Source organism: Aeromonas sp. 603404 (genome assembly GCF_049171775.1).
Classification (GTDB): domain Bacteria; phylum Pseudomonadota; class Gammaproteobacteria; order Enterobacterales; family Aeromonadaceae; genus Aeromonas; species Aeromonas veronii_A.
Map to the genome: position 1 here is coordinate 1 of NZ_JAAKPE010000013.1, position 57,671 is coordinate 57,671.

At 58.0% G+C, this 57,671-nt stretch carries 54 protein-coding genes and 1 pseudogene (1 of these 55 running past the window's edge); 15 read left to right on the top strand and 40 right to left on the bottom strand.

The window, feature by feature from the left end; all coding sequences use genetic code 11:
* Positions 1 to 322: 322 nt before the first annotated feature.
* The 6 genes from G5306_RS15850 to G5306_RS15875 are packed head-to-tail and all read right to left on the bottom strand — an operon-like array spanning position 323 to position 5,150.
* The gene (locus tag G5306_RS15850; RefSeq protein ID WP_421313130.1) at positions 323 to 1,501 is read right to left on the bottom strand and encodes a hypothetical protein; all 1,179 of its coding nucleotides are present in this window, start codon (positions 1,499 to 1,501) and stop codon (positions 323 to 325) included.
* 2 nt (positions 1,502 to 1,503) lie between these two features.
* Complete coding sequence (locus G5306_RS15855) at positions 1,504 to 2,166, bottom strand: energy transducer TonB (protein ID WP_005339371.1); 663 nt, start codon at positions 2,164 to 2,166, stop codon at positions 1,504 to 1,506.
* The gene (locus G5306_RS15860; protein WP_005339369.1) at positions 2,163 to 2,564 is read right to left on the bottom strand and encodes an ExbD/TolR family protein; all 402 of its coding nucleotides are present in this window, start codon (positions 2,562 to 2,564) and stop codon (positions 2,163 to 2,165) included. The genes G5306_RS15855 and G5306_RS15860 overlap by 4 nt, the downstream gene beginning before the upstream one ends.
* A complete protein-coding gene (locus G5306_RS15865; protein WP_042037184.1) occupies positions 2,561 to 3,091 on the bottom strand; it encodes a MotA/TolQ/ExbB proton channel family protein in 531 nt (176 codons plus the stop codon). Before G5306_RS15865 ends, G5306_RS15860 begins: the two co-directional genes overlap by 4 nt.
* Entirely contained in the window at positions 3,088 to 4,392 is a 1,305-nt protein-coding gene (locus G5306_RS15870; protein ID WP_421313131.1) for a MotA/TolQ/ExbB proton channel family protein, read from the bottom strand. Before G5306_RS15870 ends, G5306_RS15865 begins: the two co-directional genes overlap by 4 nt.
* The gene (locus G5306_RS15875) at positions 4,389 to 5,150 is read right to left on the bottom strand and encodes a DUF3450 domain-containing protein (protein ID WP_005357258.1); all 762 of its coding nucleotides are present in this window, start codon (positions 5,148 to 5,150) and stop codon (positions 4,389 to 4,391) included. Before G5306_RS15875 ends, G5306_RS15870 begins: the two co-directional genes overlap by 4 nt.
* Before the next feature lie 210 nt (positions 5,151 to 5,360).
* Between G5306_RS15875 and G5306_RS15880 the strand changes: the two genes are divergently transcribed.
* A complete protein-coding gene (locus G5306_RS15880) occupies positions 5,361 to 6,137 on the top strand; it encodes a helix-turn-helix transcriptional regulator (protein ID WP_227341671.1) in 777 nt (258 codons plus the stop codon).
* Positions 6,138 to 6,196: 59 nt separating this feature from the next.
* On the opposite strand, the gene glmS is transcribed toward G5306_RS15880, so the two are convergent.
* The gene (gene glmS / locus G5306_RS15885; RefSeq protein ID WP_421313132.1) at positions 6,197 to 8,029 is read right to left on the bottom strand and encodes a glutamine--fructose-6-phosphate transaminase (isomerizing); all 1,833 of its coding nucleotides are present in this window, start codon (positions 8,027 to 8,029) and stop codon (positions 6,197 to 6,199) included.
* A gap of 56 nt (positions 8,030 to 8,085) precedes the next feature.
* The gene (locus tag G5306_RS15890; RefSeq protein ID WP_005355851.1) at positions 8,086 to 8,859 is read right to left on the bottom strand and encodes a DeoR/GlpR family DNA-binding transcription regulator; all 774 of its coding nucleotides are present in this window, start codon (positions 8,857 to 8,859) and stop codon (positions 8,086 to 8,088) included.
* A 122-nt stretch (positions 8,860 to 8,981) separates the two neighbouring features.
* On the opposite strand from G5306_RS15890, the gene blrA reads away from it, so the two are divergent.
* From blrA to G5306_RS15915, 5 genes are all read left to right on the top strand, one after another.
* The gene (blrA, locus tag G5306_RS15895) at positions 8,982 to 9,656 is read left to right on the top strand and encodes a two-component system response regulator CreB (RefSeq protein WP_204419943.1); all 675 of its coding nucleotides are present in this window, start codon (positions 8,982 to 8,984) and stop codon (positions 9,654 to 9,656) included.
* Entirely contained in the window at positions 9,653 to 11,074 is a 1,422-nt protein-coding gene (blrB, locus tag G5306_RS15900; RefSeq protein WP_421313133.1) for a beta-lactam sensor histidine kinase BlrB, read from the top strand. The genes blrA and blrB overlap by 4 nt, the downstream gene beginning before the upstream one ends.
* An 80-nt stretch (positions 11,075 to 11,154) precedes the next feature.
* Positions 11,155 to 11,949, top strand: coding sequence for an OXA-12 family class D beta-lactamase (gene blaOXA / locus G5306_RS15905; protein ID WP_421313135.1), 795 nt, complete (start codon positions 11,155 to 11,157; stop codon positions 11,947 to 11,949).
* A 120-nt stretch (positions 11,950 to 12,069) separates the two neighbouring features.
* Positions 12,070 to 13,425: a cell envelope integrity protein CreD gene (gene creD, locus G5306_RS15910; protein ID WP_421313136.1), complete on the top strand. Its 1,356-nt coding sequence runs from the start codon at positions 12,070 to 12,072 to the stop codon at positions 13,423 to 13,425.
* 134 nt (positions 13,426 to 13,559) lie between these two features.
* Positions 13,560 to 14,957 carry a DUF4832 domain-containing protein gene (locus G5306_RS15915; protein ID WP_421313138.1) on the top strand — a complete coding sequence of 466 codons (1,398 nt, stop codon included), beginning with the start codon at positions 13,560 to 13,562 and terminating at the stop codon, positions 14,955 to 14,957.
* Between the two features lie 32 nt (positions 14,958 to 14,989).
* Here the strand turns inward: G5306_RS15915 and G5306_RS15920 are convergent, their stop codons facing one another.
* The 26 genes from G5306_RS15920 to mioC all read right to left on the bottom strand — a co-directional run bounded on the left by G5306_RS15920 (position 14,990) and on the right by mioC (position 41,008).
* Positions 14,990 to 15,397, bottom strand: coding sequence for a hypothetical protein (locus G5306_RS15920; RefSeq protein ID WP_033115229.1), 408 nt, complete (start codon positions 15,395 to 15,397; stop codon positions 14,990 to 14,992).
* Positions 15,394 to 16,521, bottom strand: a complete 1,128-nt coding sequence (locus G5306_RS15925; RefSeq protein ID WP_270657126.1) for a glycosyltransferase family 4 protein — start codon at positions 16,519 to 16,521, stop codon at positions 15,394 to 15,396. The genes G5306_RS15920 and G5306_RS15925 overlap by 4 nt, the downstream gene beginning before the upstream one ends.
* Positions 16,508 to 16,999, bottom strand: a complete 492-nt coding sequence (locus G5306_RS15930; protein ID WP_421231439.1) for a serine acetyltransferase — start codon at positions 16,997 to 16,999, stop codon at positions 16,508 to 16,510. The genes G5306_RS15925 and G5306_RS15930 overlap by 14 nt, the downstream gene beginning before the upstream one ends.
* Positions 16,996 to 18,213, bottom strand: a complete 1,218-nt coding sequence (locus tag G5306_RS15935) for a glycosyltransferase family 4 protein (protein WP_263085059.1) — start codon at positions 18,211 to 18,213, stop codon at positions 16,996 to 16,998. The genes G5306_RS15930 and G5306_RS15935 overlap by 4 nt, the downstream gene beginning before the upstream one ends.
* The gene (locus G5306_RS15940) at positions 18,210 to 19,220 is read right to left on the bottom strand and encodes a glycosyltransferase family 2 protein (RefSeq protein WP_421313140.1); all 1,011 of its coding nucleotides are present in this window, start codon (positions 19,218 to 19,220) and stop codon (positions 18,210 to 18,212) included. Before G5306_RS15940 ends, G5306_RS15935 begins: the two co-directional genes overlap by 4 nt.
* Positions 19,217 to 20,596 (bottom strand): capsular biosynthesis protein, encoded by a 1,380-nt coding sequence (locus tag G5306_RS15945; protein ID WP_421313142.1) that lies wholly within the window; start codon positions 20,594 to 20,596, stop codon positions 19,217 to 19,219. Before G5306_RS15945 ends, G5306_RS15940 begins: the two co-directional genes overlap by 4 nt.
* The gene (locus tag G5306_RS15950) at positions 20,593 to 21,807 is read right to left on the bottom strand and encodes a lipopolysaccharide biosynthesis protein (protein WP_421258388.1); all 1,215 of its coding nucleotides are present in this window, start codon (positions 21,805 to 21,807) and stop codon (positions 20,593 to 20,595) included. Before G5306_RS15950 ends, G5306_RS15945 begins: the two co-directional genes overlap by 4 nt.
* Entirely contained in the window at positions 21,804 to 23,945 is a 2,142-nt protein-coding gene (locus tag G5306_RS15955) for a GumC family protein (protein WP_421313144.1), read from the bottom strand. Before G5306_RS15955 ends, G5306_RS15950 begins: the two co-directional genes overlap by 4 nt.
* Positions 23,946 to 23,960: 15 nt before the next feature.
* Positions 23,961 to 24,500, bottom strand: a complete 540-nt coding sequence (locus tag G5306_RS15960) for a polysaccharide biosynthesis/export family protein (RefSeq protein WP_421313145.1) — start codon at positions 24,498 to 24,500, stop codon at positions 23,961 to 23,963.
* 1 nt (position 24,501) lies between these two features.
* Positions 24,502 to 25,821, bottom strand: coding sequence for an outer membrane beta-barrel protein (locus tag G5306_RS15965; RefSeq protein ID WP_421313147.1), 1,320 nt, complete (start codon positions 25,819 to 25,821; stop codon positions 24,502 to 24,504).
* On the bottom strand, positions 25,805 to 27,208 hold the full coding sequence (locus tag G5306_RS15970; RefSeq protein ID WP_216952480.1) for an undecaprenyl-phosphate glucose phosphotransferase: 1,404 nt from the start codon (positions 27,206 to 27,208) through the stop codon (positions 25,805 to 25,807). Before G5306_RS15970 ends, G5306_RS15965 begins: the two co-directional genes overlap by 17 nt.
* A 20-nt stretch (positions 27,209 to 27,228) precedes the next feature.
* Positions 27,229 to 28,596: a bifunctional UDP-N-acetylglucosamine diphosphorylase/glucosamine-1-phosphate N-acetyltransferase GlmU gene (gene glmU, locus G5306_RS15975; protein WP_421255580.1), complete on the bottom strand. Its 1,368-nt coding sequence runs from the start codon at positions 28,594 to 28,596 to the stop codon at positions 27,229 to 27,231.
* Between the two features lie 93 nt (positions 28,597 to 28,689).
* Positions 28,690 to 29,118 carry a F0F1 ATP synthase subunit epsilon gene (locus G5306_RS15980; protein WP_005339345.1) on the bottom strand — a complete coding sequence of 143 codons (429 nt, stop codon included), beginning with the start codon at positions 29,116 to 29,118 and terminating at the stop codon, positions 28,690 to 28,692.
* 18 nt (positions 29,119 to 29,136) lie between these two features.
* On the bottom strand, positions 29,137 to 30,525 hold the full coding sequence (atpD, locus tag G5306_RS15985) for a F0F1 ATP synthase subunit beta (RefSeq protein WP_026455856.1): 1,389 nt from the start codon (positions 30,523 to 30,525) through the stop codon (positions 29,137 to 29,139).
* 33 nt (positions 30,526 to 30,558) lie between these two features.
* The gene (gene atpG / locus G5306_RS15990; RefSeq protein WP_041210471.1) at positions 30,559 to 31,425 is read right to left on the bottom strand and encodes a F0F1 ATP synthase subunit gamma; all 867 of its coding nucleotides are present in this window, start codon (positions 31,423 to 31,425) and stop codon (positions 30,559 to 30,561) included.
* Between the two features lie 42 nt (positions 31,426 to 31,467).
* Positions 31,468 to 33,009: a F0F1 ATP synthase subunit alpha gene (gene atpA / locus G5306_RS15995; protein ID WP_216952485.1), complete on the bottom strand. Its 1,542-nt coding sequence runs from the start codon at positions 33,007 to 33,009 to the stop codon at positions 31,468 to 31,470.
* A gap of 15 nt (positions 33,010 to 33,024) precedes the next feature.
* A complete protein-coding gene (atpH, locus tag G5306_RS16000; RefSeq protein ID WP_204480539.1) occupies positions 33,025 to 33,558 on the bottom strand; it encodes a F0F1 ATP synthase subunit delta in 534 nt (177 codons plus the stop codon).
* Between the two features lie 13 nt (positions 33,559 to 33,571).
* Complete coding sequence (gene atpF, locus G5306_RS16005; protein WP_204480536.1) at positions 33,572 to 34,042, bottom strand: F0F1 ATP synthase subunit B; 471 nt, start codon at positions 34,040 to 34,042, stop codon at positions 33,572 to 33,574.
* Positions 34,043 to 34,097: 55 nt separating this feature from the next.
* Positions 34,098 to 34,340 (bottom strand): F0F1 ATP synthase subunit C, encoded by a 243-nt coding sequence (gene atpE / locus G5306_RS16010; protein ID WP_005307205.1) that lies wholly within the window; start codon positions 34,338 to 34,340, stop codon positions 34,098 to 34,100.
* 58 nt (positions 34,341 to 34,398) lie between these two features.
* The gene (gene atpB, locus G5306_RS16015; protein ID WP_216952488.1) at positions 34,399 to 35,181 is read right to left on the bottom strand and encodes a F0F1 ATP synthase subunit A; all 783 of its coding nucleotides are present in this window, start codon (positions 35,179 to 35,181) and stop codon (positions 34,399 to 34,401) included.
* Between the two features lie 8 nt (positions 35,182 to 35,189).
* The gene (locus tag G5306_RS16020; RefSeq protein ID WP_216952492.1) at positions 35,190 to 35,600 is read right to left on the bottom strand and encodes an ATP synthase subunit I; all 411 of its coding nucleotides are present in this window, start codon (positions 35,598 to 35,600) and stop codon (positions 35,190 to 35,192) included.
* 190 nt (positions 35,601 to 35,790) lie between these two features.
* Positions 35,791 to 36,699 (bottom strand): ParB/RepB/Spo0J family partition protein, encoded by a 909-nt coding sequence (locus tag G5306_RS16025; RefSeq protein WP_005342343.1) that lies wholly within the window; start codon positions 36,697 to 36,699, stop codon positions 35,791 to 35,793.
* Positions 36,696 to 37,499 (bottom strand): ParA family protein, encoded by an 804-nt coding sequence (locus tag G5306_RS16030; RefSeq protein ID WP_216952494.1) that lies wholly within the window; start codon positions 37,497 to 37,499, stop codon positions 36,696 to 36,698. Before G5306_RS16030 ends, G5306_RS16025 begins: the two co-directional genes overlap by 4 nt.
* A gap of 26 nt (positions 37,500 to 37,525) precedes the next feature.
* Positions 37,526 to 38,152: a 16S rRNA (guanine(527)-N(7))-methyltransferase RsmG gene (rsmG, locus tag G5306_RS16035; protein ID WP_216952496.1), complete on the bottom strand. Its 627-nt coding sequence runs from the start codon at positions 38,150 to 38,152 to the stop codon at positions 37,526 to 37,528.
* Positions 38,153 to 38,160: 8 nt separating this feature from the next.
* Positions 38,161 to 40,050, bottom strand: coding sequence for a tRNA uridine-5-carboxymethylaminomethyl(34) synthesis enzyme MnmG (gene mnmG, locus G5306_RS16040; RefSeq protein ID WP_100654726.1), 1,890 nt, complete (start codon positions 40,048 to 40,050; stop codon positions 38,161 to 38,163).
* Between the two features lie 508 nt (positions 40,051 to 40,558).
* Entirely contained in the window at positions 40,559 to 41,008 is a 450-nt protein-coding gene (gene mioC / locus G5306_RS16045; RefSeq protein ID WP_335838293.1) for an FMN-binding protein MioC, read from the bottom strand.
* Between the two features lie 396 nt (positions 41,009 to 41,404).
* Here mioC and G5306_RS16050 point away from each other — a divergent pair, with 396 nt between their 5' ends.
* The 9 genes and pseudogenes from G5306_RS16050 to G5306_RS16090 all read left to right on the top strand — a co-directional run bounded on the left by G5306_RS16050 (position 41,405) and on the right by G5306_RS16090 (position 53,572).
* Positions 41,405 to 43,501, top strand: coding sequence for a TonB-dependent siderophore receptor (locus tag G5306_RS16050; RefSeq protein WP_421313150.1), 2,097 nt, complete (start codon positions 41,405 to 41,407; stop codon positions 43,499 to 43,501).
* 79 nt (positions 43,502 to 43,580) lie between these two features.
* A complete protein-coding gene (locus G5306_RS16055; RefSeq protein WP_139405221.1) occupies positions 43,581 to 45,227 on the top strand; it encodes a multidrug ABC transporter permease/ATP-binding protein in 1,647 nt (548 codons plus the stop codon).
* A gap of 46 nt (positions 45,228 to 45,273) precedes the next feature.
* Positions 45,274 to 46,038 carry an ATP-binding cassette domain-containing protein gene (locus tag G5306_RS16060; RefSeq protein ID WP_139405222.1) on the top strand — a complete coding sequence of 255 codons (765 nt, stop codon included), beginning with the start codon at positions 45,274 to 45,276 and terminating at the stop codon, positions 46,036 to 46,038.
* 34 nt (positions 46,039 to 46,072) lie between these two features.
* On the top strand, positions 46,073 to 46,957 hold the full coding sequence (locus tag G5306_RS16065; RefSeq protein ID WP_421313202.1) for an ABC transporter substrate-binding protein: 885 nt from the start codon (positions 46,073 to 46,075) through the stop codon (positions 46,955 to 46,957).
* A complete protein-coding gene (gene fhuB / locus G5306_RS16070; protein WP_421313152.1) occupies positions 46,954 to 48,936 on the top strand; it encodes a Fe(3+)-hydroxamate ABC transporter permease FhuB in 1,983 nt (660 codons plus the stop codon). Before G5306_RS16065 ends, fhuB begins: the two co-directional genes overlap by 4 nt.
* 24 nt (positions 48,937 to 48,960) lie before the next feature.
* Positions 48,961 to 49,194: pseudogene (locus G5306_RS16075) on the top strand (IS3 family transposase); the annotation flags it as partial.
* A gap of 189 nt (positions 49,195 to 49,383) precedes the next feature.
* On the top strand, positions 49,384 to 51,258 hold the full coding sequence (locus tag G5306_RS16080) for an HAD-IB family phosphatase (protein WP_421313153.1): 1,875 nt from the start codon (positions 49,384 to 49,386) through the stop codon (positions 51,256 to 51,258).
* Positions 51,259 to 51,297: 39 nt separating this feature from the next.
* Positions 51,298 to 52,575, top strand: coding sequence for a hypothetical protein (locus G5306_RS16085; protein ID WP_421313155.1), 1,278 nt, complete (start codon positions 51,298 to 51,300; stop codon positions 52,573 to 52,575).
* 16 nt (positions 52,576 to 52,591) lie between these two features.
* A complete protein-coding gene (locus G5306_RS16090) occupies positions 52,592 to 53,572 on the top strand; it encodes a hypothetical protein (protein ID WP_421313156.1) in 981 nt (326 codons plus the stop codon).
* Here G5306_RS16090 and G5306_RS16095 read toward each other — a convergent pair.
* The 6 genes from G5306_RS16095 to rpmH all read right to left on the bottom strand — a co-directional run.
* Positions 53,525 to 53,716, bottom strand: a complete 192-nt coding sequence (locus G5306_RS16095) for a hypothetical protein (RefSeq protein ID WP_421206808.1) — start codon at positions 53,714 to 53,716, stop codon at positions 53,525 to 53,527. The genes G5306_RS16090 and G5306_RS16095 overlap by 48 nt on opposite strands.
* Positions 53,717 to 53,878: 162 nt before the next feature.
* A complete protein-coding gene (gene mnmE, locus G5306_RS16100) occupies positions 53,879 to 55,240 on the bottom strand; it encodes a tRNA uridine-5-carboxymethylaminomethyl(34) synthesis GTPase MnmE (protein ID WP_106844446.1) in 1,362 nt (453 codons plus the stop codon).
* Between the two features lie 99 nt (positions 55,241 to 55,339).
* A complete protein-coding gene (gene yidC / locus G5306_RS16105) occupies positions 55,340 to 56,986 on the bottom strand; it encodes a membrane protein insertase YidC (protein ID WP_216949902.1) in 1,647 nt (548 codons plus the stop codon).
* Positions 56,987 to 56,991: 5 nt separating this feature from the next.
* Positions 56,992 to 57,240 (bottom strand): membrane protein insertion efficiency factor YidD, encoded by a 249-nt coding sequence (gene yidD, locus G5306_RS16110; RefSeq protein ID WP_075116235.1) that lies wholly within the window; start codon positions 57,238 to 57,240, stop codon positions 56,992 to 56,994.
* Positions 57,207 to 57,566, bottom strand: coding sequence for a ribonuclease P protein component (gene rnpA / locus G5306_RS16115; protein WP_005342318.1), 360 nt, complete (start codon positions 57,564 to 57,566; stop codon positions 57,207 to 57,209). The genes yidD and rnpA overlap by 34 nt, the downstream gene beginning before the upstream one ends.
* Positions 57,566 to 57,671: the 3' portion of a 50S ribosomal protein L34 gene (gene rpmH, locus G5306_RS16120; RefSeq protein ID WP_005307156.1), read on the bottom strand. It continues 29 nt past the right edge of the window; 106 of the gene's 135 nt are visible here — the last part of the coding sequence; its start codon lies beyond the right edge, outside the window; it ends in the stop codon at positions 57,566 to 57,568. The genes rnpA and rpmH overlap by 1 nt, the downstream gene beginning before the upstream one ends.

The window sequence follows — 57,671 nt, forward strand, 5'->3', positions numbered from 1 at the left end:
GAAAATCAAAAATTGTTTTTGATGCTCGATGCTGTGAGTGCCCACACAGATTGCTTGATTCAAATTGTTAAAGAGCGTCACGCTTGTCGCGTTGAGGAGGCGCATATTACGCTTCTCACCTCGAAAGTCAAGCAATTGTTTTCGCTTTTCTTTCGGCGCCCACTTCACTAGGAAGCTGGCTCATCAGTTCGGCGTGTTCCGCCGTGCTGGTAGGGGCGCATTATAGGGAGCCGCGCCGGGATGACAAGGGCTTTTTGCAAAAATGCGTTCGTTTGCTGAAAAAGCGAACTGAACGCCCCAAAACAACCCCTTGGCATCTCTTTTACGCCGCTTTTTTGCTCAATTCTTCGCTTTGTGCCCGGATATAGTTGACCCAGCTGGTTGCCTTCTGCTGCCAGTTATCCTGTTGCTGCAGCTCACGGGCCAGTTCCAGCGCCTGGGCATACTGCTCCTTATTAAGGTGTGCCTGCACCAGCAACGCTTTGGCGCGATTGCCTTGCTCGCCCTTCACCGACTTGATGGCAGCGAGCTGGGTCATGGCAGCATCAGTCTTGCCCTGTTGCAGCAGCAGTTCGGCGGCGCGCATGGCGGCTTTGGACTGACCATGTTGGCTGGCCAGCTGCTGCCAGCTATCAACTGCTTGTGACCACTCCCGGGCACCTTCCCACAATTGGGCAAGCAGTTGGCGGTTTTCAGCACTTTGCTTCATCTGTCCCTTGGCCATGGCCGCTTCCAGCAGACGGGCACCACGATAAGGCAGCCCTTGCCAGGCATAGAGGCGGATCAGCTGATTGCGGGCAGACGCATCATCCATCAGTTTTCTGTCGATGGCAGTTTGCAGCAATGCCAACGCCTGATCCCCACGTTTGGCGGAGAGGTTGAGCGATACCGCCTGCTGCCACCATTTGCTCTCTGTCGGCTCGTGACGGATCAGCTCGGCCGCCTGATCGGCCGCCACGCCATAACGTTGCTGGGCGGTGAGGGCGGAGAGACGAATGATGGCGGCCTGCTTCTGCCAACCCTTCTTCAACAACTGTTCGCTCTGGCTGGCAGCGTCACCATACTGTTTGTTGTGGTAATAGAGGCCGGCCAGACGCAGGCGCAGCCCATCGTCTTGTTTGAGTGCCAGTGCCGCCTTGTAGCTGGCGATGGCACCAGACCAGTTGGATTGCTGGGCCTGAATATCGCCGCGCAGCCGCAATAGCTGGAGCTGTTGCTGCTCGGGCCACTCTTTATAGGCAAGAGCCTGTTCGACATAACGGCTCGCCTGGGCGGTCTGTTGCAGATTGGCCGCCAGCGAGGCTTGCAACTGCGCCAGCCAGGCACGCTCGGCATCGCTATTTGGCTTGAGGCCGGATGCCTTGCTCTGGGCTTGTTGCCACTGACCGGACTGATAGAGCTTCATCACGGGTTCAAGCTGACGGGAGAAATGAGGGCTGACCTCCATCGCCAGACAGGCTTGGCCGACCAGGGCCAGCAGACAGATCCAGATCCGCAACATAGTTATGACTCCAGTTTGAATTTGAGCGTGATGACTTGCACCAGCTTGTCGGTGGCGCCCGGTCTCGGCTGATAGCGCCACTTGTTGATCGCCTGAATGGCCGCCCGCTCGAACTGACGCTTGGGTTTGGCCTCGACCACTTCCACATCCTGCACGCCACCTTCGGCATTCACGCTAAAGCGCAGGGTGACGAATCCTTCGATCCCTGACTGCTGGGCACGATAGGGGTAGACCGGCTCGATCCGTTGCAGCGGCATCAGCATGTCACCGGCGCCGATACCCGCTCCCTGCTGCTGGCCGTGGTAGTTGCCACTCAATACCGGTGCGGTACTGGTCGCCACACCGGGGGCATAGACCTGCACCGCGCTGAGGCTGGAGACCAGATCCAGACTCGGCTCAACGGCCGCCAAAGGGGCCGCGGCAGGCATCGGCAGCGGTGTCGAGGCCAATGCAGCGGGAGGCTCTGGCAGAGGCTCGGGCTCCTGCGGTACCGGACGCTCGCGTACCTGCACCTCGGTCACCTCGTTCTGCATATTGATGACGATGGGCTTCTGTTCGCTCGCCACCTTCTCGCCCCGGGGCGGTTCAACCAGCGTGGCCATAAACAGCAGGATGCCCAGACTGAGGGCAATCCCCAGCCCCAGGCTCATCAGCTTGTATTTCATTTCGGCGCCACCGCCACGGCGATATTGGCGATACCCGCCGCCTTGGCCTCATCCATCACCCGCACCACCTTGCCGTGGGGCACCCGCTCGTCGGCCTGGATCACCAGACTGGCATCGGGTTGCTCCGCCAGCAGACGGGCGATGGTGGCCTGCACCCGCTCCACATCGATCTGCTTGCGGTCGAGGAAGATCTGACCCTGAGCCCCGATCGCCAGCATGATGCTGGAAGATTTCTGCGCCTTGGCCTGACTGGCCTGAGGTCTGTGTACCTCTAGCCCGGCTTCGCGCACGAAGGAGGTGGTGACAATAAAGAAGATCAGCATGATGAACACGATATCCAGCATGGGGGTCATGTCGATCTGCACTTCGTCACGCTGGCGTTTGGATTGCCGTCTCATTGCATTACCTTCTCTTCTCGCAGGCCGTCCCGGGTCTTGGCCAGCGCACGCTTGGCCTGACTCTCGAGCCGACTGAGTAACAACACACCGGAGAGCGCCACCACCATGCCTGCCATGGTGGGGATGGTGGCGCGGGAGATCCCGCCCGCCATACTCTCCGGGTTAAAGCGGTTGGCCGCAGCCAACGCATCGAATACGCCGATCATGCCGGTCACTGTGCCCAGCAACCCCAGCATGGGACAGAGCACCACCAGGGTGCGGATGAAGATCAGATGACGGTTCAGTTCCAGCTCTGCCTGCGCCAGCCAGCGGCTGCGGATCGCCCGGGCGTGCCAGCTGTGGCGCTCGCGGCGAGCCTGCCAGCGGCCGAGCAGCTGTTGCTGCAAGGGGCCAAAACCCAGATTGAGGTAGAGCAGCCGCTCGATCATCAAAATCCACATCAGCACTAGCAGGGCCAGAATGACCCAGAGCACAGGGCCGCCACGGCCCATGAAACTCTGCAGCTGTTGCCAGATGTCGAGCATCATGCTGCTCGCTCCATCCCGCCATTATTGCTCTCGGCGCGCTCAGCCAGAATGCCGGCTACTTGCTGCTCCAGCACATTGGAGAGCTCGGTGAAGCGCGATTGCAGCAGGCTGTGGGCCAGGATCAGCGGAATGGCCGCAACCAGACCCTGTACCGTGGTGACCAGCGCCATGGAGATGCCGCCCGCCATGATCTTGGGATCGCCGGTACCAAACTGGGTGATGGCCTGGAAGGTGCCGATCATCCCGGTTACGGTACCGAGCAGACCCAGCATGGGGGCGATGGCCGCGATTACCTTGACCATGCCGATACCGCGCTCCATACGAGGAGTCTCCTGCAGGATCGCCTCATCAAGACGCAGCTCGAGGGTCTCCATGCTCAGCTCGGGGTGTTTGTCTGCTACCGTCAGCACCCGGCCGAGGGCGTTGTCGGCGTGATACTCGCCGCTCTTGAGCTGGCGGCGCACCAGAGTAAGTTCGCGGGAGAGACTCCACAGCCGTACCGCAGCAATTCCCAAACCGATAGCGGCCAGCAGCACGATAATGGCGCCGACCTGACCACCTTGCTGTACCTGCTGCCAGAAGGTGGGTGCCAGTGCCAGCATCGCCAGCAGAGTGCCATGAGAAGGATCCAGCGGCAGCGCTTCCCCTTCCTGACCCTGATAAGCCGCAACGGCAGAGAGCACACTACCGGGCAGACCCAGTACCGGGCTCAAGCCTTCGGCGGTCGGTTGCAGGAAGCCTTCGCTCCCCAGCAGGGCAAAACTGCCAACCCGGGTCAGCGACTGCTCGCTGGCAGCCCCCTGGGCATCGAGCACCTTGCCGTTGAACTGGGCAATCCGGCCAGATTCGCGGATCTCCTGCAGCAGCGTGGCGGGCAGCAGGGCGAGAGCGGCACGATCCGGCACCTGTTTATCCTGTGCCATGGCTTTCAGCGGGGCGAGACGCTCCGGGTACTGGCCCTCGACGGCGGATTCGCTCAGCAGCTTGACCGCATCGCTGGCGCCCTGACGGGTGACCGCGAAGATCTCGTTCATATCGCCGGAGGCTTGCTCCCACCGGGCGTTAAGCTCGACCAGCTGCTTCTCGTTGCTGGCGAACTTGCCGGCCAGCTCCTTGCTCAGGCGCTGGGCCTCGGCCAATTTGGCGCGGGCACTGTTCAGCTCTTTGGAAACAGATGCCAGATCTTGTTGAGCCTGCTGTTCGCGAGCCTGTTCCTGCTGCTGCCACTCATCGGCGACAGCGGCGTTGGCAGCACAGGATAGGGCAATAAGGAGGGGGAACCACTTCATGGTGACTCTCATGATTGGGCCTCCTGACTACGGCTGACAGAGAGGGGGACATTGAGCAACTGGGGAACTTTCTTGTCGGCGGCCACATCCATCGCCTCGGCGATGGGGGAGAGCCACTGGCTATCGAGGGCTTGCCACTGCTTCGCCTCGGCAGACCAGCGCCATGCCTGACTGCGATCGGCAGTCATCGCCAGCAGGGAGACCCGACCCAGCGCCAGCACATCGACCCGACGCGGAGCACCATCCAGCTCCAGCTCGGCGGAATAGCTGTCCATCCGGCTGCCGTACTCGGCTTCAATCTGATAGGCCTGCAGCAACTGACGGAATTTCTCTGCCTCGCTAACGTCTGCGCGAGCCAGGGTCGCTTTCAACTGTTCAACCCGCGCCAGCCGATCTTCCTTGCGCAGCGGGATGTCGTTTTGCACCAGCTGTTCCAGATCTGCCTGCATCTGCAACATCAGCGGGATCAAGCCCTGACGGGTCTCTTGCACCGCTTCCAGCTGCTGGCTCAATTTACCCAGCTCATTTTGCTGATCGGCCACCAGAGATTGCATGTAGCGGTTGTAGGCTTCGAGGTCACGCAGTTGCAGCTGGGCATTTTGCAGCTCCAGTCGTGCGGCAACAGCGGCATCGGCGGCTTTTTCCACCCGCTGCTGGGAGGCTTTCCCGGCAGCTATGCTGTTCTTGAGGGCGGGAGCAACCAGCTCATCCCCGATGGCAGCAAAGTGGACTGACAGTGGCAGCAGGGCCACACCCCATAATTTGTTCATTGAAATACATCTTACTAATGATAACTATTATCATTATCTCAAATGCAGGGCGGACTGGCAACGAGAGGATTTTCTTGGCCTTTATGCACAAAAACAGGATAATTTTTAGACACGCACGGAATAAGTGGCGCCAATAGCCACCGCACAAATATAAATAACGAGAAAAAATCTTTTCGATCAGTGTGATAGAGATCGAAAAAGGAGAAAGTCATGCTCAACGATGCGATCTGGGAACATATCGACAAGTTCACCAAGGCAACAAAAACCAGCGATATCCAGCAACAACTGGAACGCTTCAGTCATCAAATGGGCTTTGATTACTTCCGGCTGTTGATTATTTTCCCCATCAGCATGCAGAAATCCCACGTGGCACTGTTCAACAACTGTCCGACCAGCTGGTTTGACGCCTACAGCGAAAACCAGTATCTGACCCAGGATCCGGTGGTCTATCTGGGGCTGAAACAGACCCAGCCTATCTTCTGGAACAAGCTCGACTGCGACTCGCCCTGGCTGCCCAGCGCCAGCCGCGATGTGATGAATCTGGCTGCCGATTTCGGGGTGCGCAACGGCGTCTCCTTCCCGCTGCACACCCCGCAGGGAGAGCACGGCATCCTCTCATTCATCACCAAGGACAAATCCAACACCGATCTGATGTTTGAAAACGTTCCCCTGCTGTCGTTTTGCGCCAGCTACATCTTCAACTCCGCGCTGCAACTGATCAAAAGCCGGCCTGACCTGATGAAGTACCTGACCGAACTGTCGGATCGGGAGAAGGAGTGCCTGTTCTGGGCCAGCGAGGGCAAAACCTCCTGGGAGATCGCCACTATCCTCGGCATCAGCGAGCGGACGGTCAACTTTCACCTGACCCAGGTGACCAACAAGACCGACTCGAAGAACCGCAGCCAGGCCATCGCCAAGGGGATCACCAGCGGCATCATAGTGCCCTCCCTCGATGAGGTCACCATCACCAACCTGCGGCTGTCGTAACCCCTCAGCCGAAACAAAAAGAGCCGCAATAGCGGCTCTTTTTCATTTCAGAAAGTGACTTACTCAACAGTCACCGATTTTGCCAGGTTGCGCGGCTGGTCGACGTCAGTGCCCTTGATCAGGGCGACGTGGTAGGAGAGCAGCTGCAGCGGCACGGTATAGACGATGGGGGCGATCACCTCTTCCACATGGTTGAGGTTCATGACCCGCATGGTCTCGTCGCTCTTGAAGCCGGTGTCGGCATCGGCGAACACGTAGAGGATACCGCCACGGGCGCGCACCTCTTCCACGTTGGACTTGAGCTTCTCCAGCAGATCGTTGTTCGGCGCCACCACAATGATGGGCATCTCGGCATCGATCAGCGCCAGCGGGCCGTGCTTCAGCTCGCCAGCGGCGTAGGCTTCGGCGTGGATGTAGGAGATCTCTTTGAGCTTGAGCGCCCCCTCCATGGCGATGGGGTACTGGCTGCCGCGGCCGAGGAACAGGCTGTGCTGCTTGTCGGCAAACTCTTCGGCCAGGGTTTCGATATCCTTGGCCAGCGCCAGACTCTCTTTAATACGCAGCGGCAGGGCTTGCAGCGCCTTGACCAGTTCAGCCTCGGCGGACGCGCTAAGGTGGCCACGGCAGTGACCGACCGAGGCCACCAGCATCAGCAGGCCAGCCAACTGGGTGGTGAACGCCTTGGTGGAGGCCACACCAATCTCTGCCCCCGCGCGGGTCATAAAGGCCAGATCCGATTCACGCACCAGCGAGGAGCCCGGCACGTTGCAGATAGCCAGCGAGCTCATGTAGCCGGATTCCTTGGCCAGACGCAGCGCCGCCAGGGTATCGGCGGTCTCGCCACTCTGGGAGAGGGTCACCAGCAGGCTGTTGGGACGCACTACCGATTTGCGATAGCGGAACTCGGAGGCAATCTCCACATCGCAGGAGACGCCAGCGATCTCTTCGAACCAGTAGCGAGCCACCATGCCGGAGTGGTAGGAGGTGCCGCAGGCGACGATCTGCACGTGCTCCACCTTGTCAAAGATGGCGCGCGCACCGTTGCCGAACGATTCGACCACCACGTGATCGCTGCCCAGACGCCCTTCCAGGGTGTTGGTGATCGCTTTGGGTTGCTCGTGGATCTCTTTGAGCATGTAGTGACGGTATTCACCCTTGTCACCGGCATCGTGGGAGAGTTCGGACTCCTGCTCTTCACGCACCACGGCGTTGCCGTTGGTATCGAAGATGTGCACGTCACGGCGGGTCACTTCGGCCACATCACCCTCTTCCAGGAAGATGAAACGACGGGTCACCGGCAGCAGCGCCATCTGGTCGGAGGCGATAAAGTTCTCGCCGATACCGCGGCCGATCACCAGCGGTGAACCGGAGCGGGCCACCACCACGCGGCTGTCGTCGCGGCTGTCCATCACCACGGTACCGTAGGCACCGCGCAGCTGCTTCACCGCAGTCTGCATGGCGGCCAGCAGGCTACCGGCGCTCTTCAGCTCGTGATGGACCAGATGGGCAATCACTTCGGTGTCAGTGTCGGAGCTGAACACATAACCCAGCGCCTTCAACTCTTCCCGCAGCTCTTCGTGGTTCTCGATGATGCCGTTGTGCACCACCACGATATGCTCGGAAACGTGGGGATGGGCGTTGCGCTCGGAGGGCTCGCCGTGAGTGGCCCAGCGGGTATGGGCGATGCCGGTACCACCGTGAACGAACTGCTCGTCGAGCGCCTTGGCCAGCTCGGCCACCTTGCCCAGACGGCGAACCCGCTGCAACGGCTGGTTGGCGCTGAACACGGCCACACCAGCGGAGTCATAACCGCGGTACTCCAGACGGCGCAGGCCCTCTACCAGAATTTCAGCCACATCACGTTGGGCGACAGCCCCGACGATGCCACACATACACTTCTCCTTGAGATGCAAATCGTAAAGTCAGTTGGATGGTTCAGAGCTCGATGTCAGCAAGTGACCGGGGCGCAGATAAGCGTCACCCCCTGGGCTTGAATCTGTTCTCTGGCCTCGCTGGCCAGCCCCTCGTCGGTCACCAGGGTATGGATGCTCGACCAGGGAAGTTCGAGATTGGGGATCTTGCGGCCGATCTTTTCCGATTCGACCATCACAATGACCTCCCGCGATACCTCTGCCATAACCCGCGACAGGCCCACCAGCTCGTTGAAGGTGGTGGTGCCACGCTCCGGGTCGATGCCGTCGGCACCGATAAAGAGCTGGTCAAAGTCGTAGGAGCGCAGCACCTGTTCCGCCACCTGCCCCTGGAAGGATTCGGAGTGAGGGTCCCAAGTGCCACCGGTCATTAACAGGGTAGGCTCATTTTCCAGCTCGCGCAGGGCACCGGCCACATTGAGGGAGTTGGTCATCACGATGAGGCCGCGCTTGTTGCCCAGCATGGGGATCATGGCGCTGGTGGTGCTGCCGCTGTCGATGATGACGCGGTTGTGATCACGCAGCCGCTCGGCCGCCGCACGGGCAATGGCTAACTTTCGGTTCGAAACTTGTTCAGGGTTGACCTCGACCACCATCTCGCTCGGCAAAGGGACAGCACCACCGTAACGGCGCAGCAACAGACCGCCGGTCTCCAGTACCGCCAGATCTTTACGGATGGTCACTTCGGAGGTAGAAAAGTGTTTGGCGAGGGCGTCGACGCTCACTTCACCCTGCTCTTGTACCAGGGTCACTATGGTGTGTCGGCGTTGTTGAGTATTACGTTTGGTCATTTTTAAGTTTCGATTCGAAAGAACATCGAAATATTAGCCCCTTTTTCGGAAAAATAAAACAGCAAATAGGATCCGATTTGGTTCGATGCCAGAATGGGGTGCCAATTTGCGACGAGGATGCCATGCAAAAGAGAGTCATCTGGCTGGTGGAGGATGAGGCCAGCATCGCCGACACCCTGATTTACGCCCTGCAGACCGACGGGTTCGAGGTGGAGTGGTTCATGCTGGGCCAGCAGTTGCTGACACGACTGGAACAGACGCGACCCGACTTCCTGATCCTCGATGTGGGGCTGCCCGACATCAGCGGCTTCGAACTCTGCAAGCAGGTGAGAGCGCTGACCGATATTCCCCTGATGTTCCTCACCGCCCGCAGCGAGGAGATAGACCGGCTGATCGGGCTGGAGATCGGTGCCGACGACTATGTGGCCAAACCCTTCTCGCCACGGGAAGTGTGTGCCCGGGTGCGGGTCATCCTGCGCCGCAGCCAGCCCGTCGCCCCCCAGCCCAGCGCCCTGCTGGTGCTGGATGAGGAACGGGCCCGCATCCATTTTCGCGGCCAACCGCTGGCCCTCACCCGCTACGAATATCTGCTGCTCAAGACCTTGATGCAGGCGCCGGGCCGGGTCTACTCCCGCCAACAGCTGATGGATCTGGTGTGGCAGGATGCGGAGGAGAGTCTGGATCGCACCGTCGATACCCACATCAAGACCATCCGCGCCAAGCTGCGCGAACATGATGCAGAAGCCAACCTGATCCTCACCCACCGCGGGCTGGGCTACAGCCTGGAGCTGGCATGAGACTCGGGTTGCAACTGCTGTGCGGCCTGCTGCTGATCTTCGCGCTGGCCGCCTGGTTCGTGCTGGAGATCTTCGTCGAGGAGATAAAACCCGGGGTGCGCAGCGCCACCGAAGATACTCTGGTAGACATGACCCAGCTGCTGGCGCCGCTCGCCCTCGATGATCTGAAAGAGGGCAATATGATGAACGGGCGGTTGGCCAGTGCCTTCGCCCGCCTCAACCAGAATCCCATCAATGCGATGATCGATGGCCACCTCAAGCAGCAGGCGGAGTACCGCATCTATGTCACTGACCAGAAGGGTATGGTGATTTACGACTCCGACGGCACGGATCTGGGCAAGGACTATTCCCGCTGGAACGATGTCTACCGCACCCTGCGCGGCCAGTATGGCGCCCGCAGCACCCGCACCGATCCCGACGATGCCGCCAGCTCGACCATGTATGTGGCGGCGCCGCTGCGGGAAGGGGCCGAGATCATCGGCTCCCTCACCGTCGCCAAACCCAATCGCACCCTGATGCCAGCCATCGAACGGGGGGAACAGGAGCTGCTGCGGGCCGGCGGCCAGATGCTGCTCATCTCGCTGCTGATCGGCAGCCTGCTGGTGTGGTGGCTAAACCGCGCCATCGGCAAGCTGGTGCACTACGCCGACTCGGTCAGCAAGGGGGAGGCGGCACCGCTGCCACGGCTGCACACCGTCGAGCTGGATCGGCTCGGCCGCTCGCTGGAGACCATGCGCCACCAGCTCGATGGCAAAAGCTACATCGAAGCCTATGTGCACAGCCTGACCCACGAGCTGAAGAGCCCGCTGGCCGCCATTCGCGGGGCAGGGGAGATTTTGGCCGAAACGCCGCCCCCCGAAGTTGCCAAACGCTTTATCGGCAACATCAATCTGGAAACCGCCCGCATGCAGCAGCTGATCGAGCGAATGCTGCAACTCGCGCGGCTGGAGTCGGGGCAGGGGCTGGATCGCCAGTCGGTGGAGCCAGCGAAACTGGGCAAGCGCACCCTCGACGCCCGCCAGATCATCGCCCAGCGTCGTCAGGTCGAGTTGGTGGCCGAGCTGGCCAGCGCGCCGAAACAGAAGTGGGATCCGCTGCTGGTGGAGCAGGCCATCGGCAACCTGCTGGATAACGCCATCGACTTCTCTCCCGCCAACGGGCAAGTCACCCTGAGCGGCAGCCAGCAGGAGGAGGGCTACTGTTTTCGGGTCACCGACAGCGGCCCCGGCATTCCCGACTACGCCCTGCCGCGCATCTTCGAGCGCTTCTACTCCCTGCCGCGCCCGAACAAGGGCAAGAGCAGTGGTCTGGGGCTCAGCTTCGCCCATGAAGTCGCCCACCAGCATGGCGGTCGTCTGACCCTGAGCAACCAGCCGGAGGGAGGCGCGCTGGCGGAACTCTGGCTGCCGTTCGCCTAGTCCCCCCGCAACTTCACATTCCCCACACAAAGCGGCATTAGACTGCCGCTTTCTCTCATCCATTTGCTCAAGGAAATGCTATGTCCCGCCTGCTTCTCTCCAGCCTGCTGGCTGCCGGTCTGCTCGCAGCCCTGCCTGCCTCCGCCGCCAGCGGCTGCTTTCTCTATGCTGACGGCAACGGCCAGACCCTCTCCAGCGAAGGGGACTGCTCCAGCCAGCTGCCGCCCGCGTCCACCTTCAAGATCCCGTTGGCGCTGATGGGTTACGACAGTGGCTATCTGGTGGATGAAGAGCATCCGGCACTGCCCTACAAGCCGAACTACGATGGCTGGCTGCCCGCCTGGCGTGAAACCACCACCCCGCGCCGCTGGGAAACCTACTCGGTGGTCTGGTTCTCCCAGCAGATCACCGAATGGCTGGGGATGGAGCGCTTCCAGCAATATGTCGACCGCTTCGACTACGGCAATCGGGATCTCTCCGGCAATCCGGGCAAACATGACGGCCTGACCCAGGCTTGGCTCAGCTCCAGCCTCGCCATCAGTCCGGAGGAGCAGGCCCGCTTCCTCGGCAAGATGGTGAGCGGCAAGCTGCCGGTCTCGGCGCAGACCCTGCAGTACACCGCCAATATCCTCAAGGTGAGCGAAATCGACGGCTGGCAGATCCACGGCAAAACCGGCATGGGCTACCCGAAGAAGCTGGATGGCAGCCTCAACCGCGATCAGCAGATCGGCTGGTTCGTCGGCTGGGCCAGCAAACCGGGCAAGCAACTGATCTTCGTCCATACCGTGGTGCAAAAGCCAGGCAAGCAGTTCGCCTCTATCAAGGCGAAAGAAGAGGTGCTGGCCGCATTGCCCGGGAAGCTGAAGACCCTGTAATTCCTCCAGAAACCGGCGCAATGCCGGTTTTTTTATCCCCCTTCACCACCACTTCACACAAGCCCATCCCCCCTTCACGTCCGGCCGGCAGACTCACTCCATCCAACAAGGAGACGTGTCATGGTCAAACAGATATTCACCCACAAGATATTTCTGCTGCTGTTGCTCAGCCTGCTGTTGATGGTGCCGGTGCAATCCATCATGGAGCTGAACCGGGAGCGTCAGGCTTACCGCAGTCAGGCCATTCACAGCATCATGGCCAGCAGCAGCGGCCCGCAACGGCTGATGGGGCCCATTATCGTACAGCCCTATACCCGTTCGGTGACGGTCGAGCAGGAGGGCAAGCGCTTCGTCCGTCAGGAGCAGATCTACCGCTACCTGCTGCCGGAGCAGTTGGATATCAAGGCCAACATGGAGGTCACCCCGCGCAAGCTGGGCATCTATCAGGCGCAGGTCTACCAGACCCGCCTCACCCTATCCGGCCGCCTGCCCACCCGGCAGAGTTTGCTGAATGACGCGACCTCACCGCTCGGTGAAACGGCCGAGCTGGTGGCGGGCAAACCCTACCTGAGCCTGGTGCTCTCCGATGCCCGCGGTATCAACAGCGTCCCCGAACTGCAACTCGGCACACAGCGGATCCCGTTTGCCCCCGGCGCCCGCCTCGGTGATGCGCTCGCGGGTATCCATGCCCCGATCGACAGCCTGCCGCAGCAGGATGGCACCTTCCATCTGGAGCTCAATCTACAGGGGATGAACGCCCTCGACATAGTCCCGCTGGGCAAGGAGAGCACCCTGCAGCTGGCGGGCAACTGGCCCCATCCCAACTTTATCGGCGACTTTCTGCCGGGCAGTCGCACCCTGAGCCCACAAGGGTTTGAGGCCAACTGGCAAACCAGCTGGTTCGCCAGCGACATGGAGACCCGCTTCAACCGGATGATGAACGGGGGCGATAGCCATCTCTCCACCTTCAGCGTCAGTCTGGTGCAGCCGGTGGATCACTATCAGCTCAACGAACGGGCGGCCAAGTATGCTCTGCTCTTCATCGGTCTCACCTTTATCAGCTTCTTCATGTTCGAGCTGCTCAAGGAGCTGCGGGTTCACCCGATCCAGTACGCGCTGGTAGGCATGGGGCTGGCCATCTTCTATCTGGTGCTGCTGGCGCTGACCGAACACCTCGGTTTTGGCTGGGCCTATCTGGTGGCCGCGCTGGCCAGCGTGCTGCTCAACGGCTTCTATCTGAGCCATGTGCTGGGCGGCCCGAAGCAGGGGATCGGCTTCGCGGCGCTGCTCGGGCTGGTCTATGCCATCCTCTACAGCCTGCTGCAGGCCGAAGAGATCGCCCTGCTGCTCGGTGCCCTGCTCTTGTTCGCCACCCTGACGCTGATCATGATGCTGACCCGCAAGCTCGACTGGTATCAGGTGATGGGGCAACAGAGTGTCGAATCCCGCCCAGCCGGACATGACAATGACGACTGAGGGCACAACCTCCGTCAATCTCTGACCTAGACAACAAAGGCTTCAGTCGGTTCTTCTCGAAAACAGCGGAACCGGCTGGGCCTTTGTCCGCCAATTTCCTAGCATGCAACCATGTTCCACAGGCGGACGATCACATGAAAATGCATCCGGGCAGGATCCTGCTCTATTCCGGCTTGCTATGGGCTCAGGGAGCTCTGGCCGGTACCCTCACCATTCATCCTGAACCGGTCGACGACCTCTTGCACAATCCCGGCGTCGGTATCGAAGAGTTTCACAACAGCTGGGGTCATCCCCTCTTTCTGGCCGAACACCCGGTCAGTACGGTCGACTACTTCCGTTTCTACTGGAGCGAGCTGGAGCCACAGGAGGGCGAATACAACTTTGCCCTGATCGACAGGGCCATCGATCAGGCGCAGCACGCCACCCCGAAACAGTCGATCGCCCTCAGGGTCATGACCCTTGATGAACCCTTCTCGGGCAGCAAGATCCCGGAGTGGCTCATCAACAAGGGGATTCGGGGAGAGTGGGTGAACAACCACCTGACTTTTGTGCCCGACTACAGCGACCCGCAGTTCCTCGCCCGGGCCACCCGGCTGTTTCAGGCGCTGGGCGCCCATTACGATGGCAATCCGGCGCTGAGTCATGTCGACATCGGCATGATAGGTTCATGGGGAGAGTGGCACATGAGCAACTTCCCCGGCCCGACGCTGGAGCAGCGCTACAGCAGCGAGCAGCTCAAACCCTATGTTGACCTGCAGATGGCCGCTTTTCCGCGAACCCCCAAGCTGATGCTGATCAACAACCTGCCCATGTTCGAGTATGCCGTGGGCAAGGGAGCCGGCTGGCGGGCAGACTGCCTCGGCGACTGGCACCACTTCTCCCAAAGCTGGAGCCACATGCGCAATGCCTACCCGGAACGACTGGCGAGCGCCCGCGCCGATGTGGCGAACTTCGATTCCAGCTGGCAGCGGGCGCCGGTCAGTTTCGAGGTGTGCGGCAAGCTGAGCGAGTGGCCAGGCCAGCAGCAGTACACCATGGAGGAGGTCAAGACCACCTTTGACTGGGCGCTCGCCCAACACGCCTCCACCATCAACCTCAAGTCGGATCCGGTTCCGTCCCAATATCGCCCCATCGTCGACAATGCCCTGCGCAAGATGGGCTATCGCATCGTGCTGGACCAGCTGACCCTCAAGGGAACCATGAAGCCGGGGGCTACCCTTACCCTCAACGGCGACTGGCACAACGACGGGGTAGCGCCGGCCTATCGCAACTGGCCGCTCACCTACCGGCTGGTCAACGAGGAAGGGCAGGTCGGCGCCATGCTGGTGACCCGCAACGACATGACCCGCTGGATCCCGGGCAGCAAGGCTACCACTCGCGACAGCCTGACCCTGCCGGGCCGTATGGCACGCGGTCACTACTATCTCGAGCTGGCATTCATCGGTCAGGACAAGCAGCCCGCTTTGCAGCTCGGTATTGCCGGTCTGGAAGAGAGTGGCTGGTATCGTCTGGCCGAGATCGACATCCAGTAACGCAAGAGGGCTCCCGCAGGAGCCCTCTTTCATCACATCAGCACGCTCTTTTTGAACAGATCCCACACCCCGAACGAGAAGTGCTTGAAAATGTCGATGCCAAGGGCCGACTTCACCAGATAGAGCAGCAGCACCATGCCGCAGATCCCCAGCAGCAACAGCAGGGTGGTCAGCAGCACCTTGAGGTGAAAGCGAAAACCGCTTTCCCGCCCGCGATGACGGCGATCCCGTCCCATCAACACCACCAGATAGCAGCGCCAGCGACCGATGCCGAAGGCGCTGTTGACGTTGATGGCGTGCGACTTGCCATCACTCATCAGCCGCAGCGCCTGCTCGATACCGTCGCGCTGGGTTTCACTCAGGCTCTCGGCCACCTCGGGGGAGAGAGCACGGTAGAAGCGGTCGATCGCCCCCTGCGGTTTCTGCGGTAATTGGCTCATTGGTTTTCTCCTGCGGGTATGCCCAGAGCCTTGCGGTAGACCGCCATGGTCTGGCCGGCGATCCGCTGCCAGTCATACCGCTGCAGATAGTCGCTGTAATCGACCTTGCCGCGAGTCAACTGGGCGTTGAGTCGCTCTGCCAGCGCACTCACATCGCCGACCGGGAAATAGCACTCCTGTTGCAGCGCCACCGCCAGATTGGCGGGAATGTCGCTCACCACCACCGGCAGGGAGAAGGAGAGCGCCTCCAGCAGGGCTATCGGCAACCCCTCGTGATAAGAGGGCATGGCAAACAGGGCCGCCTGTGAAAAGACGCTGATCAGCGCCTCGCCATTGAGGAAACCGGTACGGATCACCCCCGGTGTTTCATCCGCTATCCGCTGCAAGTGCTCGCTGTAGGGGGTTGGGTGATCCGTATCCCCCACAAGTACCAGTGGCATCTCGGTATCGAGCTGGCGGTAGGCGGCAATGAGATCGTGCAGCCCCTTCTCTTCGACGAAGCGGCCAACCGCCACCAGATAGTTGCCTGCACTCAGCCCGAAACGGGCCAGAGTCTGGTCCCTCTTGTCCGCTGCCGGCAACGCGACCCGTTTCACCCCGTTGTAGATGAGGTGGGCATCCTGGCGATCATACTGGCGGCGGATCGCCTCGTTGATCACCTCGGAGATGACGATAACTTCGCTGGCATAGCGTACCGCCCAGCGCTCGCCAAGGCGTAACACCCACTTGGCCAGCGCCCCCCACTTCTGGCGGTCATAGTCAGGGCCGTGATGGGTAAAGACCACCCGCTTGCCGAGCAACCTCAGCAGCGGTACCACCAGCCCCGGGCCGATGGCATGGACATGCACCAGATCGCAGGCATGACGGCGGCAGTAAAAAGCTGCGAGCAGAGAGTGGAGAATTGCCTCCAGCGACTTCTTTTTGGGGGCAGGCAACGCCTTGAGTGCCACCCCTTCAAACTCGCCGCGTCGGTAATCCACATAGGGGGCGCGAGCCAGCACGGTCGCCGCCACTTCGAACTGGCGGTGCAGCTCCGGGTAGAGGAACTGACAATGGGTTTCGACACCGCCCAGTACATGGGGGATCCCCCGGGTACCGAGCACGGTCACACTAATCTGCTTCATGATCTTCTCGAATGATTCTGGCGGGATTGCCAGCAACAACGGCGCGAGCCGGGACGGAACGAGTAACGACGGCGCTGGCACCGACACAGGCATGATCACCAATGGCGATGGCCCCGATAACGATGGCGCCGGTGCCGAACTCGACCCCGTCCCCCACGGTGGGCGAGAGAAGCTGGCCGCTCTGACGATCTGGCTTGTTGCCCAGGGTGCAGTTGTGGCGCAGAGTGCAGTCACGCCCCATCTGCACGCCGTCACCGATGACGATATTCTGCGGGTGATAGAGGCGTAGGCCCCAACCCAGCCGGGCTCTTGGCGAGATATCGAGGCCGCACAGCAGCTTGAATCCCTTGAGCAGCAACAAGCAGGGCAGCCTCATAAAGCGGCCTCCCTGTGCCAGCCGGTAGCAGAGCAGGAACAGGCGCGCCGTCTTGCTCGGATTGAGCGCCAGTTCGGCTTTCAACTCGCGCCAGAAACTCATCTCTGTTTCTCCTCCAGCAACGACTGGTAGAGCGCCAGCAGGGCTTGCTGGTGGCTGGCGAGGGAGTAACTGTCGATCAGCCGCTGACGGGCCGAACGCCCCATGGCCGCCGTCTGCTCCGGCTCGGCCACCAGCCTGTCCATGCAGCGGGCCAGCTCGTCGGCATTACCCGCCTCGAACAGCAAGCCATCGAGACCGTCGCGGATCTGCTCCGGAATCCCGCCAATTCGAGCCCCGATCACCGGTTTGCCATAGGCCATCGCCTCCAGTACCGACATGGAGCAGTTCTCGTACCACTCGGACGGCACCACCACGGCCTTGGCGTGGCGCAGCAGATCGAGCAACTCTTCCCCCTGCTTGAACCCCAGCAGTTCGGCATTGGGATAATGCTGCCCGAGGTGCGCCAGCAGCGGGCCACCGCCCACAATCTTGAGGCCCGCCGGCAGCGTCATGCGTTGATGGGCACGGGCAAGCGTATCGACCCCTTTCTCGGCCATCAGGCGGCCGAGGAACAGAAAGTACCCCCGATCCTCTCCGCTTTCGCGGCTCGACTCGACATCTATGCCATTGAGGATCACCTCGATGCGGGAAGCTGGCAGCCGGGTGCGAAGCATCCCGGCCATGAAGGCGCTCGGCGCTACCAATGCATCGACCTGCTCATAGTTGCGGCGCCACTGCTGCCAGGCCGCCTCGGCAGAGAGCAGCAGGCTCTTGCCCCACGACCCCTCCTGCCACTGATGGCGAAACAGCTTGAGCCAGGAACCCTCGATCCGGGTCAGATCGAACGGCTCGCCATCGACCAGCATGCTGTAGTTGGGACAGGCCACCTTGTAGTCATGCGCCGTCAGCACCGTCTTGCAGCCCAGGGATTTGGCCACCCGGATGATCGCCGGGGTGAGCTGGTGGTAGATGTTGTGAAAGTGAACAATATCGGGCCGCTCGGCACGGATAAGCTCCGCCAGCCGATCACAGGCCTCCTGATTGTGGATGAAGCGAGCGGCGATCTTCAGCCGATCGAAGAGCCCGTGCCGCTGGTGATAATCGACGTTGGCCGGAAAGTAGCCGCTCTGGGGCGAGGGGAGGTTATCCGGATGCTGCATGGCAAAGTCGATCACCTGATGACCCGCCTGACGCACCATCTCCCGTTCCTGAAAAAGGACGGTCTCGGCACCTCCCTTCATGAAAAAGAACTTGTTGGCAAAGAGCACCTTCACGGCAATGACTCCTGGATCAGACGATGGGCGGGCGCCTCGCGCGGGGAGCGCTGGGGCAACAGCAGGCCGCGCACCAGCCCGGCTGCATAGATGGAGAGGTTCATGACACTGCGCAGGGCATCTTGCAGGGAGCGGTTTTTCAACCACTTGAGAGCGATGAAGCTCCCCAGCGGTGCCAGCGCCAGCAGCGGCAACCAGGACGGCAGCCCGGCTGCGAAAAGCAGTACGCAGAACAGGAGTGCCAGCAGGTAGAGCCCGAACAGCAGCTCGGAGCGGATCACCGACAGCACCTCGCGAAAATAGGGCTGCCCCCACGCCGAGCGCACCAGCTCGCCGCTGGCAAACAGATACCCCATGCGCCAGCGGTAACGGATCAGGGCAAGGGAGTCCATGGTGTGGGAGGTGTGAAAGAAGAAGGGAACATCGAGCCGCTCCAGCCGATAGCCCGCCTGACGCAACCGGATACCCAGCTCCGCCTCTTCGTAACCATGCAGGTTGCGATTGGTGAGATAGCCGATCTGCTCGATGGCGCTGCGTCGAAACAGACCGCCACCACACAGCCAGCGCGACTCGCCCAGCGGATAGATCTGGTTGATGCGCTGCTTGCGCGACTTGAACTCATAGCTGTGGGCATCATCCATCTCGGCCCGCCCGGCCACGCCACCGCACTCGGGATGGGAGTGCATGTGCGCAATGGCGGCTGGCACAAACTCCGGCTCCAGCTTCATGTCGCCATCGAGCAGCAGCAGGAATTCCCCTTCGCTGAAGAGGTAGCCAAGCTGTGGCCCCACACCACAACAGCGATCGGCCGGGTTGGTCAGGCTGACGACAGTCACTCCCAGCTGGCAGGCGATCGCCTGGGTGCGGTCGGTCGAGAGACTGTCCGCCACGATAATCTGGTGGGAGTAGTCGGCCAGAGCGATCCTGATGCTGGCTATGGTGTCGGCAATCCCTGCCTCCTCGTTGTAGGTCTTGATGATGACGGAGATAAGGGGGGATAGAGTCATGACACCTCACAGGAACGGGTGGCCTGCCGAACCGAAGAACGGATCACCAGGGCGGCACCCAGCACGAAATAGAAGAGAAACTGCTGCACCGGGATCAGCATCAGCAGCTGGCTGTAAGGCAAGCTCAGCAGGCAGGCGATCCCGAACGCGATGAAAGCGGGTTGATAGCTGAGCAGACGCACATCTGCCGCACTCAGCAGCTGGCGATCCAGCAACGGTCGGGGACGGCAGCACCAGAGCAGCAGAACGATCAGCGCGATGAAGATCAGGGTGCCCATCAGTCCCACCTCCCATAGCAACACGCTGAGGGATGTGGAGTCGAGCAACACGTTGAACAGGGGGTTGAGAAAACCGGGCAGGGTGCTGCCATGGTTGGTGGTGTTGAGGCCATAACCAAACAGCAGATTGCTGAGACCGTGGTGATCACCGTTGCTGGCCCAGAAAAAGAGCGTCGTCACCCGCCCCAGCTCGCCGGTTTCCGGGTTGATGTGGTTGGGATCGAAGATATAGCCGAGGGAGTCGATAAACAGCTCAATGGCCCCCTGTTGCCCGGCCCCCTCGAATGCGGATGAGTAGGAGGCAGCCAGCACCAGAACGGCCACTGCCACCAGCGCCGTCATCGCCAGCGCAATCAGCAGCAGACGCTTGAGGTCATAGCTCTTCATCCCCCTGACATAGCTGGGTGAGAGCCAGACCCAGGCCAGCAGCAAGGGGGACAACAGAATGACGAACTTCACCTCGGCCAGCACACAGATGGCAAAGGCGGCAAGAATGTGAAAAGCGACCGAACGACGCGAAATGAGGCCGTGGCGAAACTCGGAGAGCTTGATCAGCATCACCAGCAGGCAGAAGAAGCCGAGTGCACCGGTATTGCCGCCACCCATGGGATCCCCCCCGAAAGTACCGACCACCGAGTCCCACTTCTCAAACTCGCCGCGCATTGCCACCCGCTTCGGCACCACCACCAGCACCTGAAACAGCACCACCGGGATCTGCAGGTAGAAGACCCACTCCACCAGCTTCATGATGCGGTAAATCTGTGACTCGCGGCAAAAGCCGAGCAACAGGCAGGGAAGCAGCAGAGAGAGCGCCAGCTCGTTCTTGAAACCGATGATAGTCACCATGCCCCCCTGCTGAAGCAGGGTGCCCAGCAGCGCCAGCACCAGCAAGCCGCAGTAGAGCAGCAGCAGCACCTTCTCCTGATAGTCGAGCCGCAACGGGCTGTAACGCGTCTGCAGCGGCAGCAACATCAAGGTGGCAATGGCCAGCAGGAAGGGCAGCCAGAGGAAGGCTGTAATGCCGGTGACGTACTGGGCCAGGCCGCAGATCACCAGCGACAGCAGCAGATTGGCCTGCATGATGAGGGCACTGTTCACGAGGGCAGCTCCATCCGCCCCTGCAACTCGGCAGCCCGGCGGTTGACCCGCAAAAAGACGAAGCCGTAGCGCACCGCAGTCAGCAGAGAGAAGGCCAGCACGCAGAGCTCGTACTCCTGCTGCAACCAGGGCAACAGCACGAAGGCAATCACCACGACCAGCAGCTGCTCAAGCTGGATCTGCAAAAAGTAGCGGGGCGAGCCGAACACCAGCTCGATTACGGTCAGCGGGCAGATGGCCACCGCAGTAAAGACATAGGGCAACATGTAGCGGGAGGTATCGATGGAGGCGATCCACTCCGCATTGAAGAACCACTTCATCACCAGCGGATAGCAGATGAGGATCCCGAGGGTGGCCGCACTGCCCATCGCCAGCAGCAGCCGCTTCACCTTGCGAAACTCCTCCCCGTTGAAACGGCGCTGGCGAAAATCCTCCGACCATCGCGAGAAGATGGAGTGGCGGATGGCGTTGCCAACAATCACCACGGGCGCCAGACAGAAGCGGTTGACCACGGCAAAGTAGCCCGCCACCAGAGGGGAAAACCAGAAGTTGATCAACACGGTCGGCAGATTGGCCGTCACCATCGCCAGCACCTCGGCACTGCCGACACCAGCCAGATGCGCTTTATGGCGGGAGAAGAAGTGCTGCAAGCGGCGCGGGGCAGCCTCCCTCAGCATGGCACTGTGCCAGGTAAAGGCAGACCACAACCAGCCCCCGATCACCACCAGCAGCAGACAGGCCCATAACTGATAGAAGTGCGCCATGTCAGGGGCCAACAGCAGACAGAGCAGCACCACGGCGGAGGCCGAGATACGCTGCAGACCGAGCCGCTGGTAGTGGCCGGCCCGCAGAGCCAGATTCTCGGCGATGAGGATCAACCCGTGGGTCACGGTCAGCAGGTAGAGCGGCCAGAGCGGCAGCGAGAAAAAGCAGACCACCACCAGCACATAGGGGATGGGGAGCAGCCAGACCTGCAACAGGGAAAAGATCAGGTTGCCGGGCAGCTCGGCCTCCTCCAGCTTGGGCAACAGCAGTTGCGAGGCAAAGGTGGCAAGCTGGGCACCGATCAGCACCAGACTGTAGCTGAGGGCATAGAGCCCGACCGCAACCATGTCGAACTTGTGCGACAGTGACCAGACCGAGAACGCCCCGATCAGCTGGGATAGCACGGAAGCACCACCTATGGTGGTGATGCTGCGCAGCAGTTTCATAGCGCGCCCCGGGTGGGTGCACCACAGAATCTCAGGTTCTCCGCCCCTTCCAGATCCCGCTCGGCGACCTGGGTCAGCACAGTCCCCAGTACCGCCACTCTGGCATCCCGCAGCTGTACCAGCACGCTCAGCACCCGGCTGGCCGGCAGTTGGCCGGACTGGATCACATGAATGGCACCATCCAGCGGCTGCCCCAGCAGCAGGGCATCCTTGCCGACCTCCAGCGCAGGGGTGTCCACTATGATGCGGTCAAACTGCCCGGCCAGAGTTGCCAGTAGTTCGCTCCAGCGTGGCGAGCCAAGCAGTGCCAGCGGGGAGGAGACCGGCTGGCCAGCCGGCAGCAGGGTCAATCCCTCTTTTGGCACCAGACAGGCAGCCAAATCGGCTTCGCCTGAGAGCAGCTCGGCCAACCCCGATCTGGCTGCCTGCCCCAGCAACTGGCGACCGAGGGCGCCCCGGCGCAGATCCCCATCCACCAGCAGCACCCGCTCATGGCGGGCAAAGCTGGCGGCGCAAAGTGCCGCCAACGTCGACTTGCCCTCACCAGCACGGGTCGAGGTGATCATGATGCGCTGCAGCTGACCCGGCTCCAGCCGCATAATGGCGTAGAGATCGTCGGCACTGGCCCCCACTCTGGGATTGACCGCCCCCACCCGCAGCAGAGCACTCTGATCCTGCAGGGCCGCCAGCCGCGGGATTTCACCAAGCACCCGACCACTGAGCTGGGAGACCAGCTGGCTCAGACGATCCAGGGTATTGCGCAGCGCTCCGGCAGTGATGACTACCAGCACGGCAACCATGCCCGCCATTATCACCACCATCAGCAGAAACAGCATCTTGTTTGGTTTGGCAGGCAGCAAGGGCACCGATGCCGCGTCGTAGAGGATGGCATTCGACTCGTGCAGCTGAGCGTTCAGGCGGGTCTCTTCCTGACGGCGGAACAGCTCGTTATAGAGCTGACGGGTCTTGTCGATATTGTTCTTCAGATTGTTGTACTCATCCTTCTTGACCGCCAGCGAGGAGAACTCCCGCTTCTTCTCGTCAAGCTGGGCGAGATACTCCTGCTCCTTGCGCTGGCTGCTCTGGTAGCGATCCTCGATACCGTCGGCAATCTCCCGCATCAGCTGGTTTGACTGGGTATTGAGCGCCTTGATGCGCGCTTCGGCCTGCAGAATACGGTCATGCTTGGGGCCATAACGCTTGGCCAGCTCGGAGAGCTCCTGCTGGGCCTTGATGAGGGCGATGCGCAGATCCTGCATCTGGGGGTGGTTGGAGACCTCGGGCAGGGAAGCCAGCGCCGCCGGATTGCGGCCGTACTCCTGAATGGACTGGAATTCGGCCTGCGCCGCCAGCCGCCGCTCGCGTGCATCCGCGTACTTGTTGGTGATGATACCGAGCTCTTCGGTTTGCAGACCATCTACGCCGCGAAACGTCAGCAGATCATTGCGGGCAAGAAAATCGCCGAGCTGCTTCTCCTGCTTCTCCAGACTGGCCTTTATCTCCACCAGCCGGCTCTGGTTCCAGTGCGATGCCGTGGTGTTGGCATCGACCCGCTCCTCCACATTGAGATCGATGTAAGTCTGGGCCACCTCATTGGCGACGCTGGCGGCCAGCTCGGGAGAGCGGGATTCGAACCCTATGCTGACCAGCTGGGTATCGCGCACCGGCGAGACGGTCAGGTGTCTGGCCAGATACTCCAGCGCATGCTGGTGGCGTGAGGAGGCATCCTCCTGATGTGCGGCACTCCAGAGCCCCTTGATGCGGCTCAGCCAGCTGTCGGGATTGGGCTGCCCGTTGAATTCCGGCAACTCGGCCAAACCCAGATGAGTAACCACCTTCTCGGCTACCCGGCGTGACTTGAGCAGCTCGAACTGGGTGTTGTAGTACTCGCGGCGGCTGGTATCGACCCGGTAGACGGGCTCGATAGGGGAAGCGCTGTTGGCATCTGCCTTCAGCAGCAGGGTCGCACTGGATTGATAATAGGGCGGCATGCTGAGGATAAAGGGGGCTGCCGCCAGGGTCACCACGGCGGCAAACAATACCACCTTCCACCAGTTTGCCTTGAGCACCCGCCAGGGGCCGCTGAAATCGAGGCGACTCTCTAGCGCACGGCCATTTTCAACCAACAATGAAGTCATGAAGAGCGTCCTGGATCAGAAGAAACTTTGTTCGATGGTGATGATGTCGCCGGGATTGAGCTGCCGTTGCAGGCTCACCTCTTCCAGCAACTGATCGCTGCCATTGAGGCGCAGGCTGATATCCCGTCTGGCGGCGCGATCGGTGAAACCACCCGCCAACGTGACGGCCTTCTCCACCGTCAGGCCGGGCTGGTATTCGTAGCCCCCCGGGTGAGCCACCTCGCCAGCAACAAACACCTGTCGGAAAGTGGTCACGTTGACCGTCACCATGGGATCGAGCAGCACGCCGTGCTTGAGCCCTCTGGTCAGCAGCTCGGCCACCTCAGCGGTGGTATGGCCCATCAGCAGCACCTGACCCAGATAGGGGTAATTGACATGACCACTGGTATCGACCTTGAACTTCATCGACAGATCCGGCTCGCCATACACCCGGATTTCGACCTCGTCCCCCGGTGCCAGCCGGTAGGCGGAATCGTTGCCTTGCGGGCTCTGGCCAGCCCAGACCGACAGGCTGAACAACCAGCCAAGCAGAAGCACCATTACGCTTTTGTTCATGTTAAATGGCTACCTTGAGTGAAAGAGAAAGCTGTTGTTTGTCGTAACCGAGGGCACGGCCATAGCAATTGCCGCCGATGTCGATGGGCTGCCCGGCAAAGCTGGAACCGGAGTCGGCCTGCTGGTAGTGGAGCCCCAGATTGACGGAGGGACGAATGTCGTAGCTGATGCCCATGCCCCAGCGATGGATATCGTCCTGACGGTGGCGGTTGTCGTTACCACAGACCACCGACTGGTGATAATCATCCCGGATATCGTGATAAGAGAGCGTGGTCGCCACTCCGGGTGACCAGTGGTGCTGCCACTTGGCGCCATATAGCTGGCTGCCGACATAGCCGCCGTCACCACCCGGATCACGAATGGTCCGGCTGGAGAGCAGCGCGAGCTTGCTGTAATCGAGCGGTTGCCACTCCAGACGCAGATCCCAGTTCAGCCCTTTGAAACTCTCTGCCTGTGGATCATTGACGAAACGCTTGTAGATCCCGCCGATATTGGCATCGATCCGGGTCTTGCCGGTCAGCTGGCTCATCACCCCTGTGATAAGGAAGAATTCGTCGGAATCCTTGCGCGGATTGGCCGGATAGCGTCGCAGATTGGTCTGCAGGGTGTAACGAAAACGGCTGACATGGCTCACCTGATCGAACAGCTCGACAATGGCGGTGTTCTCCTGCCACTCCTGCTCGGCCATATAGCGTTCAAAGTCATGCTGGTAGAGGTGCCTGTCGAGATAACCCAGATCCTTGTGGGAGAGCGCCAGCTCCAGCTTGCCTCTGGCATCGGGAGCGCCATAACTGTAGCGGCCACCCACTTCGCTGCGTTTGAAGCGCAACGGCTCGGCAATGTTGAACCAGCCGAAAGTGGCATCACCGCCAGCCTTCTCATCCCCCTGCAACATAAAGCCTTCGGTCAGCCCCTCGCCACGCGCCTCATGGCCCAGCCGATACTGGTACATCAGCTTGAAGGCGTTGCGCAGGGAGAAGCGCCAGCTGCCGTCAAACTGGAACTGGTGATCGGCATAGCCATCCCCATGGCTGCTGCCATAGCGACGATAGTCACCCAGATAGCTGAACTGATAGCGATCCAGGCCGCGTTTGCCCACCATGCGAAATTCCGGGGTGATTCCGATGAAATCGGAGCCAATCGCCTGACCACTGTCACGCAGCCACAGCAGGTTGCTGTCGTGACCATAACGACTCTCCATCTCGGTCTGGACCTCCAGACCCAGCAGCCCCTGATGGGATAAGGGAGTGACCTCGGCACGGACTGAAAGAGAGGGGGAGAGCAGCAGTCCGGCGCAAACGAGGCTAGTAAGCTGACGCACCGACAAACCCCTTGAATACAGTCAGGAAAATGACTTTGAAATCCAGTCCGAGCGACCAGTACTGGATGTACTTGAGATCGAACTTGACCCGCATCTCCATCTTGTCGAGGGTGTCGGTTTCACCACGAAATCCATTTATCTGGGCCAGCCCGGTAATCCCCGGTTTGACCTTGTGGCGCAGCATGTACCGCTCCACCAGTGAGCGGTACTGCTCGTTGTGCGCCACGGCATGGGGACGTGGCCCCACGATCGACATGGAGCCCTGAATCACATTGAAAAACTGCGGCAGCTCATCCAGCGAGGTACGACGCAAAAACGCACCGAATGGCGTCACTCTGGGATCGCCTCTGGTTGCCTGAGTCACCACGGCATCATTCTCCATGACGCGCATGGAGCGGAATTTCCAGACCTGGATCCGTTTCCCCCCCAGGCCGTAGCGATCCTGCTTGAAGAGCACGGGTCCAGGGGAAGAGAGACGCACCCCGAGAGCCACCAGCGCCATAACCGGAGAGATGAGCAGCAGGATGAGTGAACCCAACACCAGATCTTCAATGCGTTTGAGCAGGGCGGCGCCCCCTTCGAACGGGGAATCGAAAAAGCTGAAGGTATAGATATCGCCCACCCGATCGATGTGGGATACGGTCAGGCCGTACTCGTAGAAATCGGGAACCAGATAGGTATTAACCGTGGTGTCGGAGAGTTCGTAGAGGTAGTGATTGATACGCTCCCGGGCGGTCAGGGGCAGCGCCAGATAGATTTCGTCGACCAGCCCTTTGCGTGCCAGCTCGAGCAGCTCATCGACATCACCCAACAGAGGACTGCGAGTCGGGTAACCGAAGCGCTCTTCGCTACGGGCATCGAAAAATCCGAGCATCTGAATATCGTGACGCGGGCTCTCCCACAGGGATTTTTCCAGCGCCAGTCCGGCCGGAGTCACGCCAATGATGGCCACACGCCGACAGCAGGAGGCATCGCTGAACCAGAGGGTCACCAGTCGGTACAACACCCGATAGCCGGTGGAAATGAGGCAGGCCATGGCAAGCCAGAGCACCGCCAGCTCCAGCGGGAAGGGGTGGTAGGGTTTAAAGATGGGAACCAGATAGACCAGCAGGTAGAGCAGGGTAGCAGTTACCAACCAGGAGAAGATGAGGCGCAGCAGAGACTGCGCCAGATGTTTACGAACCCGGCTGCAATAGAGCCCGGTATTCTGGGAGACCAGAAAGAAGACCACCATGCCCAGCGTGACCAGGGACATCTCGTCCAACCCATGAAACAAGCCAAAGTGCCGTGCGAGCAGCACCATTGAGACTGAAATTCCCACCAGATCGACAAAGCGGGAAAACAGACTGTGGCTCGCGTCTGCGAGCTTGATGATTCGCTTGTTCATGGGTCGCCTTCATACTGATATCACTTATCAGTTTTCTTGACCGGACGAGCCCAGTTCTTGATGTGACGCTGGGGTACCCGGGTAATCACGAGTTCATTTTCACCCACGTCCTTGGTAATAGTAGAGCCGGCTCCCAGGGTGGCCCCCTTGCCGATGCGAACAGGCGCTACCAGTTGGGTATCAGAACCGACGAACACATCGTCCTCGATGATGGTCTGGAATTTGTTGACCCCGTCGTAGTTGCAGGTGATGGTACCGGCACCGATATTCACCCCGGCTCCTATCTCGGCATCACCCAGATAGGTCAGATGACCGCACTTGGAACCAACCCCCAGACGGGCCTTCTTCATCTCGACGAAGTTGCCAACGTGCGCATCCTGCTCCAGAACCGCCCCCGGACGCAAGCGGGTAAACGGACCCACTGAGCACTGATCTGCCACCTGTGCACCCTCGATAACCGAGTAGGGTTTCACCTCGGAGTGATCGCCAATGACACAATCTTTCAGTACGCAACCGGCTCCGATACGAACGTGATTGCCGAGAGTCACCTTGCCCTCAATGATGACGTTTGCATCAATAACAACCTCTTCACCAATTTCCAAAACCCCACGCAAATCAAAGCGTGCGGGGTCGATCATGGTTGCACCTGCAATCATCAGTTTCTCGGCCTGCATCTGCTGATAGCTGCGCTCAAGCTGAGCCAATTGCACCCGATTGTTGGCCCCTTCCACCTCGGCGGCACGCTCCGGATGAACGGCGGCAATCGGGCAATTATCGCCGTGAGCCATGGCGATCACATCGGTCAGATAGAACTCGCCCTGGGCGTTTTTGTTGTCGAGACGAGACAACCATTGACGCAACTGGCCCCCATTGGCCACCAGCACGCCGGTGTTCACTTCACGAATGACCAGCTGTTCGGCATTGGCATCCTTCTGCTCGACGATACCGACTACCTGACCATTTTCACGGACGATGCGGCCATAGCCGGTGGGGTTGTCCAGCACCACGGTCAGCAGTGCCATCCCGTTTTCAGCCTTGGCGGCGAGCAAGCGCTGCAGGGTCTCGGGCTGGATCAGCGGGGTATCGCCGTAGAGCACCAGCACATCGTCTTCATCCTTCCAGAACGGGATGGCCTGGGCGACGGCATGACCAGTTCCCAGCTGCTGAGCTTGCAGCACCCAGTTCACATCGGCCGCCACGATCCGCTCTTTCAGCAGCTCGGCACCGTGGCCATAGACCAGATGCAGCTGCTCGGCACCGACCTGACGAGCGGTATCGATCACATGGGAAACCATGGGTTTGTTGGCTACCGGGTGCAGTACCTTGGGCAGGGAAGAGCGCATACGGGTACCTTTACCCGCAGCCAGGATCACGACGTTGAGGGACATAAATTGGCCTTTGGAACATGAAAAATACTCGGCGGAGTCTATCCAACGGGTAAAAAAAAAGCGACCCGAAGGTCGCTTTTTGCATCACCGTTATTAGCGGTAATTCTTTTTGACGATATCGATGACTCGCAGTTGAGCCATCGCCTTGGCCAGCTCGGTGGCGGCCTGGGCGTAGTCGATATCACCATGGGAGCTGTGGATCCGCTCTTCGGCTGCGCGCTTGGCTTCCTGGGCTTTCGCCTCATCCAAGTCGTCAGCACGAATCGCGGTGTCCGCCAGCACGGTCACGGATTCAGGTTGTACTTCCAGCATACCGCCGGAGATGTACAGCACCTCTTCAGTTCCGTTCTGCTTCACCAAGCGGACCAGGCCCGGCTTGATGGCAGTCAGCAACGGAGCATGACCGTGGCGGAGACCCAACTCACCTTCGGAGCCTGATACCTGAGCGGATTGCACGCGACCGGAAAACAGTTTTCCTTCGGCGCTCACCACGTCCAGGTGAAAGGAGATCATCTCTGCCATGGGCCCTCCTGTCGAGGCTTACAGTTTCTTGGATTTCTCGACGACTTCGTCGATACCGCCAACCATGTAGAACGCCTGCTCGGGCAGATCGTCATACTCGCCTTTCAGGATGCCCTGGAAACCACGGATGGTCTCTTTCAGCGGCACGTATTTACCCGGAGAACCGGTAAACACTTCTGCAACGAAGAACGGCTGGGACAGGAAACGCTCGATCTTACGGGCACGGGCTACGGTCAGTTTGTCTTCTTCTGACAGTTCATCCATACCCAGGATGGCGATGATGTCCTTCAGCTCTTTGTAGCGCTGCAGTACGGTCTGAACGCCACGAGCGGTCTCGTAGTGCTCCTTGCCAACCACCAGCGGATCCAGCTGACGAGAGGTAGAGTCCAGCGGGTCAACGGCCGGGTAGATACCCAGTGCCGCGATCTGACGGGACAGTACGACGGTCGCATCCAGGTGGGCGAAGGTGGTCGCCGGAGACGGGTCAGTCAAGTCATCCGCAGGAACGTAAACTGCCTGTACGGAGGTGATGGAACCGGTCTTGGTGGAGGTGATACGTTCTTGCAGAACACCCATCTCCTCGGCCAGGGTCGGCTGGTAACCTACTGCGGAAGGCATACGGCCCAGCAGTGCGGATACTTCTGTACCGGCCAGGGTGTAACGGTAGATGTTGTCCACGAAGAACAGCACGTCACGACCTTCGTCACGGAACTTCTCGGCCATGGTCAGGCCGGTCAGCGCTACACGCAGACGGTTTCCGGGCGGCTCGTTCATCTGACCGTAAACCAGAGATACTTTGTCCAGTACGTTGGACTCCATCATCTCGTGGTAGAAGTCGTTACCCTCACGGGTACGCTCACCTACACCGGCGAACACGGAGTAACCACTGTGTTCGATCGCGATGTTACGGATCAGCTCCATCATGTTTACGGTTTTGCCTACACCGGCACCACCGAACAGACCAACCTTACCACCCTTGGCGAACGGACATACCAGGTCGATAACCTTGATGCCGGTCTCCAGCAGCTCGGTGCTGTTGGACTGATCTTCGTAGCTGGGGGCTTCACGGTGGATTGACCAGCTCTCTTCTTCACCGATCGGGCCTTTCTCGTCGATTGGCTCGCCCAGTACGTTCATGATCCGACCCAGTGTCGCAGTACCGACCGGAACCTGGATGGATTTACCGCTATTCATTACTTCCAACCCACGACGCAGACCGTCGGAGGAACCCATGGTGATGCAACGAACGACGCCGCCACCGATCTGTTGCTGAACTTCCAGCACCAGACCCTGGCCTTGACCTTCGCTAACGACCTTCAGTGCATCGTACACCTGGGGCACGGCATTCTGCGGGAACTCGATGTCCACTACAGCGCCGATGATTTGGACGATGAAACCGTTACTCATGTCAAATCCTCTAAACCTTTGATAACCCTTGCCTTACACCGCAGCAGCACCGGATACGATCTCTGTCAGCTCCTGGGTAATACTGGCCTGACGGGCCTTGTTGTATACCAGTTGCAGATCGTTAATCAGGTTACCGGCGTTGTCAGTCGCGGCTTGCATGGCAACCATTCGGGCTGCCTGTTCACTGGCCAAGTTTTCCACTACACCCTGGTAGACCTGAGATTCGACATAGCGAACCAGCAGGGTATCCAGCAGCTTCTTGGGATCCGGCTCATAGAGGTAATCCCAGTGGTGTTTCTTGGCGAGCTTGCTGTCTTCAGTTACGGGCAAAGGCAGCAGTTGATCGACCCGTGGTTGCTGCACCATGGTGTTGACGAACTTGTTGTACACCAGATACAGCTTGTCAATCTCACCGTTGTCGTAAGCCTTCAGCATGACCTTGACTGAACCAATCAGGTCATTGACGCTCGGGTTATCGCCCAGTCCTGCGACATGAGCTTTCACCTTGGCGCCGTGCCGTTCAAAGAAGTTGGAGGCTTTGTTGCCGATCAGAGCCAGGTCAACCTTGGCACCTTTCGCGCTCCATTGCTTCATATCATTGAGGGCAGCCTTGAACAGGTTGATGTTCAGACCACCACACAGGCCACGGTCGGTGGAGACGACGATGTAACCCACTCGCTTGACCTCACGTTCGATGAGGTAGGGGTGCTTGTATTCCAGGTTCCCCTGAGCGATATGGCCGATCACCTTGCGCATGGTTTCAGCGTACGGACGGCTGGCAGACATGCGATCCTGCGCACGGCGCATCTTGCTTGCTGCCACCATTTCCATAGCGCTGGTGATCTTTTGAGTGTTTTTAACACTCCCGATCTTGTTACGTATCTCTTTTGCGCCGGCCATCTCTTCTCTCCATCAGGTGGCAGCTTGCGCTGCCACACTCGCTTACCAGGTCTGGGTTGCCTTGAAGTCATCCAGCAACGCAGTCAGCTTGCCAACGATCGCGTCGTTGTAGTCAGCCTTGGCATTGATTTCAGCCATCAGCTCAGCATGCTGGGTATCGGCGAAAGAGAGCAGAGCGGCTTCGAAGTCGAGGATCTTGCTCAACTCGACATCAGAGAGATAGCCTTTTTCCGCGGCGAACAGCACCAGAGACTGGTGAGCCACGCTCATCGGAGAGTACTGCTTCTGTTTCATCAGCTCGGTCACTTTCTGACCGTGGTCCAGCTGCTTGCGAGTTGCATCGTCCAGGTCGGAAGAGAACTGGGCAAAGGCAGCAAGTTCGCGATACTGGGCCAGCGCGGTACGGATACCACCGGACAGCTTCTTGACGATCTTGGTCTGGGCGGCACCACCCACACGGGATACGGAGATACCCGGATCAACCGCAGGACGAATACCGGCGTTGAAAGACTGGGAAGTCAGGAAGATCTGACCATCGGTGATGGAGATCACGTTGGTCGGAACGAACGCGGATACGTCGCCCGCCTGGGTTTCGATGATCGGCAGCGCGGTCAGAGAACCGGTTTTGCCCTTCACTTCACCCTTGGTGAACTTCTCTACGTACTCGTCGTTGACGCGAGCTGCACGCTCCAGCAGACGGGAGTGCAGATAGAATACGTCGCCCGGGAATGCTTCACGTCCTGGCGGACGGCGCAGCAGCAGGGAGATCTGACGATATGCAACGGCCTGCTTGGACAGGTCATCATAAATGATCAGGGCATCTTCACCGCGGTCACGGAAGTACTCACCCATGGAGCAACCTGAATACGGAGCCAGGTATTGCAGGGCAGCCGCTTCGGAAGCAGAGGCAACCACTACTATGGTGTTGGCCAGAGCACCGTGCTCTTCCAGCTTGCGCACCACGTTGGCGATGGTGGAGGCCTTCTGGCCAATCGCAACGTAGACACACTTAATGCCGGAGTCTTTCTGGTTGATGATGGTGTCGATCGCAATGGCAGTTTTACCTACCTGGCGGTCACCGATGATCAGCTCACGCTGGCCACGACCGATAGGGATCATGGAGTCGATGGCTTTCAGACCGGTCTGGACAGGCTGGTCAACAGACTTACGCTCGATAACGCCCGGGGCAATCACTTCTACCGGAGAGAAGCCATCGTGCTCGACCGGACCTTTACCGTCGATAGGCTGACCCAGGGTGTTGACCACCCGGCCCAGCAGACCACGACCGACCGGCACTTCCAGAATGCGGCCAGTACCTTTTACTTTCATCCCTTCGGCCAGATCGGCATAGGGACCCATCACTACGGCACCAACGGAGTCACGCTCCAGGTTCAATGCCAGAGCGTAGCGGTTGCCCGGCAGCTCGATCATCTCACCCTGCATGGCATCGGCCAGGCCGTGAATACGAATGATACCGTCGCTCACGGAGACGATGGTACCTTCGTTACGCGCTTCGCTCTTTACATCAAACTGCGCAATGCGCTGCTTGATCAGCTCGGCGATTTCAGTGGAATTCAGTTGCATGCTCTAATACCCCAATCAAGATTGCAGCGCGTCAGCCATGCGATCCAGCTTGCCGCGGACAGTTCCGTCGATAACCAGATCACCGGCCTTGATGAGCACCCCGGCCATCAAGGACGCGTCGATGCTGCAATTCAGCTTCACTTTGCGCGCGAGACGTTGTTCCAGAGAAGCCTGAATATTGGCTTTCTGCTGGTCGGTCAGTGCAATCGCCGAAATCACGTCAGCCTGAACTTCTTTGTCCAGTTCAGACTTGAACACCACAAATTCGGCAACGACCGCCGGCAGCACACCCAAGCGACCATTCTCTGCCATTACCCGGATCAGGTTCTGGCCATGCTCGTCGAGTTGCTCCCCGCAGATGCTGACAAACAGTTTTGCCAGCTCGTCGGCAGCCACAGAGCCGTTAACCAGGGAGTGGATGGTCTCGTTCTTCACTACTTCCGCAGCGAAGCTGAGCATCCCCAGCCACTGATCAACCGCCTTGTGCTCAACGGCAAACTCGAAAGCAGCCTTGGCGTAGGGGCGAGCGATTGTAGTCAGTTCAGACATAGCCCCGTTCCCGTTACAGTTCAGCTACCAGTTTGTCGACGATGTCGCTGTTGGCAGCCTGGTCGATTTGGCGCGCCAGGATCTTCTCTGCACCCGCAATGGCAAGAGCAGCAACCTGCTTGCGCAGTTCCTCTTTGGCACGATGACGTTCAGCTTCAATCTCGGCACGGCCTTGAGCCAGGATTTTTTCCCGCTCAGCCTGAGCACCGACAGTTGCCTCATCAATGATCTGGGCCTTGCGTTTGTTGGCCTGTTCAATGATTTCAGCAGCCTGCAGCTTGGCTTCTTTCAGCTGATCGACGGCGTTGGCCTTGGCCAAATCCAGATCTTTCTTGGCTCGTTCGGCAGAAGAGAGACCGTCAGCAATAGCTTTCTGACGGGCTTCGATGGCAGCCATCAGCGGCGGCCATACATACTTCATGCAAAACACAACGAAGAAGAAAAAAGCAATTGCTTGGCCGAGGAGGGTGGCGTTGATATTCACAGCCGATGTCCTCTTTAGTTAGTTAATGGGTTATGCCTGGAGATGTCGTAACGACTTAGCCAGCAACCGCAAACATCACATACAGACCCAGACCAACGGCGATCATCGGGATCGCATCCACCAGACCCATTACGATGAAGAACTGGGTACGCAGAACAGGGATCAGATCAGGTTGACGAGCAGCACCTTCCAGGAACTTGCCACCCAGAATACCGATACCGATGGAAGCGCCGATAGCAGCCAGACCCATCATCATTGCAGCAGCGATGTACAGCAGGTCCATGTTCAAGTTTTCCATGAGGATCTCCATTTATTTAGATGTAATTGATTGTATAAAAAGGATTATTTGAGTCGCATCAACCATGGTCTTCCTGTGCCATCGACAGATAGACGATGGTCAGAACCATGAAGATGAATGCCTGCAAAGTGATGATCAGGATGTGGAAAATTGCCCAAGGCACGGACAGGATCCACTGTGACCACCAGGGTAGCAAACCCGCAATCAGGATAAAGATCAGTTCGCCAGCATACATGTTGCCGAACAGTCGAAGACCCAGAGAGACCGGTTTGGATACCAGCGTAACAGTTTCCAGGATGAGGTTAACCGGGATGGCCGCCGGGTGGTTGAAAGGCTGAAGCGTCAGCTCCTTCACAAACCCGCCGATACCCTTGACCTTGATGCTGTAATACAGGATCAAGAAGAACACGCCCAAAGCCATGGACATGGTGATGTTAACGTCAGCAGAGGGAACCACACGCAGATAGGGAATACCCATCAATTGTGCAGCGTGAGGGATAAAGTCAACGGGGATCAGATCCATCAGGTTCATCAGGAAGATCCAGACAAACACAGTCAACCCCAAAGGTGCGATGACCTTGTTGCGACCATGAAAGATGTCTTTGACGTTACCATTCACAAACTCGACCAGCATCTCCACAAAGCACTGCAGCTTACCCGGCACCCCGCTGGTAGCGTTAACGGCTACTTTGCGGAACAGCAGGATAAACAGGGCGCCTAGCACGACGGAGAATACCATTGAGTCGATATTCACCGTCCAGAACCCGGACCCGACTTGAAGGTGGGTCAGGTGGTGGGAGATATATCCCTGAGGAGTCAGGACTTCTCCGGTTGCAGACATGAGTTTTCCTAATAGTGGTTGTTAAGCGTGAATGAGACTATCCACTGTACAACGAGGGCGAGGATATAAGTGGCGAAAAACGAGACGGTAACGACCTCGACTTTCGCACCAAACAACAGAGCAAACAGACCTGCTGTCGAAACGAGCTTAATCCCAGCCCCACCATAAAAGTCCCGCAAAACCAGGCCCACACTCTCGGTTGTCACCTTGCGGCGCAGCACCCAGACAGTAAACAAGGCTTGAGGAACCCAGTACATCCCCCCTCCGTAAAGGGCGGAATAACCGGCGCTGGCACTAATCTGATAAAACCAGACAGCACTCATCGCCAGGATCAGGATGAGCTGACAAACGAGCATAACCCAGGCTAGCGTAAAACCTTCCAAGGCTATTTTCTGCTTCACCAACCTACCCCTGAACATTACAGAACTGTAAAAAATCGGGATCCGAAGACCCCATGTTAACAGCTCTTAAAGCCGGTCAAATTATACCCTTGAGGGCCGCTATTGCAATATGACAAAAATCCTTAATTTTTGCGGCTTTCCGCGGCAAATCAAGGTTATGGCCATATCAAAAGGAATGGATGTTTTATTACTACAAAAAGCGTAAGAATCACGATTCTGACACGCCAAAATAGCCCAATATACGGTCCAAATCGGATAAATTCTCGTAACTTATTACTAACTTTCCGCTATCCCGCTTGCCAGGCTGAAGTTGCACCTGATTGCCAATTTTTTCTGCCAGTTGGCGCTCCAGGTAGCCGATCTGCGGATCACGGGCCGGTTCGACCCTGGCTTTTGCCGGTTCAAGCGCTTTTTGCACCAGCTTCTCGGTATCGCGTACAGTCAGCCCTTTCTGGGCAACCAGCTTGGCCAGTTCGGACTGAGCCTGACCGCTCAGGGCCAGCAGGGCTCGGGCATGACCCATGTCGAGGTCGCCATGCTCGACGAAACGCTTCACGTCGTCGTTGAGCTGGTTGAGACGCAGCAGGTTGGTCACCGTGGTGCGGGACTTGCCCACCGCCTCGGCCACCTGCTGGTGGGTGAGTTCGAATTCGGTCAGTAGTCTTTGTAAAGCGACCGCCTCTTCGATGGCATTGAGGTCTTCCCGCTGGATGTTCTCAATCAGCGCGATGGCAACGGCAGCCTCGTCGGGTACATCCTTGACGATGCAGGGCACCACCTCGAGCCGCGCCAGCTGGGACGCGCGCCAGCGCCGCTCACCGGCGATGATTTCGAAGGATTGTTCGCCGAGAGGGCGTACCACGATGGGCTGGATCACCCCCTGGGCGCGGATGGAGTTGGCAAGCTCTTCCAGTGCATCCTGGGACATGTCCTTGCGGGGCTGGTACTTGCCGGACTGCAACCACTCCACCGGCAGCTTGCGCAGCTCGCCCTGATTGGTGGGGGCCATGGCCTCTTCAGTACGTTGATCGCTCATCACCTGTTTCTGGCGGGCAGCCGTGCTGGTACTGAGCAGGGCATCCAGCCCCTTGCCCAGTCCACGTTTTTTCGGAGTCATATGCTCTCTCGGTCTGCGATGGTCGCCTGACGTTCCTGCTCCTGGCGGCGCAGGATCTCGCCAGCCAGTGCCAGGTAGGCCTTGGCGCCCACCGATGATTTGTCATAGTGCATGGCCGGGGCACCGAAACTCGGGGCCTCAGCCAGTCTAACATTGCGGGGAATGATGGTGCGGTAGACCTTGTCGCCAAAGTGCTGTTTTAGCTGATCGGACACATCATTGGCCAGCCGGTTGCGGTGATCGTACATGGTACGCAGCACACCTTCGATCTTGAGATCGGGATTGACCACGGCGGCCAGCTTGCTGATGGTGTCGACCAGGGCGGTGAGCCCTTCCAGCGCATAGTATTCGCACTGCATGGGCACCAGCACGGAGTCGGCGGCGGCCATGGCATTCACGGTCAGCATGTTGAGGGAAGGTGGGCAGTCGATGAAGACGTAGTCGTACTTGTCCCGCACCGAGGCCAGCGCATTGCGCAGACGGATCTCGCGGGCGAAAAACTCCATCAGGCGGATTTCGGCTGCGGTCACGTCGGCGTTGGCGGCGATCAGGTGATAACCACCGGAAGTTTCGGGTATGATCACCTCGCTGATGGGAGCATCTTCGATCAGCAGCTCATAGGCGGTGCGCTCGACTTCGTACTTGTCGACGCCGCTGCCCATGGTGGCATTGCCCTGCGGATCCAGATCGATCACCAGCACCTTGCGCCGGGTGGCGGCCATGGAGGCGGCCAGGTTCACACAGGTGGTGGTTTTACCCACTCCACCCTTCTGGTTGGCTATGGCAATGACTTTTCCCACACTATCCCCTAAATGAAACTGCGACCCTATTCGGGCTGGATATGTTTGAATTCCAGCAGATGACGTTCGCCTTCCAGCTCCGGCACCCGCAGCTCATGACAGGCTACCAGACGGATATTGGCAGGCAACTGGGCCAGCTCCTCTGCGGGATATTGTCCCTTGAGCGCGAGGAAGCTGCCCTGTTCTGACGGCAGGTGGTGACACCAGCTCAGCATGTCCTCTAGCGAAGCGAACGCTCTGCTGAGTACACCATCAAACCCGACTTCGGGTTGATACTCTTCCACCCGGGATTTGATCGGCGTCACATTGGTCAACCCCAGCTCCAGAATGACCTGGCGGATGAAGTTGATCCGTTTGCCCAGACTGTCTAGCAGAACGAACTGCTTGTCCGGATTGATGATCGCCAGCGGCAATCCCGGCAGGCCGGGACCGGTCCCCACGTCGATGAAGCGCTCACCGTGCAAGTGGGGGCTTACCACCAGGCTATCGAGGATATGCTTGACCAGCATGGCGTCCGGATCTCGCACCGAGGTGAGATTGTAAGCCTTGTTCCACTTGTGCAGCAACTCGACCAACTGCACCAGTTGGCTCTTTTGGGTATCGGTGATAACAATTTCGGCCTGCTTGAGCAGGCCGTTCAATCTTTCCAACATGGGATTCCTCAGGCGGTTTTACGCAGCAGGCCGTGTTTTTTCAGGTGAACCAGCAGGATGGAGATGGCCGCCGGGGTGATGCCGGAGATGCGGGAAGCCTGACCAATGGTCTGCGGCTTGGCATCGTTCAGCTTGGCTTTCACCTCGTTGGAGAGGCCGTTCACCTCGCGATAGTCCAGATCCAGCGGCAGCAAGGTGTTCTCGTTGCGCAGCTGCTTTTCCACTTCATCGTGCTGACGCTCGATGTAACCGGCGTACTTGATCTGGATCTCAACCTGTTCGGCCGCGGCAGGATCGGTCACGGAGGGGCCAACCCCTTCGATGGCCATCAGCGCATCATAGGTCACCTCTGGGCGACGCAACAGCTCTTCCAGACTCTGCTCGCGGGTCAGCGGGGTATTGACCAGAGCGTTGACTGCCTCCAGTGACGGATGTTGCGGGTGGATCCAGGTTGAACGCATGCGCTGACGCTCCAGCTCGACCTGTTCCATCTTGGCGTTGAATTTGCTCCAGCGCTCGTCATCCACCAGACCCAGTTCGCGACCGATGGCAGTCAGGCGGATATCGGCGTTGTCTTCCCGCAGCAGCAGGCGATATTCGGCGCGGCTGGTGAACATGCGGTAAGGCTCGCGGGTCCCCAGAGTGGAGAGATCGTCCATCATCACGCCCATGTAGGCCTGATCCCGACGCGGGTTCCAGGGATCCTTGTCCTGGGCACGCAGCGCGGCGTTCAGACCGGCCATCAGGCCTTGTGCCGCCGCCTCTTCGTAACCGGTCGTACCGTTGATCTGGCCAGCGAAGAACAGGTTTGGAATGCACTTGCTCTCCATGTTGGCCTTGAGATCCCGCGGATCGAAGAAATCATATTCGATGGCATAGCCGGGGCGGGTGATGTGGGCGTTCTCGAAGCCGCGCACAGAACGGACGATCTGCACCTGCACGTCAAACGGCAGGCTGGTGGATATCCCGTTCGGATAGAGTTCGTGGGTGGTCAGGCCTTCCGGTTCGACGAAGATCTGGTGAGCCGTCTTGTCGGCGAAACGGGTGATCTTGTCTTCGATCGACGGGCAGTAGCGCGGGCCGATCCCCTCGATCACCCCGGCGTACATGGGGCTGCGATCCAGGTTATTGCGGATCACCTCGTGGGTACGCTCGTTGGTGTGGGTGACGTAGCAGGGCACTTGACGGGGATGCTGGCTGGCATTGCCGATAAACGAGAAGACGGGGCGCGGATCGTCACCGTGCTGCTCCTGCATTACGGAGAAATCGACGCTGCGGGCATCGATGCGCGGCGGCGTACCCGTCTTGAGACGATCGATGCGCAGCGGCAGTTCACGCAGGCGCTGGGCCAAGGCGATCGAGGGAGGATCCCCGGCACGGCCGCCCTTGTAGTTTTCCATCCCGATGTGGATCAAACCGTTCAGGAAGGTACCGACCGTCAGCACCACTGTCTTGCCGCTGATGCGGATCCCGCTCTGGGTGACCACACCGGCAACACGATCCCCGTCCATGATCAGATCGTCACAGGCTTGCTGGAAGATCTTCAGGTTCGGGTAGTTCTCCAGCATCTGGCGAACGACGGCCTTGTAGAGCAGGCGATCCGCCTGGGCACGAGTGGCTCGCACTGCCGGGCCCTTGGAGGAGTTGAGGGTGCGGAACTGGATCCCGCCAAGATCGATGGCACGCGCCATGATCCCGCCGAGTGCGTCAACTTCCTTGACCAGGTGTCCCTTGCCGATCCCGCCGATCGCCGGATTACAGGACATGTGTCCCAGCGTATCGATATTGTGGGTCAGCAACAGGGTGTTCATGCCCATACGGGCTGCCGCTGTTGCTGCTTCGGTTCCGGCATGACCGCCACCGACGACGATCACATCAAATTGTTCATGGTATTGCATTGGGATCACCTTGATCTGCACGCCTGAAGATCTTTATTTGCCTGGGCTAAAGGGCGGAACATTCTATCTGTTTCGCGTCCTGAGGGGAACGTCTACTTAACGTTCAGTATGAAGGGAGGATCCACTAATTAGATCTTAAGGATCTTTAGATCGATCTTTTACTGGATCTCTTATTAGGATCCGCCCTTTCTGTTGATAAGCACTTTTTGATCATAAAGATCATTAATTTAAGGACGATCCTAGCTTGTGGAAAAGCTTGGATCCTGGCCCGGTGAACGAGGGGATAACCAGGACTTTTATACACAGATGTCTGTCGGTCTGGATCTAATACATGGATAACTATAGGTTTTACAGAGCTTTACACCGTAGTTATGCACATTACCCCTGGGCGTTGTGGGTAACCTTGTAGAACAACCCCCCCGGATCAATCTGTTAATAACATGGTGGATAGTCGATCTGGGGATAAGTGGGGAGATCAAGCTTTTTTTCAGGATCTCCCGCACGCCGATCAGGCGATCATCGTCATCCAGTCGCGGATCCACACTTCTGCGGCATCTTCGGGGATCTCGTGTTGGGTCACATCGATGTCGAGTCGCTCGCCAATCCGGCTGGCTCCGCACTCGGCCAGCAGGCGATCCAGCGTCTTGCCGCCCTGGCAAAAGGTGTCATAACTGCTGTCACCAAGGGCGATCACGCCATATTTCAATGAATTAAGATCCGGATGCTGCTCGGCAAGCTCCTTGGCGAAGGGTTGCAGGTTGTCGGGCACATCCCCGGCACCATGGGTGGAAGTGACCACCAGCAGGATGGATCCCGCATCATCCAGTACCTCTGCCAGCTTGGCCGGGTTGTGGATCCGGGTCTGGTGGCCAGCCTGTTCCAGCAGGTTGGCGACGTGGTCTGCGACATATTCGGCGGCGCCCAGCATGGAGCCGACGACGAGATTGAGTTTGGCCATGGAATGGATCCTGATTTCAGACAAAGAAACGGAAAGCCGGATTCTACCGCCAAAGGGTGTGGATAAATATGGATAAAGCTTGGGGATAATGGATCCAGTCAGATAATGCCACCGGATCCATCCTGCCGATCTTTTTTCTGCTTCTTTATATTCCTCCCCATTTTCTTCTCCGCTCATAGCTCTCCTGATGGCTCCCACCTCCCGCGAAATCCTGCCAACGATGCAGTCAGATAACAATGTAGATGCAAATGATTAGCAATTATTGAATCGATTCGATCACGGCTCCTGTAGTAGGATTGCGCTGCTTTATTCGCCCATGGAACAGGGTGATGTCGTGACAAACGACCACAAATAACAATTAAAACAACATAACTCATTGATAAACGAGACTTTAATATGATTGCGCAAAAATACACTACAGGACCCGGCAAGAAGGGCGCCTTCGGCGTGCTTTCGCTCTCCGGTTTGCTCGTCTCCCTGCCGCTGATGGCCGAACAAACCACCGCTGAGCTGCCCAAAGCCAGCGAAACCATGGTGGTGACAGGTACGGCTATGAAGGTGGAAGTGCCGATGGCCGAGACCCCTCGCGCCGTCTCCGTGGTTAATCGCGAGGAGCTGGATCAGCACGCCGTGTTGCAGCTGGATGAAGCGATTCGCTACCGTTCCGGCGTATTGACCGGCCTCTATGGCTCAGACAACAACACCGACTGGTTCAAGGTGCGTGGCTTCGATGCCGCCTCTTATCTGGATGGCAACCGGTTGTTTGGCACCGGCTACTACGTCTGGACGCCGGAACCGTTCGGTCTGGAGAGTGTGGAAGTGCTGAAGGGGCCAGCCTCGATCCTTTACGGTGAGGCGCCTCCGGGCGGGGTGATCAATGCCATCAGCAAGCGACCGACCGCCACGCCGCAAGGGCAAGTAGATCTGCAGCTTGGCAGCCGGGATCATCGTCAGGTCGGGGTGGATGTCTCTGACGCGCTCTCCGACAACAGCCGCTACCGCATGGTTGCTCTTTATAAAGAGCGTGATGGTGTGCTTACCGGCACCTACAACGATCGGGTTTATCTGGCGCCGAGCGTCACCTTCGATCTTTCGGATCGTACCAGCCTGACCCTGCTGGCCAGCTTCCTGCACGACGAAGGGGTCCCGACCAACGGCTTCTTCCCGGTCTATGGCACCCTGAATACATCAGGTGGCCAGATTGATCCCTCTACCAACCTGAGCCAGCCGGATTACGATCGCAACCGCAATACCCAGATCTCCACCGGTTACGAGCTGGCCCACCAGCTCAACCAGACTTGGGAGTTCAAGCAGAACGTCCGCTTCAACTACAACGATCTGCTGCTGCGCCAGACCTATATCTTCCCGACCTATGAAGGCACAACTGCCAGTCGTGGCCTGGTTTACCGTGATGGCAATACCAAGAGTGCCACCATGGACAACCAGATGGTGGGCTACTGGAACACCGACAGCACCGAGCAGACCTTGCTGCTGGGGGTGGATCTGCAGCGTCATGTCAATGAAGGGGTCGAGGCCGACAACTACGCCATGGGCACCATCAATACCATGAACCCGGATTACAGCGGCTTCCCCGGTTTTGATGAGTCGACCGCCACTCACCAGAAGAGCAGCAAGGGCCAGAGCGGTCTCTATGCCCAGCACCAGATCCGCTGGGACGATCGCTGGTTGCTGACTGCCGGTGGCCGTTTTGACTATGTGGAGACCCACAATACCAATACCAGCAAGGACGAGCGCCAGTACGATCACGAGCTATCCCTCTCGGGCAGCCTGATGTATCTGGCCGACAACGGCCTCTCTCCCTACTTTGCCTATGCCGAGTCGTTCGAGGTGCTGCCGGGGATCGATCCCAACACCAAGAGTTCCTACAAGCCGCTCAAGGGCAAGCTCTACGAGACCGGCGTGAAGTATGCGCCTGCCTTCCTCGACGGTTACATCAATATGGCGCTGTTCGATCTGGCCCAGACCAACTCGCTGGTCTCTACCGGTTCCGGCCAGCAGACCCAGGCGGGTGAAGTGACCTCTCAGGGGATTGAGCTGGAAGGGAGCTTGCAGGTGACAGATGCGCTGCGTCTGACCGCTGCTTATACCTACACCGATGCCAAAACCAACGACACCGGCAGTGGCGATCGCCGTGCCAGCCTGATCCCGCGCCACCAGGCCTCCTTCTGGGGTAACTACAAGGTGCAGCAAGGGGTGGCTTCGGGTCTGGAGCTGGGTACCGGTGTACGTTATATCGGTTCCAGCGTGGGTATTGGCGCCGTGAATGCGGACTACACCCCCATCTACGGCTCTGCCGAGGTGCCGGCCCATACCGTCTGGGATGCGATGATCGGGTATGACTTTGCCAAGAACTGGCGTGCCCAGCTCAACGTCAACAACCTGCTGGGTGAAACCTACGTGGCCAGTTGTGACTACTACTGCTACTACGGCGAGCCGCGCAGCGTAGTGGGCAGCATCAACTACCGCTGGTAATCGAAGTCGGGCGGGAACCGGATTCCCGCCCTTCTTTTCACCCGCAGTTGTTCTGATCTCTCTGGAATACCGGTCCGTTATGGAACTCTTGTCTCTGGTTTATCGTCAATATCGTTGGCCCTTTATCGCCATTACCCTGCTCAGTCTGCTCAGTGCAGTCAGCGGGATTGGCGTCATTGCCTTTATCAATCAGTCTCTTATCGAATCTATAGGTGATCCGCTGCCGATCCTCGGTCAGCTGGTCGGCCTGATTGTGCTGCTGCTGGTGATCACACTCGGATCTCAGCTGGCCCTGACCACTCTCGGTCACCATTTTGTCTACCGGTTGCGCGGACGCCTGCTCAAGCAGTTGCTGGATACTGATGTCGCCCGCATTCGCCAGATTGGTCAGGGGCCGCTGCTGGCTTCCCTCTCCAGCGATATCGGCCAGATCACCATCGCCTTCGTGCGCCTGCCGGAGCTGGTGCAGGGGCTGGTACTCACGCTGGGTTCTGCCCTTTACCTTGGCTGGCTCTCTCCTGCATTACTCGGGGTGACCGCGCTCTGGGTCACGATTACCATGGTGGTGGGCTGGTTGCTGGTGAACCGTGTTTATCGCCATCTCTCCCACATGCGTCAGGCCGAAGATCGGCTCTATCAGAACTATCAGGCCATCATCGCCGGCAGCAAGGAGCTGGCGCTCAACCGCGAGCGGGCTCACTTCGTTTACCACCAGCTCTATGAACAAAATGCCCGTGACTACCGCCAGCAGATCATCCGCGCCGACACCTATCACCTGAGCGCGGTGAACTGGTCGAATATCATGATGCTGGGGGCCATCGGTCTGGTCTTCTTTCTGGCCAACGGCCTTGGCTGGGCCAACACCAATGTGGCCGCCACCTTTGCGCTGACCCTGCTGTTCCTGCGCACCCCGCTGTTGCAGGGGATTGGCGCCCTGCCGACCCTGCTTGCCGCTCAGGTGGCGTTCGACAAGATCGCCGCCCTCAATCTGACCGAGGCGGATGCGGATTTCCCGCTGCCGCCCGCCATCCGCCCCTGGCAGCGTATCGAGTTGGAGCTGGTGAGCTTTCACTATCAGGGGGAGGGCGGCTTTGCCGTTGGCCCCATCGATCTGGTCATCGAAAAGGGGGAGCAGATCTTCATCATCGGCGGCAATGGCTCCGGCAAGTCGACGCTGGCCATGCTGCTGACCGGCCTCTATCAGCCGGTATCGGGCCGGATCCTGCTGGATGGTGAGCCGATCACCGATCGCAATGGCTATCTGGCGCTCTTCTCCGCCATCTTCACCGACTATCACCTGTTCCAGCACCTGCTGGGGCCGGAACCCAAGGATGAGCTGGTGGCCGAGTGGCTGGAGCGGTTGCAGATGGGCAGCAAGCTCACCATCGAGGATGGCTTTATAGCCGATATCGATCTCTCCCAAGGGCAGCGCAAGCGGGTCGCCCTGCTGCTGGCGCTGGCCGAGCAGCGCGAGGTGATGCTGTTTGACGAGTGGGCCGCGGATCAGGATCCCCAGTTCCGCCGCATCTTCTATCAGGTGCTGTTGCCGCGCCTCAAGGAGATGGGCAAGACGGTGATTGCCATCAGTCACGATGATCACTATTTCCCGCTGGCCGATCGCCTGCTGGAGATGCGTCAGGGCCAGCTCACTGAACTGACCGGCGTGCGCCGTGCCGCAGTGAGCCGCGATGCGATCGCCCATCTGGATTGCGAGGTGCCGGTTTGATACCGGCACTGATGAGACTGGCGGCAAGCCAGCACAGGAATTGCTTATGTTAGAGATGAAATCAGCCTGCTTCACGGTCAATGACCGCACGCTGCTGCACCCCACCGACCTGCGTTTCGAGCAGGGACAGGTCTATGGCCTCATCGGCCACAATGGTTCGGGCAAATCGACCCTGCTCAAGCTGCTGGCTCGCCAGCAACCCCTCAGCGACGGCGAGATCCTGTTCGATGGCAAGCCGTTGCCCGACTGGGGCAATCGGGAGTTTGCCCGTCAGGTGGCCTATCTGCCCCAGCATTTGCCGAGCGCCGAGAATCTGCTCGGGCGGGAGCTGGTGGAGATGGGCCGCTACCCCTGGCGTGGCCTGCTGGGCCGGATGGGGGCGGAGGACCACCGCCAGGTCGATCGGGCCATCGCCCTTACCCATACCGAACGCTTTGCCGATCGGCTGGTGGATACCCTCTCAGGCGGCGAGCGGGGGCGGGTCTGGCTGGCGATGCTGCTGGCCCAGGAGAGCCGCTTCATCCTGCTGGACGAGCCGCTGGCCGCGCTGGATGTGGCCCATCAGGTGGAGGTGCTGACGCTCGTCAAGCAGTTGAGCCGTCAGCTAAACCTCGGGGTCATCATCGTCATTCACGACATCAATATGGCCTCCCGCTTCTGTGATCGGCTGGTGGCGCTCCACTCCGGCCGCCTGCTCACCCACGGTGAACCTGAGGGGATCATGACCAGCGAGACCCTGCACGCCATCTATGGCATTCCGATGGAGGTCATTCGCCACCCGGCTCATGCCCATCCCATCGCCATCGTCTGACCGGGGGGCTCTCTTGAATCGTTTATTGAAGAAGATGGCACCCTGCCTTATTAGCCTGCTGCTGCCACTTGCGGCGCAGGCCGACAAATCCCCGATCGCTTCTGCGCCGCTACCCCGTATCGCCACCGTCGACTGGACCATAGCCGAGACCCTGCTGGCGCTCGGGGTGACACCGCTGGCGGTGGGGGATGCAGGCCCCTATCAGGCATGGGTCGGCGAGCCACGGCTACCTGCCGGAGTGGTGAATATCGGCCTGCGCACCCAGCCCAACCGTGAGCTGCTGGCGGAGCTCAAACCCGATCGCATCCTCATCTCGCCGCTGGCGGCCCCGCTGGCACCAACTCTTTCCCGCATCGCACCGGTGAGTACCATCGCCCTCTATGATGGGCAAACCGATCTGTGGCAGAGACTGCACGAGGTGACCCTGACCCTCGCCCGTATAGTGGGCAAAACTGCCGAGGGCGAACGGCTGCTGGCCGGGCTGGATCGGGATCTTGCTAGTATGCAGGCCAGATTGCCTGCGGATTTGCCGCCCCTGCTGGTGGTGCAGTTTATCGATGAGCGCCATGTGCGGGTGTTTGGTCGCCACAGCCTGTTCGATGCGGTGATGACGCGGCTTGGGCTGCGTAATGGCTGGCAAGAGCAGACCAATGACTGGGGTTTCTCGGTGGTCAGCATCGAGCAGTTCATGACCTTGCCAACCGCGCGGCTGGTGGTGGTCGATCCCATCCCGGTAGGGGTGAGCGAACGGCTGCAGGAGCCTGGGCTGTGGCAGCATCTGCCGCTGGTACGGCAGGCGCCCGTGTTGCATTTGCCTGCGGTCTGGAGTTTTGGTGGCGTATTGGCCGCCCGCCGTTTCGCCGGTCTGCTCAGCGATGCATTGTTGCAAGATGCCGAGCGTATGGAGGCTGGCCGATGAAGCGACTGCTCACATCGCCGCTGCTGCGGCCGGTCTCGATCCTGCTGGGATTGACCCTCTTGCTCGCGTATTGGGAGCTGGCTCGCCAGCTGCCCGCTGCGCTCTGGTGGCAGAGCCTGTTCGCCCCCAATCTGGCTGATGTCAGCCAAGCGGTGGTGCATTTCAGCTGGCTGCCCCGCTTGGCGGTCACCCTGCTGGCCGGGGCGGCGCTCGGGCTGGCGGGTACCCTGATGCAGCAGGTGCTGCGCAACCCGCTCGCATCACCGACCACCTTGGGGGTAGCCTCCGGCGCCCAACTGGCGTTGATGATGGTGACCCTGTTTGCCCCTTCCTGGCTGCTGCTGGGGCGGGAGTGGATCGCCATGGCCGGTGGCAGCCTCGCGATGGCACTGGTGTTTGCCTTGGCCTGGCGTCGCCAGCTCAATCCGGTGGTCATCGTCTTTGCCGGGTTGGTGATCAACCTCTATCTGGCGGCCATCAGCATGGGGCTCTTGCTGTTCTTTCAGGAGGAGCTGAAAGGCTTGCTGGTGTGGGGCAGTGGCTCGCTAGTGCAGAACAGCTGGAGCGGGGTGAGTTACCTGTTGCCCCGCCTGCTGGCAGCCGCTTTGCTGGCCGTTGTGCTGGTGCGCCCGCTGGCGGTGCTGGAGCTGGATGATGCCAGCGCCCGCAGTCTGGGGGTATCCCTTCAGCATCTGCGTTTTGCCGGACTGGGGCTGGCGGTGTTTGTCACCGCTTGCGTGGTGATCGTGGTGGGGCTGATCGGCTTTATCGGGCTGGCAGCGCCCGCCATGGTGCGGCTGCTCGGGATCCGCCAGCTCGGCCAGCGGCTGCTGTGGGCACCGATCCTCGGCGCCCTGCTGCTGGCGGCGACCGATCTGCTGCTGCAGAGCCTGAGCCGCTTCTGGCCGGTATTGATCCCCACCGGCGCCATGACCGCCCTGCTGGGGGCGCCGCTGCTGCTCTGGCTGATCCCGCGCCTTGGCATCAAGTCGGGTACGCCGAAGGCAAACGCCAGCCTGCTGGTGGCCCGCCATCCGGCACCGGCTCGCCTTATTGGCCTGTTGTTGGTCGGGCTGCTGATGGCCGTGGTCGCCTCCCTGCTGTTTGGGCAGGGAATGACGGGCTGGAGTTGGCCGAGCTGGCTCCGCTGGCAGGCCCAGTTGGAGTGGCGGCTGCCGCGCACTCTGGCGGCGGGGGCGGCTGGCGTGCTGCTGGCGCTGGCGGGCACCCTGTTGCAGCGGGTCAGCAACAATCCTATGGCGAGTCCGGAGCTGCTGGGGGTGAGCGGCGGCACCTTTATGGGGGTGATAACGACAGCCTTACTGCTGCCAGCTTTGCCGTTGCCCATAATGCTGCTGGGTGGCCTTCTCGGTGCCTTCGGCTGCCTGTTGCTGCTGGTGCTGGTCAATCGCAAGCACGGTTTCCAGCCGGAGCGGATCCTGCTCTCCGGTATCGCCATCACGGCACTGTTTGAACCGCTGCAGGCCATTGCGCTGGCCAACGGCGACCTACGGGTGCAGCAACTGCTCTCCTGGATGTCCGGTTCTACCTATTACGTCACCCTGCCGGTGGCCTATGGGTTGGTGGGGCTGGTGCTGTTGATGCTGGCCGCCTGCCTGTTGGTGAGCCGCTGGCTCGATCTGATGCCGATGGGTAGTGCTGTAGCGACCGCGCTGGGCATTCGCCTCAACCGTGCCCAGCTCGCCATCCTGCTGCTGGTGGCCGTGCTCACTGCCAGCGCCACCCTGGTGGTGGGGCCGCTCTCGTTCGTCGGTCTGTTGGCGCCACATATGGCCAAGCTGATGGGGTTGGTGCGGGCACGCTGGCACCTGCTTGGGGCCGCCGCTTCCGGCGCCCTGTTGATGGTGTCGGCTGACTGGGTCGGCCAGCAGATCCTCTTCCCGCAGGAGGTGCCAGTCGGGCTGGTCTCCACCTTGTTAGGGGGCGCTTACTTCATGTGGTGCCTGCGCCGCCTTTAGGTTTGTGGATTGGCTATCGTGTAGTCGGATCAGGGTTGCCAATATGGCAGTAACGATAGGCAGTGTTTTTTGGGGCCAATAACTTGGCCCCCAATATGAGCCGACGTGGCAACTGTTGGGATCATGCTGTCTCTGAATCGTTCTTCAGTTCGCTGAAAAAAAGATCGCATCATAAAAAGGATCAACAAAACCCACGATCTGGCCCGCGCCGAAATCTTCGATTGCATTGAAGCGTTCTACTACAGAGTGCGACGCTAGAGCCACCTTGGATGCGCGCCACACCAAAGGTCTTCGAATAAGTCTCGTCGTGAGAACAGAATATGTCTACCATCGTGGGCTAAGTCCATCTGATCTGGGTATGATCCTGCGCCAGATTGTCTCGACTTCACTTGCTTATTGTCTTATAAATACAAACGTTTAGATATTGCCAACCTAGCGAGGCAAAGGATGAAATTTATTTTCGATCTCGACGGAACTCTTAGCTGCTGTGAAACATTGCCTATCATAGCTAAAAGTTTCAATGTCACTACGCAAATAGAAGAGTTAACTGCCCAGACTATTAATGGTCAGATCCCATTCATGGAAAGTTTCATCAAGCGGGTTGACATACTTGGTCACCTAGATGTGGCTCAAGTTGCTCGCATCGTAGCGGATATTCCCCTTAACCAGTCTCTGCTCGATTTTATCAATAGTAACCGTGATGACTGTATTATTGCCACTGGAAATTATAATGGCTGGATCGCAGAATTAGCCAAAAAAATAGAGTGCGTAATTCGTTCATCAGAAGGGGAAGTTGATGCCAATGGTAAGGTTCGATTAACCAAAATACTAAAGAAAGAAGATATTGTTAAAGAGTATCAAGCGCAAGGTGAGCAAGTCGTTTTCATCGGTGATGGAAATAATGATGCTGAGGCCATGAGGATCGCTGATGTTTCTATTGCTTGCGGCTTGATTCACCAACCGGCAAATACGGTCATGCAAGTTGCAGATTATGCAGTATATGATTCTGTTGCTATGCTCAGGTTACTGCAACAGATAAAATCACCTCAAAATGGAAGGTCAGTGGTAATTAGTGCTGCGGGGGTTGGTTCGCGCCTTGGGCTGGGACAAACAAAGTCGCTTATTAAGCTACAAGGGGTGCCACTTATTCATCTACAGCTAGAACAATTCCGGCATGTAAGTGATCTTAGAATAGTTGTTGGTTTTCAGGCTAGCAGTCTTATTGATGAAGTATGCTCGATCAGAAAAGATATTATTTTTGTTTTCAATCACGATTATTTTCACTCTAAAACTGGCGCTAGTCTCTATCTTGGTGGTAAACATGCTAATGAAATGATTATTGCTTGGGATGGGGATCTATTAGTTCACCCAGATGATATTGCTCAGTGCATTGAAGCAGAGCAAGAATTTATTGGGGTGAGTCAAAAAGTGAGCGAAGACGCAGTTTTTGTGAAGCTCAATGAACAAGAACAAGTTGTTTCATTTTCCAGAGATGATGGTGATTACGAGTGGTCTGGACCTGCTGCCATCCGCAGGGAAAATATAAGATTTACCTCGGGCCATCTTTACAATCTTTTAGAACCATTATTGCCAATGTCTGCGAAGATAATACGAGCGCAAGATATTGACACTTATGAAGACTATAAGAAAGCTGTTGATTTTGTGGACTCGTGGAGTAGTGGTAATCATAAAATAAATAGTTATTATGAAAAACTAGCCAGCAAAATAAAATCACCAATAGAGACTAGAAATAAAGCCCCCGATTTTTCTATTTTTGATATTGAGTTAGTCAAACGTTTCTCAGATAAAAGTAAAACCCTGCTTGATCTTGGTGCTGGTACTGGGCTGCTTGTTAATCACCTTACAGAAGATTTCTCTAAAATAATCGCTGTAGAAAAATATTCTAACTTTAGCGATTTTATAAAAAGAACGGACAACCTGAAAGTTATTAATGAAGATCTCAATATATTTGATGTGGCAGAGAAATTTGATCTTGTTACCATTTTTGGTGTGATGAATTTCTTCAATAGAACAGAGGCGGAACGGATTTATCAGAAGGCTCGCTCATGGATACGACCTGCTGGTACTTTGATAGTCAAGCATCAGATGGGGTGTACTAAAGATGTCATTGTTGATGGTTACTCCAAAGAGCTAGGAACAGATTACTACTCTGAATATAGATGGCTACAGCATGAGATAGATCTTATACGTCAAGCCGGTTTCAGCATTAAGGAAGTTGTTGATATTTATCCAAAAGAGTACAACCGATGGGATAACACCCATTTCTATGCCCTTGTCTGTATACCTGAAGAGAGCAGTTAGGCAAAACTGTATGAATAATAATTATTGGATGACGATACCATGAGTCGATTTACGCGTTTTCTCCAATCATTCCTGAGGCGTTCAGGAAAGTGCGATGCTGATCTCATTTTTTCAGAACAGCTGGTTAATCTGAGTCAGGGGATTGAGCAAGGTAACCAGCAACTGTCAGAGGGGCAGCTAACTCTGCGTGATGATATCTCCAGACTTCAGGCTATAACAGAACTTCTGCGCGAGAAAGTCAGTTCATTACCGGTGATGTCATCAGCCAATGTCCACGATGTGATAGTTACAGCGGCTGAGCTTGAAGATGTTTTTGTTGGTATTTCTAAAAATATCAAGAGTTGGCAGCAGTGCAATATAGTTTTTGCATGTCCAGTGCTACATGATGGTGTCTCGTTACTGTTGCAAGATCAGGAAGTTATTTATGTTCGCAATGTTGACGATTTTGTATTGCATTTGAAAGATCGTCATGTAACAAGTATTGGTATCGCATCACCTTGGCTGATGCAGGATTTTATTGGTGAGCGACATATCCTAAATCTACTTCTGAGGGCTTGTCAAAGTCATATTTTATATATCGATAATTGCCATTTTGTGGTACATAGCAGCAAGAACACTAGAAAATGTCTTCATAAGGTTGGTTTCTATGAGATAGCACAGCTTTCGGAAAATCAAAAATGTGATTTTGTCTCTATTGGATGTTTGCCTGATGGTTCTTATTCTGTATTTGGTTCTGCGCCGGCGATTTATACTGAGTCGCCCAGCTGTGTAACACTTAGGGCGGCTAGACTCCCAATTTGCAATACCGAAAATTTCTATTGGGAGAATTTGATGATAACACCATTTGATTCGACCAAGATTGGTTTTATGGCGCCAGCTGATGGTTTTTCTCTGGCCATTGCTCAGGCAAAAACTGCTGTAGATGATGTGATTAGTATAAAGGCTAAATTTTCGTGGTTGGGGGCTGGGAGTGGACATGCTTCTCTGGTCGCTTGCTATTCAGGCCCGCAAGATAGTCATATGTATGCCTGTATGCTTCAGGCATCCACGGCAGATATGCCTGTTATCACATTATGGGTTAATGATGGTAGTTGGAGGATAATAAGTGAGCCTAAATTTATACCATGTGAAGAGGTGAATGTTACCGCTGGGCAGTACTCTACTATTATTGCACTCTCTGTCATGTCTACCAAGGTAATGGTTGAGGTTGGCAGCACTCTCATTATTGATGTCATTGACACCAAGTTGACGCGTACACCGCGAGTGGGGATAAGAGCAAGCGATAATCAATTTGCTGTTTCTCAAATTACCACATAATAAAAGGCCAGACCTCATGAAAATTGTTACCTCAGGCGTAGATTCTGAGTATGTGTTGGCTAATTTATGCAAATACCTTAGGGCGGTTGGTTATGATGTCACAGAGTTGGATTTTGGCCAACTCACAGCGCAGGATGAAGATTTACTTGCCCCCTTTATTGGTGAGGATGTTGTCTACATTACATCAGCACATACTAATTTAACTAGAGATGTTGCAAAGTTTTTGGCGCCAAAATTTAATGAACACTACCCAAATTATTTATCGCCATTAGAAATAATTCAAAAATTAAAACCTAAGAAATCCATATATATTCCACATGATCTTCTTACTCCTTTTGGAGATAAAAATCTCAATGAACTAAGGTTTTTGGATCTTTTTGACTACATACTTACGCCTTTTTCATCCTCTGCACTCCAGGCGACCTTGGGTCGTCATACGAAAGTCATAGAAAGTGGATGGATAAAGCATACAAAAAGTGCTCGTCCTAGCCAGCCAGCCCAAAAAAATAAACCGAGGATTGTACTGTTCATCAGTATGTTTGAACACTTGCGTCTGAGATTTGGTGATTCAGGAATAGTCGATTACTTTGCTCCGCTTATAACGGAAAATGTCAGAGTCAAGTTACCTGCTTGGCGGGACGTGGCGCAGGTAGAGATATTATTCAATAATCGTTTTCCCGATTGCATCATTCCCGCTGAGGAGTGCTCGATCCGAGCGATTCAGGAGGCTGATGTTGTGTTGTGCAACGGTGCTTCCTCCATACACGCCGAGTCCATTCTAATGGGGCGGCCCACAGTCTGCCTGTTGGATGATGAGGGCTTGCCCTCCGATGAGCAGCGCAGCAAGCTGGGACATCTCCAGGCCATTCTGTTTCATGACTATCGGCAACGAGCACCATTGGCAGATGAGTTTGTCGAGCAGGCGATGAAATATCACAGCAACTTCCCGTCAGCCCACTTTGATTATGGTGTAGTGGAAAACATCATCAGCAAGTGATGCTGTGGTCATTGTGATGGCGCAGTTGCGTTTGTGCTTGCGGATGCCCGTGGTTGGTTCAAGGTAGGAGCCGGCGTAATAGGTTAAGCGCAGAGCGCGCTTGCCTTCGGCGTCAGGTTCGCGGAATTCGATGCTGATCTTCATAATTGTCCCCCGAAAGTACCCCGAGAGGTTACTTCGGGGTACTCTCGGGGTAAATTCTCACGAAACAAGATCAGGCAAGAATAGCCAGTAAAAAACAAAGTTCAATATTTACAATGTCTTATGTTCTCACTGGCTGCTTTTTATTGCTGATTTTTCACCACATTACTTGCCGATGCAGAAGCTGGAGAAGATACGGCCCAGCAGATCGTCGGAGCTGAATTCGCCGGTGATCTCGGAGAGGGACTCCTGTGCCAGGCGCAGCTCTTCGGCTACCAGCTCGCCAGCCACGAACACTTCCAGTTGCTCCTTGGCCACCAGCAGGCGCTCGGCGGCGCGCTCCAGCGCATCCAGATGGCGGCGGCGGGCCATAAAGCCCCCTTCGGTGTTGCCCTGGAAGCCCATGCAGGCTTTCAGGTGCTCGCGCAGGGCGGGCAGCCCCAGCTCGGTCTTGGCGGAGATGCGGTAGACGGCGTGGCCCTGCTCCTGGCTCGGTGCCAGATCCTCGCCGGTCAGGTCGGCCTTGTTGCGAATGACGGTGAGGCCGATGTTTTTTGGCAACCGATCAACAAATTCCGGCCAGATCTCTCGCGGGTCAACCGCATCCGTGGTGGTGCCATCCACCATAAACAGCACCCGATCGGCCTGTTCAATCTCGGCCCAGGCGCGTTCGATACCGATCTGCTCCACCTTGTCCTGAGTGTCGCGCAGACCGGCGGTGTCGATGATGTGCAGCGGCATGCCATCGAGATGGATGTGTTCGCGCAGCACGTCGCGGGTGGTGCCAGCAATCTCGGTGACGATGGCCGACTCGCGGCCCGCGAGGGCATTGAGCAGGCTCGATTTGCCGGCGTTGGGACGACCGGCGATCACCACCTTCATCCCTTCCCGCAGCAGGGCGCCCTGTTTGGCTTCCCCGCGCACGTCGTCCAGCTCGGACATGATGCTGTAGAGGTCGCCCGCCACCTTGCCGTCGGAGAGGAAGTCGATCTCCTCGTCCGGGAAGTCGATGGCCGCTTCCACATAGATGCGCAGCCGGATTAGGCTCTCCACCAGTTGCTGGATTTTGCTGGAGAACTGCCCCTGCAGGGAGTGCATGGCGCTGCGGGCGGCCTGTTCGCTGGAGGCTTCAATAAGGTCAGCGATAGCTTCGGCCTGGGCCAGATCCAGCTTGTCGTTGATGAAGGCGCGCTCGCTGAACTCGCCGGGGCGGGCAGGGCGGATGCCATCGATTTTCAGAATGCGGCGGATCAGCATGTCCATGATGACGGGGCCGCCGTGGCCCTGCAGCTCCAGCACGTCCTCGCCGGTGAAGCTGTTGGGGGCTTTGAACAGCAGGGCGATGCCCTGATCCAGTACCTGGCCTTGCTCATCCTTGAACGGCAGATATTCGGCGTAGCGCACCCGCGGGAGCTTGCCGAGCACTATCCCGGCGACCTGTTCGGCGGCGGGGCCGGAGACCCGGACTATGCCGACGCCACCACGGCCTGGCGCGGTGGCCTGGGCCACGATCGTATCTGTTGTCATCTTGCTTGGCTCGTTTGTTCGCTGATAGGAAAACGTAGTGGGAGACATTGTAATAAAAAAGGCGGCCCGAAGGCCGCCTCTTTTGTCATCACGGGAAGATTAGCTGCGTGAATGCAGTCCTTTCTTCTCCAGCTGACGATAGATGATGGTCTGCTGGATGATGGAGATGACGTTGCTCACCAGCCAGTAGAGAGTCAGGCCAGCCGGGAACCAGAGGAACATGAAAGTGAAGATGATCGGCATGAACTGCATCACTTTCTGCTGCATCGGGTCGGTGATGGTGGTCGGGCTCATCTTCTGCAGATACCACATGGAGGCACCCATGAGGATTGGCAGCACGAAGAAGGGGTCCTTCACTGACAGGTCAGTGATCCACAGGGCAAACGGTGCGTGACGCAGTTCAACGGACTCCATCAGTGCCCAGTAAAGGGCGATGAAGATCGGCATCTGAACCAGGATCGGCAGGCAGCCACCCAGCGGGTTGACCTTTTCCTTCTTGTACAGCTCCATCATGCCCTGAGACATCTTCTGGCGGTCGTCGCCGAAGCGCTCGCGCAGGGCCGCAATCTTGGGTTGCAGCATGCGCATCTTGGCCATGGAGGTGTACTGGGCCTTGGTCAGCGGGAACATGATGCCGCGCACCAGCAGGGTCAGCATGATGATGGCCAGACCCCAGTTCTGGACGAAACCGTGGAACACGGTCAGCAGCCAGTGCAGCGGTTGGGCGATGAACCACAGCCAGCCGTAGTCGACGGTCAGGTCGAGGTGGTTAGCCACCTTGGCCATCTGGTCTTGCAGCTTGGGACCGACCCACAGCTTGCTGGTCACTTCAGCCTGTTGGCCGGCAGCCACGTCAACCAGCGGCGCCTTGTAACCGATGATGGCCTGGCCTTTGCCCGGGATCACACGGCTGTAGAAGCTGTTGGTATCGTCGGCATTTGGTGCCCAGGCAGAGACGAAGTAGTGTTGCAGCATGGCGACCCAACCACCTTTGGTGGTCTTGTTCAGGTCGGCATCCTTCATCTCGTCGAAGGTGTACTTCTTGTAGCGGGTATCTTCAGTGGAGAAGGCACCACCACGGTAAGCGCTGGCTACCATGGCATGACCTTCCTGATCCTTCGGTGTGGCTACGGTCTGCTTCAGCTGACCATAGAACTGCACCTGAACCGGCTCGGCAGATTTGTTGTCGATCTTGTAGTCGACGCCAACGGCATAGTCGCCACGCTTGAGGATGAACTCCTTGGTGAAGACCACGCCCTTGCTGTCGGTCCAGGTCATCGGAACGACGACTTGATCCTGACCATCGGCCAGCTGATAGCTGGTCTGGGCGGCTTCATAGGTAGGACGACCTTCGGCCTGACTGTCCGGACCGTTGCGACCCACCAGACCGCTCTGGGCGATATAGAGGTGCTCAGGCTTGCTGGTCAGCAGCACGAACGGTTGGTCCTTGCCCTCTTCCAGTTTGTGAGACAGCAGTTCGGCAGACACGATGTCGCCACCCTGGGTATCCAGGGTCAGCTTGAGCACGTCAGAGGAGACGGTGATCAGCTTGCGTGCGGCAGTCGCATTGGCTTGCTCGGAAACCTGAGGAATATCACCGGTCTGACCGGCTTCAGGTACGAAATGTTCGGTTTGGGCCACGGTAGTCGGGGCCGGCTTCGGAGCCTTGTCGGACTCCCACTGTTGCCAGAGCAGAAAGCTCACGAACAGCAAACCGATCAGGAGTAGATTGCGTTGTGATTCCATAGTTTTCAGTTTCTTCGCTTTGGTTGCGGAACCGGGTCATAACCACCCTCGGATAAGGGATGGCATTTTAATAGACGTTTGCTGGCTAACCAAACGCCTTTTATGAAACCGTGAAGTCGGATGGCTTCTATCGCAAATTGGGAACAAGTTGGGGTAAAACGGCAGCGCGGCCCGAGCAGAGGGCTAATGATTAGCTGATACAGGCGTATCAGTTTGATAGCTACCCATTGCAACGGCGTGACAGGGTGCGCCATAGCTTTTCCAGTAACTTGAACAGTTCCTCGTTATCCATCTCTTTCACACCGGCCTTGGCGATCACCACGATGTCGATAGCGGGCAGCTGATGTTGTTTGAGGCGGAAACTTTCCCGAACCACCCGTTTGACACGATTACGCCAAACGGCACGCTTGAGTGCTTTTTTGGGCACAGCGAGACCAAGACGAGGGTGTTCGAGCGAATTGGGAGAAGCGAGAAGGGTAATCTGCGGAGAGGCGGCCCGGACAGGCTCGGCGAAAACGCGTTTGAAGTGTTCGGGAGTTAACAGACGTAACTCCCGAGAGAAGGTGTGCTGGGTAGGCATTAGACTACCAGGCGGGCACGACCCTTGGCACGACGAGCGGCCAGAACTTTACGACCGTTGGCAGTTGCCATGCGGGCGCGGAAACCGTGAGAGCGCTTGCGCTTC

Coding starts and splice junctions, on each gene's coding strand:
- G5306_RS16080 (WP_421313153.1), top strand. CDS start 49,384: ATGAAATTTATTTTCGATCTCGACGGAACTCTTAGCTGCTGTGAAACA.
- G5306_RS15930 (WP_421231439.1), bottom strand. CDS start 16,999: ATGAGTTTCTGGCGCGAGTTGAAAGCCGAACTGGCGCTCAATCCGAGC.
- G5306_RS16085 (WP_421313155.1), top strand. CDS start 51,298: ATGAGTCGATTTACGCGTTTTCTCCAATCATTCCTGAGGCGTTCAGGA.
- G5306_RS16065 (WP_421313202.1), top strand. CDS start 46,073: ATGGCACCCTGCCTTATTAGCCTGCTGCTGCCACTTGCGGCGCAGGCC.
- G5306_RS16055 (WP_139405221.1), top strand. CDS start 43,581: ATGGAACTCTTGTCTCTGGTTTATCGTCAATATCGTTGGCCCTTTATC.
- G5306_RS16050 (WP_421313150.1), top strand. CDS start 41,405: ATGATTGCGCAAAAATACACTACAGGACCCGGCAAGAAGGGCGCCTTC.
- G5306_RS15920 (WP_033115229.1), bottom strand. CDS start 15,397: ATGAGCCAATTACCGCAGAAACCGCAGGGGGCGATCGACCGCTTCTAC.
- yidC (WP_216949902.1), bottom strand. CDS start 56,986: ATGGAATCACAACGCAATCTACTCCTGATCGGTTTGCTGTTCGTGAGC.
- mioC (WP_335838293.1), bottom strand. CDS start 41,008: ATGGCCAAACTCAATCTCGTCGTCGGCTCCATGCTGGGCGCCGCCGAA.
- blaOXA (WP_421313135.1), top strand. CDS start 11,155: ATGTCCCGCCTGCTTCTCTCCAGCCTGCTGGCTGCCGGTCTGCTCGCA.
- atpE (WP_005307205.1), bottom strand. CDS start 34,340: ATGGAAAACTTGAACATGGACCTGCTGTACATCGCTGCTGCAATGATG.
- G5306_RS15850 (WP_421313130.1), bottom strand. CDS start 1,501: ATGTTGCGGATCTGGATCTGTCTGCTGGCCCTGGTCGGCCAAGCCTGT.
- atpH (WP_204480539.1), bottom strand. CDS start 33,558: ATGTCTGAACTGACTACAATCGCTCGCCCCTACGCCAAGGCTGCTTTC.
- glmU (WP_421255580.1), bottom strand. CDS start 28,596: ATGTCCCTCAACGTCGTGATCCTGGCTGCGGGTAAAGGTACCCGTATG.
- G5306_RS15970 (WP_216952480.1), bottom strand. CDS start 27,208: ATGAACAAGCGAATCATCAAGCTCGCAGACGCGAGCCACAGTCTGTTT.
- G5306_RS15925 (WP_270657126.1), bottom strand. CDS start 16,521: ATGAAGCAGATTAGTGTGACCGTGCTCGGTACCCGGGGGATCCCCCAT.
- atpB (WP_216952488.1), bottom strand. CDS start 35,181: ATGTCTGCAACCGGAGAAGTCCTGACTCCTCAGGGATATATCTCCCAC.
- mnmE (WP_106844446.1), bottom strand. CDS start 55,240: ATGACAACAGATACGATCGTGGCCCAGGCCACCGCGCCAGGCCGTGGT.
- G5306_RS15950 (WP_421258388.1), bottom strand. CDS start 21,807: ATGAAACTGCTGCGCAGCATCACCACCATAGGTGGTGCTTCCGTGCTA.
- G5306_RS16060 (WP_139405222.1), top strand. CDS start 45,274: ATGTTAGAGATGAAATCAGCCTGCTTCACGGTCAATGACCGCACGCTG.
- G5306_RS15955 (WP_421313144.1), bottom strand. CDS start 23,945: ATGACTTCATTGTTGGTTGAAAATGGCCGTGCGCTAGAGAGTCGCCTC.
- atpG (WP_041210471.1), bottom strand. CDS start 31,425: ATGGCCGGCGCAAAAGAGATACGTAACAAGATCGGGAGTGTTAAAAAC.
- rnpA (WP_005342318.1), bottom strand. CDS start 57,566: ATGCCTACCCAGCACACCTTCTCTCGGGAGTTACGTCTGTTAACTCCC.
- yidD (WP_075116235.1), bottom strand. CDS start 57,240: ATGGCGCACCCTGTCACGCCGTTGCAATGGGTAGCTATCAAACTGATA.
- atpD (WP_026455856.1), bottom strand. CDS start 30,525: ATGAGTAACGGTTTCATCGTCCAAATCATCGGCGCTGTAGTGGACATC.
- G5306_RS15915 (WP_421313138.1), top strand. CDS start 13,560: ATGAAAATGCATCCGGGCAGGATCCTGCTCTATTCCGGCTTGCTATGG.
- G5306_RS15890 (WP_005355851.1), bottom strand. CDS start 8,859: ATGACCAAACGTAATACTCAACAACGCCGACACACCATAGTGACCCTG.
- glmS (WP_421313132.1), bottom strand. CDS start 8,029: ATGTGTGGCATCGTCGGGGCTGTCGCCCAACGTGATGTGGCTGAAATT.
- G5306_RS15875 (WP_005357258.1), bottom strand. CDS start 5,150: ATGAACAAATTATGGGGTGTGGCCCTGCTGCCACTGTCAGTCCACTTT.
- fhuB (WP_421313152.1), top strand. CDS start 46,954: ATGAAGCGACTGCTCACATCGCCGCTGCTGCGGCCGGTCTCGATCCTG.
- G5306_RS15940 (WP_421313140.1), bottom strand. CDS start 19,220: ATGACTCTATCCCCCCTTATCTCCGTCATCATCAAGACCTACAACGAG.
- G5306_RS16095 (WP_421206808.1), bottom strand. CDS start 53,716: ATGAAGATCAGCATCGAATTCCGCGAACCTGACGCCGAAGGCAAGCGC.
- G5306_RS16020 (WP_216952492.1), bottom strand. CDS start 35,600: ATGTTCAGGGGTAGGTTGGTGAAGCAGAAAATAGCCTTGGAAGGTTTT.
- mnmG (WP_100654726.1), bottom strand. CDS start 40,050: ATGCAATACCATGAACAATTTGATGTGATCGTCGTCGGTGGCGGTCAT.
- blrA (WP_204419943.1), top strand. CDS start 8,982: ATGCAAAAGAGAGTCATCTGGCTGGTGGAGGATGAGGCCAGCATCGCC.
- G5306_RS15855 (WP_005339371.1), bottom strand. CDS start 2,166: ATGAAATACAAGCTGATGAGCCTGGGGCTGGGGATTGCCCTCAGTCTG.
- rsmG (WP_216952496.1), bottom strand. CDS start 38,152: ATGTTGGAAAGATTGAACGGCCTGCTCAAGCAGGCCGAAATTGTTATC.
- G5306_RS15865 (WP_042037184.1), bottom strand. CDS start 3,091: ATGATGCTCGACATCTGGCAACAGCTGCAGAGTTTCATGGGCCGTGGC.
- blrB (WP_421313133.1), top strand. CDS start 9,653: ATGAGACTCGGGTTGCAACTGCTGTGCGGCCTGCTGCTGATCTTCGCG.
- atpA (WP_216952485.1), bottom strand. CDS start 33,009: ATGCAACTGAATTCCACTGAAATCGCCGAGCTGATCAAGCAGCGCATT.
- G5306_RS15880 (WP_227341671.1), top strand. CDS start 5,361: ATGCTCAACGATGCGATCTGGGAACATATCGACAAGTTCACCAAGGCA.
- G5306_RS15980 (WP_005339345.1), bottom strand. CDS start 29,118: ATGGCAGAGATGATCTCCTTTCACCTGGACGTGGTGAGCGCCGAAGGA.
- G5306_RS15960 (WP_421313145.1), bottom strand. CDS start 24,500: ATGAACAAAAGCGTAATGGTGCTTCTGCTTGGCTGGTTGTTCAGCCTG.
- G5306_RS15870 (WP_421313131.1), bottom strand. CDS start 4,392: ATGAGAGTCACCATGAAGTGGTTCCCCCTCCTTATTGCCCTATCCTGT.
- G5306_RS16090 (WP_421313156.1), top strand. CDS start 52,592: ATGAAAATTGTTACCTCAGGCGTAGATTCTGAGTATGTGTTGGCTAAT.
- G5306_RS15860 (WP_005339369.1), bottom strand. CDS start 2,564: ATGAGACGGCAATCCAAACGCCAGCGTGACGAAGTGCAGATCGACATG.
- G5306_RS16025 (WP_005342343.1), bottom strand. CDS start 36,699: ATGACTCCGAAAAAACGTGGACTGGGCAAGGGGCTGGATGCCCTGCTC.
- creD (WP_421313136.1), top strand. CDS start 12,070: ATGGTCAAACAGATATTCACCCACAAGATATTTCTGCTGCTGTTGCTC.